Source organism: Kutzneria sp. CA-103260 (assembly GCF_018263855.1).
GTDB lineage: Bacteria > Actinomycetota > Actinomycetes > Mycobacteriales > Pseudonocardiaceae > Kutzneria.
Genome location: NZ_CP073318.1, coordinates 11,441,230 through 11,498,900, shown reverse-complemented (window position 1 = coordinate 11,498,900; position 57,671 = coordinate 11,441,230). Strand labels below are relative to the sequence as shown.

The window sequence follows — 57,671 nt, the reverse complement described above, 5'->3', positions numbered from 1 at the left end:
ACCGGGCCGCGCGAACCGCTGTACTGGTCGAGAATGTCCTGCACGGCATCGTCGGAAAGGAGACCGACGCGTGCGGTGATCATCGCGCTGCGCCCGTCGGACGAGCGCAACTGCGGCGCGCCGGCCGACCAGTAGGACACGGGCGTGGCCACTCGCGAGTCGCGGCTCAGATCCGTGGTCAGGGCCAGGCCGGCCGCCTTGACCGAGGGCGAGTCGACCGTGCCCGTCGTGGCGGTCACGAGGAACACCAACTGCGAGTCCCCGCCGAAGTTCCGCGCCAGTTCCACACCGGCCCGGCTGGCCTGCGAGGACGGATCGTCCAGCCCCTGCGACCCCAGTTTGCCGAACACGGTCGAGCCGGCGAAGCCGAATCCGAGCAGCGCCACCGCGGCGATCAGCAGGATCGTCCTGGCATGTCGGACGATGCGGTGGCCGAGTCGGGTCAGCATGGGCGCCTCCGAACGAATGTTTACGGCCATCAACATCGGCGGAACCTCATGTTGGCAGCGATGTTCACATCTGTCAACATCAGGGGTATGGCACAACCCAAGCGCGGCTACCACCACGGCGACCTGCGCAACGCGCTGATCTCCGCGGCGGTGGACCTGGCCATCGAGGGTGGTCCGCCGTCGGTGACGGTGCGCGCCGCGGCACGGGCGGTCGGGGTCACCGCGACCGCCGCCTACCGGCATTTCCAGGGCCGGGAAGAGCTATTGGACGCGACCAGGCAGCTGGCCTTCGACCGGCTCAACGAGTCGATCGCCACCAACGTCGCGCGGCGGTCGCGGCACCGGGAGACCGTCGTGGACGCGCTGCTGGAGCTGGCCGCCGTCGGCCGCGGGTACCTGGACTTCGCCCGGCGCTGGCCGGGGCTGTTCCGCCTGGTCGGCCTGTTGGTCACCGATCTGGCCAACCAGCCGGAGGACAGCCCGTTCCGCACCCTGTCCGCCGCGATGGACACGCTGGTCGAGGTGGGGTACCTGCCGGCGCAACGGCGACCGTACGCGGAGATCAGCGCCTGGGCCGGCGTGCACGGACTGGCGATGCTCTACCTCGACGGACCGCTGCGCGACGCGAACGAGGAGGTGCGGATCCACGTCAACACCCGCACCATCGAGATCCTTGCCGAGGGGCTGGGCGGGCACGCCATGCCCCAGGCGGCGATCGAGGCGCTGCGCGACGCGATCGGGGACTGACTCACCCGACGTCCGGATCACCGGCACGCAGGTCGGGGTGCCGCCGAGGGTCCGGGCTCGGAGTCCAGCGCCCGTCGACTTTGCGGTAGTCCCAACGAGGTCCGCTGCGCACCAGCCGGGCGACCGCGGCGACGAGCCGTTCCACGTGCTCGGCTCGGCTACCGAGTCCGACGCTCGCGCGAACAGCGCCGTCGGCATCGGCGCCGGCGGCCGCCAGCAGTGTCCTGGTGCCCATGTGCGCGCAGAACGCGCCGTCTCGCACACCGATTCCGTGCTCCGCCGACAAGGCGGCGGCGAGCAGTCCGGGCTCGATGCCGTCCACCGCGAACGACACCACACCCACCCGGGGATGATCGCTGTCCCACATGGACAGTGGACGCACCCCGGGAATCCCAGCCAGGCCGGCGCGCAGGTCGTCGGTCAGCGGCTGTTCGTGCGACCTGATCGCCGACCAGCCGCAGGCGGTGATCGCCTCGCAGGCCAGGGCAAGCGCATGCGCGCCAACCACGTTCGGCGATCCCGCCTCGTGTCGCTCCGGCGGCGCCAGCCAAGTCGCTTCCGGTCCGGCACAGGAACCGTCCACTCTGGACACCGCTCCCCCGCCGAACAGGTAGGGCTCCGCGTCGGCGAGCCAGTCCGGGGCACCGATCAGCGCACCAGCACCGAACGGCGCGTACAGCTTGTGCCCGGACAGCGCCACCCAGTCCACACCCAGCTCCACGGCTCGCACCGGACCGTGCGGCGCGAGCTGCGCCGCGTCCAACACAGTGCGGGCACCATGGTCGGCTGCCACCGCCGCGAGCTCGGCGACCGGCCACAGTTCGCCGGTGACGTTCGACGCCCCGGTAAGCACCACCAACCGGGGGCCGGGTGGGCACGAAGCAAGGCCGGCCCGCAGCTGGCGCACTGCCTCGTCCGGGGTGACCGGCAGCGGGAGCCTGCGCACGGTGTGCCGCCCCCACGGCAGCAGGGCCGCGTGATGGTCGCTGTCGAACCGGAACACGGTCGTGCCCGAGGGCAGGCTCCGGGCCAGCAGGTTGAGCGCGTCGGTTGTGTTGCGGGTGAAGACAACCGTCGAGCCGGGGGTGGCGCCGACGAAGTCGCGGACGGTGTCGCGGGCCCGCTCGTAGGCCCGCGTGCAGACCTGGGACGCGAACCCGGCACCGCGGTGCACGCTGGCGTACCAGGGCAGCAGTTGGTCAACGCCAGCTCGGACCGGGGCCAGGCACGGGGCGCTCGCCGCGTGGTCGAGGTTGGCGTACGGCACCGTGCCGCCGGTGACCAGCGGCACCGGCAGATCGGCACCGGCCACGAGGGGCACGACGTTCTCATGCACAAGCGTCACTGTCGTCTCCTTTGCACAGTGGCAGGGCGGTGACCGAGTACAGCCGTTCGCCCCGATGCAACTGGTCTGCGACGCGCAGCACGGCGTCGACCTGGTCAGTGGGCAGCGCCGCCACCCGTCGCCGCGCGCGGGCAAGGAGCACTTCCAACACGGCGGTCAGCCAGGTGAGCCGGTCCGGTCCGAGCGGCAGCCGCGGGGTGTAGTGCCACAACGCCAAACAGCTCGCCGCGGCGTGCAGGAAGGCCAGGCGATGTGGGGCGTCGGCCGGATCATCGACCGGTGCGCGCAGGGCGGCGGCCAGCGCGTCGGCCAGGACCCGGGCCCGGCTTGTCGCCGGCACGTTCGCGGCGAGCACCGGCACCGCGTCCAGCAGCGGGTCACCCCCACGGCCGGCGAGGGTGAGCGCGGTGAAGTCGAGCGGTGGCAACGGATTGTCGACGCCGAACACGACGGCCAGCCGGTCGTCGACAGGCCCGGTTCGGTGTGGCGTCAGCCGGGGCAGCTCGGCGGCGATCAGGCGTTCGGTGGCGGCCGGGCTCGTGTCGACGAACCGAACCGTCGCGTTGTCACGGCGGAGCACGTCGAAAGCGGCGTACGGCCCGTCGCGCACCATCGCGAGGTTGCCCAACACGTTGGCACACCGGGAAAGGATCTCCTCGGTGGTGTCGACGACCACGTGCTTGACCACCGCCGACCACAAGCTCTGCACGCCGGGCAGCACATGCATCGCCCTGGCCGCGGCCAGCGCCACGGCGTCGGCGGCGAAGAGCAGCGCCGCCGCGGTGGCCAGTTCCCGCCGGGCCTGTTCACCAGCTTGGCGCGTGCGGAGGAAGTCCATCGCAAGCCGCAGGCCGGTGTCCGCGCAGCCGAGGCTGCACGCGGTGCTCATCACCCGGACCACTTGCATCGCCCGCAGGGCGGTCTCCAGGCCCCGGCCCCGCGCGCCGACCATCGTGTTGGCTGGCACCCGCAACTCGGCGAAGTGGAAGTCGGCGAACCCGATGCCGCGCATCCCGCCCAGCCGGCGCATTCCGCCGCAGGCCCGCTCCACCACGTCGGAATCCAGCAGCAGGGTGGAAAACGCGGCGGGGCCACGCCCACCCGTTCTCGCGACCAGCAACAGGGCGCCGGCCCGCCCACCGTCACCGACCATCCATTTGTCGCCCCGCAACACGAAGCCGTCGGGTGTCGGCTCGGCGAGGCAGGAGTTGGCCAGCACTTCGTCGCCGGTTTCCCGTTCGGCGAAGGCGAAGCCGATCGACTCGCCCCGGCGCAGCAACTCGACGACCCGGTCGCGCTGCGCGGCGCTCCCGGCCAGCAGCACGCAGCTGACGGCGGTGATGCTGACCATCGTCGCGTGCATGATCGTGGCGTCGCGCCGGGCCGCGACCCGGGCCAGCAGCAGCGTAGTGTCCATACTGGACAGATCGCCACCGTGTTCGGTCGGGACGAAGGAAAGTCCCAGTGCCGGTCCGGCCGCCGCGGCCAGCGCCGCCGGCCGCCGCTCGTGCGCGTCCCGCGCTACCATCGCGACGAAGCCGCACGGATTGTCCGGGTCGCGCGGGTCGCCGAGCATCCGGTCCAACTCGGTCGGCTCGGGCCAACCGGTCACGACACCCTCACCGGCAGTTTCGCCGACGCCGGCCGGTACTCCGAGGCCGCCGCCGGCAGCCGCACGCCGGCGAGCGCCAACTGCTGGACCCGCGCGGTGAATGCCGCACCGTGCAACAGTTCACTCGCGACGTCAGCGACTCGGCGGTGCTCCACCGCTTCCAGCCGACTGCCGCGGACCCAGTCGTTGAACGCCCCCATCGCCGGGCCGCACCAGACCTGGTAGTCGGCCATCCGCGCCGGATCACCCGTGGTCGCCCAGCGCGACGCCATGCCCAGATACCAGCGGAACACCAACGCCATCTTGCGCCGCGGCGACTCGGCGGCCCGGCGCAGCTGGTCGGGGTCCCGGCGGGTGAAGTACGTCTCCACCTCGGCCCAGATGTCGACCGTCGGTCGCCGGAACAGCTGCCGTTCCAGCCGCTCCCGCTCGGCCGACGGCAGCGCCTCCAACCCGTCGTAGGCCCGGTACAGCTCCAGCAACCGCTTGGCACGCATGGGAAACAGGGTTCCCTTCTTCAACACCTGCAGTTCCACGCCAAGCTCGAACATGTCCGCGGCCGGGGCCATGGCGAAGTCCGCGATGCCGGCCGCCGCCAACATCGCGCGCACCGCGGGCGAGGTGCCGGACTCGACACACGACTGGTGCACCGAGCCGATCACCACGTAGTCCGCACCGAGTGCGTAAGCCGCCGCCAGCGCACGGGGCGTGCCGATGCCGCCGGCAACCCCCAGGCCGATCGGCTGCTGGTAGCCCTGCTCGCGCTGGACCCGGTCGCGCAGCGACAACAACGCCGGCACCAGAGCGGTGAGCGGACGGCGGTCGGTGTGACCGCCGGAGTCCGCCTCGGCGGTGATGTCGTCGGCGACTGGCACCCGCCGCGCCAGTTCGGCTTGCTCGGCGGTGATCCGCCCGGCCACAAGCAGGTCCTCCACGATCGCCTCCGGCGCGGGCCGCAGGAACTGCTCGGCGACCTCCGGCCGGGACACCTTGGCGATCACCCGGTTCTCGATCTCGACCGAGCCGTCCGCGCCACGGCGCAGCCCGGCCAGCCGGTAGCGAACCAGATGCGGGGTGAGGTTCAGGAACGCCGACGCCTCGACGCACCGAACCCGGTGGCACAGCAGCAGATCGACGCAGTCCCGCTCCAGCGCCGCCTCGCTCGGACTGTGGATCAGGTTGACCGCGAACGGAAGTCGCGGCAGGTCGCGGGCGAATCGCCGCAGCGCCTGCTCGACCCGCTCCGGCAACAGTCCGGCGGCGCCGAACGACCCCAGGCAGCCGGCCTGGGCGATCGCTGTCACCAGATCCTCGGACGCGATGCCGCCGGCCATCGCCCCCGCGACGTAGGTGTTGCGGACCCCGTGGCGGTGGCGGAACGCCGCGCTGCCGAGCCGTTCCGGCGGCAGCGGACCGGTCGCGGCGAGCAGACCCGCCTGATCGGCGGGCAACTCGTCGGTGACGGCGGGGCCCACCGGGGTCTGCACGACGTAGAGCGGACGGTCCAACTGGTTGAGCAGGCGGTAGATGCCGGCCGGCTCGGTGCACGGCAGGCGTGTGTCGGCGATGGTGGCGGTCACTTGCGCACCTTCCTTTCCGCGTCCATGAACGCGACGGTGACCGGACGGCAGCCAGGTTTCCCGCCGCCCGGGGGTGGCATCACGGTTGTCCCTCCGTCGGCACGACCTCCACCGCGACGTCGGTCAGCTCGTAGATCCGCAGTCCGGGTTTCCAGACGCTGGCGTCGGCGATCACGACCAGCCGGTCGGCGTCCCGGCGAACCTCCTTGACGTGCGCGTCGAAGGTGATCTCGCCGTCGCCGCGCAGCACCTGGCCGCGGTACTTCCACCGCATCGTGACCCCGCGCGGCGCGACGAACCGCGCGCCGGGGATCCCGGCGGCCAGGTCGTGCTCGATGACGTAGAGCTGGAGCGCCTGCACCACCGCCTCGACGCCGAGCGACCCCGGCATCACGGGGTCGCGGTGGAAGTGACAGTCGAAGTACCAGTCGTCGTCGCGGACCTCACGGCGGCCGTGCACATAGCCGGTGCCATGCACACCACCGTCGCGAACCATGGTGATGTCGCCGACGACCTGGAGGTGACCGGTGCCGATCCGTGGCCCGGTGGCCGGGTTTGGCCATCCTTCGCCGGACAATTTGCGCGAGACGGCGTTGGCCGGGGCGGCGGTGTGCAACCACGGCGGCACGTGCCGGCCCGCGTCCAGCCCGATCTGGCTGGCCAGCGCGGCGTCGGTGAAGTAGCCGAACAGGGACTCGCCCGTGTAGAAGGGTTCGCCGTCCGCGGCCAGCTCGTAGCGGAACCGTTGCAGGATCGCCCCGGGAACCTCCTCGCTGGCCAACAGTTCCGTCTCCTGGCGGATGGTCCGGCCGCGCAGGTCGACGTGCCGGAGGAACCGCGCCGAGCCGTCCAGGTTGCGGATGGCCAGCTCGTCATCCGGACTCTGGAGCGTGGCGCCGAGGTAGTAGCCGAGCAGGATCGCCGCCTGCAGCGAGCTTTCCATGACCACGCAGTTGGGCACGGTCGGAGCGCCGTTCTCCGTGTAGTACCAGGCTTCCGGCGGCGAGTCGTATTCGGTGACCATGGTCGCGCCGGGAGCGAGCACTCCTCGGATTCCGCCCAGGTGCATGATCCGGTCGACGAAACGGAAGTCCCCGTTGGGAATGTAGGGCGCGCGCCGCCCGGCGTAGATCGCGAACTCGCTGCCCATCGCCGTTTCCAGGTCGCCCTTGGCCGCGTGCGCGAGGTGCAGCTCGTTGATGAAGGCCGCCTCGCCGGACGCGTTGCGCCGGCCCAGGAACTCCGGCATCCCCCCGGCCATCGGCCGGTAGGGCGTGCCCGGGCGCTCCCGCACCTGGATGCCGAAGTTGGTCATCGACACGATCGGCTTGTCGCCGTCGTACACCAGGATGTCGGCGATCACCGTCGGCCGGGGCAGCATGGTCAGCTCGATGATGTCGACCTCGTAGCGGATCGAGGGCGTGTCCGGCGTGATCTGGCCGCGCACCTTGACTTCGGTCCGGAGGCCGGGCACGGACTGGAACTCGGCGTCCGGCAGCACGAAGTGCATGCCGAGATACAGCGCGTAGATCTGTAGCAGCTGCACCGCGCCCTCCGCGACCAGCGAACCGGCCAGCACCGGATCACCGGGGAAGTGGCACCGGAAGTACCAGCCCTGCGGGTCCAGTCGCTTCACCGCGGACAGCGCGCCGAGCCGTCGCGGCCCGCCGAGCCGGTCGATGGCGGTGACCTCGTCCACCATGCGCAGCATGGGATCCGGCAGCCGGAGGGAACGGTTGCAGCCGTCCGCGGACTGGTCCCAGGCCGGACCGAACACCCGCTCCGGCTGGCCCGCGCCAAGCGCCTCCAGGTCCTCCGCCGTCAGCGACGTCCGGTCGGTGCGGGCTAGCGGCTTGAACCAGCTGGGTTTCATCGCCGCGCGCCGGCGTTCGTCGGCTTGGCCGCGGACCACGCCACGCGACTCGACCAGCTCCGCCGTGGTGAAGAACCCGGCGCAGGCGTCCAGCAGTTCGAGGATCAGCTCGTCGTCGGCGTAACAGCGGTAGTTGAAGAAGAACAGCAGACTGTCGCCCTGCCACACGAAGCGGTCGATCCGTATGTCGTAGCGCAGAGTCTGGCCCTCCCGGGGCAGTCCGCCCCGGAAGACGAGCCTGCTGTCCAGCAGCCGGTAGACGCGCTGCCCGCGAGTGTGGAAGTCGACGCCGAGGTAGCTGATCAGGAGCATGTCGCACTGCCCGGCCTCGATGGTGACCGCGCACGGCACCAGCCCGTCGACCGTGTACCAGGCGCTAGTAGGCACGTCGTACTCGGTGGTGATGCCACAGGGCTCGAAGCGCCCGGTCTCCGCCTCCAGCTTGGTGACCCGGCTGACGAAGTGGTACGGCGGTGCCGGCAGCCGGCATCGCCGGGGATACGAGTCGATCTCCGCGAAGGCTGGTCCGAACACCGGCTCGACCCGGCCGCTGGCGAACTCCAGCAGGTCCTGCTCGGTCAGCAGTGGGCGGCCGGGGGCTGGGTCCGGGCGTTCCAGTTCGCGTAAGGCGCTGTCCGCCAAGGCATGTTGGGCGTGTAGCGCGGCACGGTGGGCCGCCGCGACCGCAGCGCCCATTTCGTCCAGCACGGCTCGCAACGGAGGCGGCCCAACCGCGACCGAAGTCCGAACCGGTGGCTCGGGGTGAGCCACCGCCGTGGGCCGAGCGACCGGCTGGACGGCTGGCACATAGACGAATGGTTTGCCGGACACCACGACCGCGTCCAGCTCACTGGTCACCTCGTCTTCCGGCGGCGAGGCGGCCGATCGATCAGGTCCGGGCCACACGGCCGCAACCCGGGCCACCACCCGGTTCACCAACGACTCGCCACCGCAGGTGACCGTCGACGGCAGTGCGGGCGAATCCCCGTTGGTGGCAGGGAACAACACGGACAAGTCGACCGGGACCCCGTGGCTGACGAGGGTGGCGAGGGCGCGGCTCACCGACGCGGCGGTCGACGCGCCACGGCGGTCGACCGTGACCGCGGCGTGCGGCCGGTCCGCCAGGGTGTCGGCGACCCAACGCGAACAGGTCCCGCCAGGACCGACTTCGACGAAGTACCGGTAGCCACGCTCGTAGGCGACGTCGACCAGCCGGGCGAAATCGACTGTGCGGCACAGCGTGCTGGCGATCCGCTCGGCCAGCGCGCCGCGGTCCGACACGTCGATCGTGTCGTAGTCGTACGCCGAGAACAGCTCCATCCGGCCCTGCCGGCCGCCGAGCGGATAGTCGTTGAGCGCGGCCAGCGCCGGGTGCTCCGGCTCGACCAGCGCGCAGTGCATCACCTGGTTCGCCGGCGTCCTCGCCGCCGCGGCGCCGAGCTCGGCCACCAGCCGCCGGACCTGGCCGGGGTCACCCGCGACGACCACCTCGCGCGGTGTGTTGACGTGGGTGAGGTACACCCGGTCCAGATCGTGCATCGCGGCGCGTACCTGGTCCGGTTCGGCCAACAGCAGCTGGGTGGTCCAGACCTGGTCGTCCGGAAGCTCGTCCGGCAGCCGCCAGGCCTCGCGGACCAGGGTCTGCCGCCCGCGCAGACGATGCTGGAACAGGGGTGACGCGGCGAGAATCCCGTCCTCGCGGGCCAGCTCGTCCCACATCCCGGTGGCGAACAGCATGCTGCTCTCCCCCAGGCTGTAGCCGAACGCGCCATCCGGTTTGACGCCCAGCAGGTCACGCAGCAGACGGGTGTGCAGGACCGCGTGGTTGGTGCCGGCGGCCAGCATGAACGGCACGTCATCGAGCATCCGGGCCTCGTGCCGCATCAGATCCCGCTTGTCCAGCCGGCCGCGTGGATGCACTGTGCGCACCTTGAACCGCTCCGCCGGCCGGTCGCTTTCCGCCTCGAATCCGTCCAGCAGCGCGGGAAACAGCCGGAACAGCTCGCGCCCCACGCCGGGATAGGTGGTGAAGGCTCCGGGGTAGACGAACGCCACCCGCCCGTCGGGTCCGATCGGCGCGCCGGTGCAGTAGCTGCCGGCCGGCGTGGCCCATTCGCCACCCGTGGCGATGACTTCGCGCAGATCCCGTTCCGCCGCGCCGAGTTCGCCGAGCAGGCCGTCCTGGTCGGCCGCGACGAACACCGCGGTGTACTTCGCCCTCGGCGCGGCCACGGCCTGCCGCACCAGGGCCAGCGGATCCGCGCCGTCGGCCAGGCGCTCCCGCGTGTCCCGCACGGCGGCAACCAGCGTCGGACCGTCCACAGCGGACAGTGGGAGCAGCAGCAGTCCGGGACCGCCGACCCAGTCGACGGCCGGGCTGGGTCGTGGCAACCGCGGCGAGCTGACCACAATCTGCGCTACGGCGTGGTCTCCGGGCACCGACACCATCGCGGTTCGCGGCGCTTCGCGGCGGGGTGTCAACCATGGTTGGGGCCGGTCGAGTTCCGTGAAACCCGACTCGGCCAGCACGCCGTTCGCGAGCAGGTCCGACGGGGCAGCCGGCAGTTCGCGCTCGTGCACGGTGAGCACCGCGTGCACCAAGGACAGCAGTGGCGCGGCGGCCCCGGTCGCGCCGACCGTTGGTGCCAGACCGCCCAGCGCGCAGCGGAACGGGTCCGATCCCTCCGGGTGCGCCGGGCCGAGCGCTGCGACCTCGGCGTGGCGCTCGGCTGCTGTGGCACCGCCGAGCACAAGGTAGGCCACGTCCTCGGTGGTTCGCCCAGCAGCTCGCAATGCTTCCGCTGCGCACGTGCTCAGCAGGTCGGGGGCCTCACCGCGAGTCACCTGCACGGCGTCCAGCACCGCGTAGGGCTGGACGGCGGTGTCCGCCCTGGTGAGGATGAGCGCCGCAGCGCCGTCGCCCAGGGGAGGCATCTCAGCGGCAAGTCGCGCGGTGGCACGGGTGTTCTCCGCGCCTGCTGCGAGATCCACGCCGCCGACCACGACCGCCTCCACAGTGGGGTCGAGCAGCAGCAGCTGGGCCACTTCCAGTGCGCGTGCCCCGGCGGTGGCGTCGGCGGCGAGAGTGAAGGACGGCCCGGTGAAGTTGTGCGCGGCGCTGACCCGGCTGGCCATGATGTTGCCGATGTAGCTGAGCACTTCGTTGGCGCCGACCGGATCGTGCACCGCGCCCCGCACCGCCGCCTCGACGGCCGCCACCTGCTCCTCGTCGTATCGGACGCCGGTGCGCGCCAGCTCTTCGCGAACGTGCGTGCCGATGTCGAACCGGATGCGGTGGGTGTGCGACCGGGGTTCCAGTTCCATCGCCAGCACCACGGCGACCCGGCGGGACGGCATTTCGGTGGCCCTGGTTCCGGTTGGGGGCGTTGCGAAACCGGCGTCGGCGAGGGCCTGCTCCACGACCTCGAACAGGGCGAGATGCTGCGGGTTGAACTGGGCGAGTTCGTTGGGCGGGATGCGGTGGGTCCGAGGGTGGGTGGGGATGTCGGTCAGGTACCCGCCTCGCGGCGCAGTCCGGTCAGCGGCCGGCTGGTCCAAGCCGTACCAGCGCGCGGCCGGCAGCTCGGCGAGCAGCGAGGCACCGGTGCGGAGATGGGACTGTAGGGCGGCCGCGTTGCCTGCAGATCCGACGAGCGCGCCGACCCCGGTCACGGCCAGCCGAGGCGGCTCCGGGAAGTCGTCGTGGTCGGGTTGGTCCGCAGTAGCCGCGTTGGACAGGACGATGTGCGCGTTGGTACCGCCGAACCCGAACGCGGACACCCCGGCCCGGCGTGTGCCGGATTCCACCGGCCACGGCTGGCTTTCGCGCACCACGCGGGTGGCGGCCGCCTCGCCGTCCACCGGACGCACCAGCTCGGCAATGCCCGGCGTCGCGGGCAGGATCCCGTGCCGCATCGCCAGCACCGTCTTGAGCATGCTGGCGAATCCCGCGACGGTGAGCAGGTGGCCGACGTTGCCCTTCACCGAACCGAGCGCGGGCGGAGTGCCGAAGAACGCCTGTAGGCCACGAAGTTCGGTGCCGTCCCCGAGCGGGGTGCCGGTCGCGTGGCACTCCACGTAGTGCACGGTCTCCGGGTCGATGTCCTGGTACGCCTGGCGATACGCCGCGACCTGGCCCTCCTGGTTCGGCGCCAGCACATGCCGCCCGGCTCCGTCGTTGGACAGGCCGACGGACTCGATCACCGCGTGGATCACGTCGCCGTCACGGACCGCGTCCGAATACCGCTTGAGCACGAACATGCCGGCGCCCTGCCCGGTCACGATGCCGGTGGTGCGCGCGTCGAAGGGCTGGCTGACGCCGTCCGGCGAGTAGGCCCGCAGATCGGAGAAAGCGAGCTGGATCAACAGCGGGTCCGGTGCGCACACCGCGCCGGCCAGCATCGCGTCGGCGCGGCCGGTCAGCAGGTAGTCCCGGGCCAGGGCCACGCTGTACAGGGCCGAGGAACAGGCGGCGTCGAGGGCCAGGTACGGGCCGCCGAGGCGCAGCGCGGTGGCCGCGACCGCCGGTGGCTGGCCGAACGGCCACAGGTTCAGCGCGTCGGGCTCGGGCTCGGACGCGTTGCCCGGCGAGTCGACAATGCCCAGTCGGGCCAGCCCGTCGCTCACCGCCCTGTGGGCCATCGGCGCGCACAGCCGCACCGAGGACCGGGTGGGGAACGAGTAGTTGCCCATGACCAGGCCGGTGCGCGCCAGTGCGGCACCGGTCAGCCCGGCGTCCCGCAACGCGCCCCGGGCAGTGTGCAATGTCCAGCGGAACACCGGGTCCAAACCATCCAATGTGGACTCCGGCAGCGCCAGTCCGGACAGGTCCAGCGCCGGCTCGGTGACGAATCCGCCTCGGGTGGAGCTGATGTGGTGCTCCGGGTCGCCCCACCCGCCGGGCACCTCGGGGCCGGTGCCGAACTCCGCGTGACCACCCAGCGTGCGGTGGTCGGCGCCGGCCAGCAGGCCGTCCCAGAACTGGTCCGGGTGCTGTGCGCCGGGCAGCAGGCAGGCCATGCCCACCACCGCTATCCGCCGATCAACCATCGCCGTTCTTCCCCCCTGGAACCGGTTGTGTGGCTTGGAACTTCTCGGCGAGCCCGGGGACCGCGACGGCCTCGACGCCCCGGAAACGGCACAGCGCGCGGCCGTCCGGACCGTACGCGGTCACCGTGCAGACCAGTCGCCCCGACGCGTCGTCGTCCCCGCACACCTCGACCAGGAACGGCTCGTCGGCGGGCAGCGGCGTGCGCAGGTCGATCTCCGCGACGGCGACCGGCAGCACTGCGACCTGCTTTTGTTGACGGGCCCAGACCAGGACCGCCTGTAGCAGCACGTCGGCCAGCACCGGGTCGTAGCCAGGTACCTGGCAGGCACCGCCGGCAAACTCCCCCGCCGGCAGTCGGCAACCGAGCAGCAGCCGTGCGCCGTCGTCGTGAACCTCGCGGATGCCGCGGAACGCTGGACCGTGGAACAGCGTGCCGTCCTGGTAGCACTGTGCCGGTGTGCTCTCGCCGGATGGCACGGCCAGCGCTGGCAAGGGCTGGTCACCGGGACCGGCCACGGTCATCGTGTACCTTGGCCGGTCCCGGTCGTCTCGAATGTCCACCAGCTGCCCGGTTTCCCCTGGGGTGACAGCGATCCGGAGCTCTGCGGGGTGGGATCCGTCGAATACCAGGCCTTTGCGCACGGCGACATCGGTCACCCGGCCGGCTGTGAATCCCCGTACGGCCGACAGTGCCAGGCCGATCGCGGCGGTCAGCGGCAACACCGGCGCGCCACCGATCGCGTGCTGGGCGATCACCGGGTCGGACGCCAGTGAGGCCGTGGACAGGCGCATTTCGGCCGGTGGTGGGCCGGACAGCGGCGTGGACGGCCCGACCATGCAGACCGTGTCCGCGCCTCGTTCCGCAGCGAACTGCTCGACGAAGTACCGCACGCCCTCCGGTACTTCCAGCAGCGGCACGCCGCGTTCGGCGAACATCCGGGCCAGTTCCGGGGTGACCATGCCCCCGGCCCAGGCGCCCCAGTTCACCGCGGTGATCCGGGTGGCCGGGCGGCGTGCGCGCAGGCTGCAGGCCACCCGGTTCAGGGCTTCGTTGGCCATCGCGTAGTCGGACTGCCCGACGTTGCCGAACAACCCGGCCACCGAGGAGAACAGCAGCACATGCCGCAGTTGCTCGGCCGGCACCACGGTGCGGACGTTGCGCAGACCGGCGATCTTCACCGCCAGCACTCGGTCCACGTCGGCAGCCTGCTTGGCGGTGATCAGCCCGTCGGCCAGCAGACCCGCGCCGTGCACCAGGCCGGTGACGCGGTCTCGATACGGCCGCAGCGCAACCTTGGTGGCTTCAGGGTCGGTGATGTCCACCGTGACGTACTCGGCTCGCCCGCCGGCCTCGGTGATCGCCCGCAGGGTCTCGCGGATCTCGCGTGCGCCAACCAGTTCGCGCTCCATCGCCGCGACCTGCCGGGGCACCGGCTTCTCGCCCTTGGCCCGTAACCACGTCGCGGCGGCCGCGCGCAGTTGCTCGGTCGCAACGCCCTCGGCCCACGAGGGTTCGTCCGCAGGTTGGGTCCGACCAAGCAGCACCAACCCGCACCGGTACCGCCGCGCCAGGCCGACGGCGCAGGCCGCGGTGATGCCGCGAGCGCCGCCGGTGACCAGGAGTAGATCGTCCGGCCCCGGCTCCGGGACACCGAGAATCCCGGGCAGCGCCGGGTCGGGCGTGTCGCGGAGGGCGATCGTGCACCGGGTTCCGTCCACGCGGTGGCCGATCTGCTGGTGCTTGCCGTCTACATCGGACAGTTCGGCCAGCAGCAGTTCGGCCCCGCGCGCATCGTCCAGCGCGGGTTCCAGATCGACCGCGCGGCAGAACACCTCCGGTGCTTCCAGGGCGAGCGTCTTCACCAAACCAGGAAGCCCGCCCAGCACCGCGCGGTCGATGTCAGCAGTGCCCGCGAGACCCAGCTGGCCGTCGAGGCGGGTCACGGTGAGAAACGCGGCCCGACCGACCGACGCGGCAGCCCGCAGTCGGTCCTGCACGCGGCCGGCCAACAGCAATGCCTCGCGCAGCGCGGCTTCCACGCCGCCGGTCTCGTCGGCGAACCAGATCGCCAGATCGAGCTCGGGCGGCAGCTCGCCGTGGTGCACGGTCCAGCCGTCCGCGGCCAGCCGGGTGGCCAGGGCGCGGGCCAGCTCGGTGTCGCCGGCCAGGAACGCCGACCGGTGGCCCCGATAACACTCGGCGGCCACGGTCGGGCTCGGCAGCGGGACCAGCCCGACCTGCCGGCGTTCCTGGTCAGCGCTCAGCTTTTTGGGGCGGCGACCTCACCGCCGATGAAGCCGATGACGTCGTCCAGGGTGCGCAGCTCGGCCAGTCGCTCCGGTTCCGGTGCGGGCGCGTCCGGGAAAAGCTGCTGCACCCCGCCCATGATCTCGATCCGCTTGATCGAGTCGATGCCCAGATCCGCCTCCATGTCCATGGACGTCTCCAGCATGTCCACCGGATAGCCGGTCTTCTCGGAGACCACCCGCAGCAGCGCGGTCGACACGTCCTGGCCGGCGGCGGATTCGGGCTGGGCCGGGGCCGCCATGGCCGGTCCGGAGTCGACCGGCACGGGCTGAACCGGCGCAGACTGAACCGGCGCGGGCGGCGTCGGGGCCGGCGCGAAGTCCTCGACCGGTGCTGGCGGCGGGACTGCGATCGCCGGCTGCGCCGCCGTGAGCGCGGCCGGTTCCCTCGGCGGCGGGGCCAGTTCGGGCATACGTGTTGCGGGCACGTGGAACCCGTTCGCCGGCGGAGCGATGCCACCGGCCAGCTGGGCGAATCCGCGCACTACCTCGCTGGCCTGCGCGTGGCTGTGGGCGATGGCCACGTTGTGCTGGGCCAGCGCGGAGATCCCGGTGATCACCTCGTCGCGCATCGCCGATCGCGTCGACTCGTTCTCCAGCAGTCGACTCAGCCGCTCGGCGATGCCGGTCTGCCCGGCCAGATAGTCGCGGTGCATGGCCAGGTGCTCGACCGCGAGCATGCCGCCCGGGAAGGTGTCCGGTCGATCGGCCGCGGCGGCCGGGGTGTGGTGGCCGTTCCCGGAGTGCGGCTCGACGCCGTTCCCCGTGTACGCGGCGACCCCGTTCCCCGTGTGTGGGGCGACGCCGTTCGCCGGGTACTGGGCGGCACCGTTGCCGGAGTGCGGGGCAGTGCCGTTCATCGAGCCGTTCCCAGAGCCGTTGCCGGTGGCCGGGGCGCCTTGGGCCAGGGCCTGCCGATACGCCTCGCGTCGCTGCTCGGACACATGGTTCACACCGTTCAAGGGGATCGTCATTCCTTTCCGCGTGGGCATCGGTGCGTCGACGGCCCGGAACCGGTGGCAACCGGCGAGCGGGACACCGAGCACGACAAGCTGGGCAACGGCCTGTTTGAGGGAGCGGTCGCCGTCCCGGTCCGGTCCGGCGTCGGTGGCGACCACGGCCACGTCGTCGTGGCCGCGCAACACGTCGCGCACCAGACCGGACAGCACCGCCTTCGGCCCGAACTCGACGAAGATCCGGCAGCCGTCGCGGTACAGCTGTTCGACCCGGGGACCGAAGTGCACGGGATTGACCAGCTGGTTGGTCAGCACCTCCCGGTTGGCCACCGGGTCGTCGCCGTACTCGGCGCCAGGCGTGTTGGCCAGAACCGAGAACTGCGGCGCACCAAGGGAAACACCGTCCACCGCGGTGCGGAAGGCCGGCACGGCATGCGCCACGTGCGGCGTGTGGAACGCAGCCGCCACCGGCAACCGGCGGGCATGGATGCCCCGGGCCGCGCAGTCGGCGACCAACTGCTCGACCGCCGCGGTGCCGCCACCGACCACGGTCTGGCCGGGCGCGTTGACGTTGCAGATCCACAGCCCGTCTCGATCGGCCAGCAACTGCTGGACGTCCTCACACGTGCCCCGGACGGCGGCCATGGCTCCCGGATCGCCGTCCGTCGGGGTCGCCGCCATCGCCTGCCCACGCACTCGGGCCAGCGCCACCAACTCCTGGTCGGACAGGCTGCCGGCCGCCCACAGCGCGGTCAACTCACCGAAACTGTGCCCGAGCCCAGCCTCCGGCCGCAGTCCGAGCTCGGCCAGGTAGCGGTACTGGCCGGCGGCCAGCGCACCGATCGCGGGCTGGGCGTGGTCGGTGCGGCGCAACGCCTCCTCCTGGGCCTGGCGCGTGGCGTCATCGAAGGCGTCCGATGGGAAGATCACCCGGCCCAGCGCTTCGACGCCACCGAAAGCCGTTGCCGCCTGGTCGAAAGCGGCCCGCACGTGCGGCACGCAGATCGCGGCCCGGGCCCCCATCCCGACATACTGGCTGCCCTGCCCGGCGAACAAGGCGGCCACCTTGGCCTCAGGAACAGCTTCGCTGCGATACCAGATGTCTTTGCCGCGCAACGAGAACGCGGAGGCGTCCGGATCCTTGCGAAGTCGGTCGAGCGCCAACTCGCGCGCCTCGGCAAGTTCCTCGGCAGTACCGCCGACCACCGCCACCCGCGCGTGCCCGGACGGGGTGTCGCCGGTCGGCTCGACGCCGTCCGGGTCGCGTTCCATGGCCGTGATCAGCGCGGCGACGTTCTCGCCCGACCACATCCGCACCTCGGCGGCCGGGGCGAAGACCGGCCGGTCCGCCGCCGCTGGGTACTCCTCCAGCACACAGTGGAAGTTGGTGCCACCGAAGCCGAAAGAGGACACCGCAGCCCGTCGCACCGGACGATCCGGGTCGGCGATCCACGGCCGGGCCTTGCCGCTGAGGTGAAACGGCGACTCGTCGAACGCCCGCGCCGGCTCCCGGACGTTGATGGTGGGCGGCAGCACCCGGTCGTGCAGCGCGAGGGCCATCTTGATCAGCCCGGCCGCGCCGGCGGCCGCCTTGGTGTGGCCGATCTGGGATTTGACGCTGCCCACGCACACCTGCCCGCGGTCGGCGTCGGCGTACAGCTCACCGAGCGCGGTCAGCTCGGTGAGGTCGCCGACCGCCGTGCCGGTGCCGTGGCACTCGACCAGGCCCACCTGTTCCGGGCCGAAACCCGCGTCGGCGTAGGCCCGGCGCAGCGCGGTGACCTGGCCTTCCTTGCGTGGTGCGTAGATGCTCTTGAACCGGCCGTCGCTGGACGAGCCGATCCCGCGCAGGACCGCGTATATCCGGTCGCCGTCGCGTTCGGCGTCAGCGAGCCGCTTGAGCGCCAACATGCCCAGGCCCTCACCGATCAGCGTGCCGTCGCTGTTGGCGTCGAAGGGGCGGATGACCTCGGTCCGCGAGAAGGCCGGGGTCTTGGAGAAGCACAGGTACATCAGGATGGTGTTCTCGGCGTCGCAACCGCCGGTGAGCATCAGGTCGGCCCGGCCGGACACCAGTTCGGAGACAGCCATCCGGACGGCGGCCAGGGAACTGGCGCAGGCCGCGTCCACCGTGCAGTTCATGCCACCGAGGTCGAACCGATTCGCGATGCGGCCCGCCACCACATTGCCCAACATCCCGGGAAAGGAGTTCTCCTCCCACGGTGCGAAAGCCGCGCGGAACCGGTCGGCGATCTCCTCGGCGTCCACATCGGACAGTCCGTAGCTGCGGACCACGTCCTTGAGCACCGGTGTCTGGAGCCGGGTGGCCAGCGGCTGGGTGAGCGAGTTGGCGCCGGTGACGCCGAGCACCACGCCGGTGCGCGCCGGCCAGCCGCCCGCCTTGTCCAGCACGCCGGCGTCGTGCAGGGTCTGCTTGGCGACCATGAGGCTGAGCAGCTGCAGGACGTCGGTCACCTCGATGGTGTTCGGCGGCAGGCCGTACTCCAGCGGGTTGAAGTCGACGGTGGGTAGGAAGCCGCCGCGCCGGACATAGGTCTTGTCCGGAGTGGACGGATCGGGGTCGTAGTAGTCCTCGATCCGCCAGTGCGTCTCGGGCACGTCCTCGATGCAGTCGACCCCGTCGACGATGTTCCGCCAGTACTCGCGAACATCCGGGGAACGCGGGTACAACGCGCCGAGCCCGACAATCGCCACCGGGTTCGCGCCGAGTCCGTCAGTAGATGTCGTTTCGTCAGCCATCAAAAGAACGTCCCGTCCACACCGCGTCGGCGCCACAGGCCGCCCGCGTCACGTTTTCTCTTGCTGTCAAACAGCTTTCGATGATCTACCCGATCGGCGGGTACGGATCGGGCAGCTCGCCGGTGGCGGTCACCCGCGCGGCGAGCGGCTCGACCAGTGCCAGCAGCCGGGTGCCGGCGGCTTGTCCCTCGGCGGTCCATGGAGCTGAGGCGAGCCGATCGGTCGCCGCCTCGATCCGGTCGTGCGCGGCCTGGCCGGCCGGGGTCAGAACGCGTCTGTCCCGCTTCGGCCGCTCGCCGCGAATCTCTGTGTCGCCAACGGCTCGAGTGTCACCGGTCAGCCAGCCGCGGTCGCGCAACCGATCCCGAGCCTGCGCGCAGTCCTCGGTGTCCCAGCCGCGGTAGCTGACCCACCCCTCCTCCAACCCACCGGCGGCAATGGCCAGCATGTGCGCCGCGCAGCCGTCCACTTCCTCGGCGAGCAGCACGGCGGCATGCCCGTCGCCACGGTGTTCACGCAGCAGCGTCGCACCGTGCCAGAGGCTTGCCACGGGATCAGTTGGCCAGGGCAGTTCCGCGTTGGCCGCGTACATCGGTCGCCCGTACGGTCGCAGCGCCCGTAGCGATTCACGCAGCAGTTCGGCGGCCTCGGCCACCGGCTGGTCGCCGAAGGCCCGTTTCAACGCCCTCGCCGCACCAAGTTCGCGTGCCTGGAGAACCCGCTCGGGCCGCGCGCAGTCCCACGCCCGCGGCACCACTCGCTTGATCATGGCCAGGTTCATGTTGTAGAGCCCGGCGGCGACCGGCTCCGGTCCCACCGCGCCGAGCGGCGCGGCGCGGCCGGCGATGTAGGCCATCACATTCCCGCGCAGGCCGCAGTCGGTGAACTCGGCCCGCGCCTCGGCGGTGAAGTAGGTGACCGCGTGACAGGTCTCCAGTGCACGCCACAGTCGGCGGGCCAGGTGGGTCATGCCGACACCGCCAACGACTCGGCGACCGGATACTCACGCATCGAGAAAAGCCGGCCCTCGCAGTACATCCGCGTCAGCACCGCGTTCACCGCACCGACCAGAGCCTCGTTGTCCAACACCGGCAAGCCGAGCAACCGACCCAGGCAGGCGAGGGCCACCGCGGGACTGTTCAGCGGGCCGTCCGCGACGGGGCGGGCGGCGAACTGGACCACACACCCGGCGACGTGCAGCCGGCAGTACCGTTCCGCCAGGTCGTACAACGCGTTCGCCTGAAGGTATCCACTGCCCCGGGCAGCTCGGAGATCAGCGAGTTCGGCCCGCAGCCGCTCACGCTCCACGGGCAGGCGGGACGCGGCGTCGACGAGCTCGGCCAACCACGGCTCCGGTGCTCGCGCGCGTAACCGTTCCGCTGCCTCCGGCGCGTTGGCCACCGCGTCATCGGCGCCCCGGGCCTGGAGATCGAACAGCCAGGGCTGGAACGGCGGCAGCGGCCGGTCGAGCGAGAATACCTGGTCCGCAATGGTTTGATCGCCGTCGCGGTCGGTCAGCAGCGTCTCCAGTTGCAGCGCGATGTTCTTCAAGTTCACCACGTGGTTGCCCTCGGCGAAATGCGAGATCCACAGGTCGCGCGCGGACTTGTGGAACATGCCGTACTCGCCGGCCGACCGCATGAAGTGGCGGGCGCCCAGCACGGTGGCCAGCCGGCTCATCGTTCGTTCCAACACCGTGGGGACAAAGAACTTCGTCACCGAGGACACCAGGCTGGCCCGGCGCGGCGCGACCTGTAGGGTGCGCGCGGCGCTGACCGCGACGGCGTCCGCGGCGAGCAAATTGGCGAAGCTGCCCGCCATATCCCTTGCTGTGTAAGCGTTCTCCATCAGGATCCGGCCGAATATCCGGCGTTCCAGGCAGAACCGGACCACCAGCCGGAGCCCGGTGTCCACGCATCCCAGCGCGACCGACGTGGCCAGCACCCGCGCCGGATACGCGGCGCGCAGAGCGATCTCCAGCCCGTGGCCCACCGCGCCGATCAGGTCCTCGTCCGGCACGAAACAGTCGTCGAACCGCAGCCCGCCGTTGTCGATCGCCCGCACGCCGTGAAACCGTTCCCGGGGCAGCGGTCGCACCGCGGGCGACCGCAGATCCACCATCAGGACGGAGAACGCCGCCGGGCCCGGACGCTCGCCGGTGCGGGCGAAGACCGCCGCGTGGTCCCCGCGCGCGGAGTTGCCGATCGGCCATTTCTCGCCGGACAAAAGGAAACCGCCGGGAACTCGGCGGGCCGTGGTCTCGGTGGCCATGATGTCGCTGCCGTGGTCGCGTTCCGACAGCGCCCAGGCCAGTTGCGAGCCGGCCAGCACCGCCTTGGCGTACCGGGTCCGCTGCTCGTCGGTGCCGGCGATCCACACCGGCATGTAGCCGAGGCTGGTCGTGGCCAGGGAGGTCGCGAGGGTGGCGTCGCGCCGGGACAGCGCCCGGAATATCTCCAGGCTGTCCACGATGTCCACCGCCCGGCCGCCGTGCCCGGCCGGCACCCCGTGTTCGGCGATCCCGAACCGGCGCAACGCTTCCAGCGCCCGCTCGGGGTATTCCTCGTTGTCGTCGCGGGCCAGCGCCCGCTCGAAGCAGAGCTCGCCGGTCCCGGTCATCGGTTCCCCGAACGCGCGCTCCATGTCGAGCAGGAACGCGGCGACATCCGTCCTGCCGTTCATCGTCCCCCCAACGTTCGTCATCCGCCCAGCACCGTCGCCTCCACGGCGCGGGCGATGGCCTCCACCGACTGCTCGTCGCGCAGCATCGTGTAGTGGTCGCCGCCGCAGTGCAGGGTGTGGATCTCGTCCTTGGCGACCTCGTCCCAACCGAGCGAGGCCAGCTCGTCGAACAGCCCACGGCTCGGCCGGACCAACGTGATCGGCACCTGGAAGCGATCCGGGTGATAGGCGTCGTGCAGCTGCTTGTTGCGCCGCATTCCGTCGACGAACGCGGTGAAGACCTTGCGCAGGCCGTGCACCGTCGTGCCGGGCGTCAGCGCCCCGGTGGCGATGGACCGGTCCAGCACCAGGCCGAGCCCGTCCTCCAGGCTGACGCCGGTGAAGTCGGCCGGGCTCAGTTTCAGGTCACGCCCGCGGTTGGCGCCGAAGTACATCGCGAACCAGTCCAGCGCCTCGCGGTCGGGCAGCGTGTCGCCGAACGACGAGCCGTTTCCCGGGGCGATCGTGTCGAGCACGAAGACACCGCGCGGCTTTCGGTCCGCGGGCATCGCCTCGGCGAGGGCGCACGCCACCACACCGCCGAACGACCAGCCGAGAACCGCGTAGGGGACGTCGGCCACCTCGTGCAGGCTGCGTTCCTTGAACCGCAGCGCGATCTCGGCCAGCGAGACGTCCACGGCCGATCCGGTGATCACGGACTCGCGGTACTCGGGGACCTTCTGGATGTCGAAGACGATCGTCGAGAACCTGGCGGCCAGGCGGGCGCGCAGCGGCTCGTAGCTGTCGAGCGCGATCGCCCCCGGGTGCATGACGACCAGGCACGCCGGCGCCGGCTCGAACGCCGCGGCCGCCGGTTTCAGCGAAACCTCCGTCACGAGCGCTCTCCGGCCTTCTCGGCGATGTATCCGGCCAGGTCGGGAATGGTCGGGTGGTACCACACGGCGGTGGTCTCCACCTCCATGCCCAGCCACCGCTCGAGTTCGCCGGCCAGCACCAGCGCCTCGGTCGACTCCAGTCCGAACTCGTCGAAGTACCGGCTGGTGTCGAGTTCCGCCGGGGGGACGCCGAGCCGGGTCGCCACCTGCTCAACCAGCCAGTCCCGCACAGCGTCCACGGTCAGTTCGGCTTTCATTTCGGCTCCTCCAGGTGATGCCGTCTCAAGAACCAGAATTCACACCGGCAGTGGTGAACTCGCGTCGCACCTCACGACGGACGCACTCGGCGGCCGCCAGGCCCGAGTCGTAGGCGGATTCGTGCAGGCCGACGATGTCGAACCCCATCTTCCGGGAATGGAAATACGAGCCGCACAGTTTGATCCGCCCGGAGTCGTTCACCTTGTAGATCATCGGCTGCAGGTCCCGCACATGCTGCTCCAGCACCGGGTGCCGATAGCCGATGTCCTTGATGATCTCCTCGTCGCGCAGGCTCGCCGGCGGTTCGAGGGTGAGAAAGTAGTCCTTTTCCGAATCCAGCCGGTGCAGCCGGTTGAGGTAGTAGGTGGCGTACGTGCTGAAGTCGTCCCCGTCACCGACGCGCGCGTAGTTCCAGCTACGCCAGCACTGTTTCGGCGGGGTCAGCACCGAACTGTCGGTATGGAGCACGGCGCGAGTGGGAGTGTATCGGATGCTGTCCAGGAAATCATGCTTTCGCTGGACGCCACCGAGCAACTCCTTCGTAGTGTCCGCATGGGTGGCCACCACCACGTAGTCGAACTCGCGTGTGCCGCCAGCCGTGGTCACCGTGGCCCGGTCGCCCATTTCCCGGACGCCGACCACCGGTTCGCCGAGCCGGAGCTCGGTCCCGTGCGACCGCAGGTGTTCGCCCACTTTCCACAGGTAGGAGACGCTGCCACCGAGCACGGTCCGCCAGGCCACCCGACGCCCGCTGAGCCCGGCGAGGCCGTGCGCCATGAAAAAGGCCATGACCGTGCTGGCGCTCATCCGCCACACCTCACGGGGCGGAATCGACCAGGCCGCCGTGGCCACCAACACCAGGAAGTTGCGCCTGAACTCCGCACTGTATCCACAACTGTCCAGATAATCACCGAGCGGCATCCGCGCCCGGCCGCGGATGAAGTCGCGCGGCGCCTCCCGCTCGAACCTGGCCGCCTCCCGCCAGATCCCGTGGAACTCGGCGTCATGCTCGGCGAGCACCGCCGATTCCGGGAGTTCCAGATCCTCCGACGTGAAGTGTCGCCGCCGCGAGACGTCGAAGAACAGGAAGCCGCCCTCGTGGTCCAGGGTCGGCACGTCGAGCGTCCGAAAGAACTCCGCGAGCCGGGGATAGTGGGGTTCGTTGTACACGATGAAGGCGGTGTCGAGCCCGATCACCCGATCCCCGTCGACAACTTCGACGGTATTGGCGTGGCCGCCCACCCGGTCGTCCGCGTCGTAAAGCACCACGTCGGCCTCGGGACACAGATGGTACGCGGCGGACAGTCCCGCGATTCCGGCGCCGACTACCGCCACCTTCGTTGCCATCTCACTCCTTCGCCGAACCCGACACGCGGCACTGACGCCGATGCGTTGCTGTCGTAGGTTCAGATCACCCCCCATCCGCGAAAAATACGACCGATTCTCGATTCACCCGACTGGCCTAGTCGCGGTCATCCGGGCCGAACCGGCCACAACGACCCCATCCGCGCAGCACAGCGCCCGCGGCACCGTCGCCGGAATCGAGCACCGCCCCACCGGCTCCGACCGTCAAGCCGCCACGCGAGCGGATCCCAATCCGTGCCTGGTCGACCACATGGCGTAGCACGACGGTCGCCAAGGGGGAACCCGACGACAACCAACGGCCGCATGACGCGGTCACCCGCCGCCATACCAGGGCGTCTTTCACCTCGCCGCGACGTCTTGACAGCCCGTCCGAAACGGTGTTTTATAACGGCGTTCCCAAAGGGAGGTAGGCTTGCACACCTTGGAGCTCACGGCGGCCTCGCGCTACATCGCGGGGGTCGCGCTGCTGACGATCGTGGGGATCGAGTTCGGCGGCTGGTTCATGACGCAGATCGTCCGCGGCGCCGTGCCCATGACCGACTTCCAGAAGGCGTTCGCCCGCGCCGGCCACGCGCACGCCGGCGTGCTGGTCACCCTGAGCCTGGTGACGCTGGTGCTGGCCGACGCCGCAGGCCTGGACGGGGTATGGGGCTGGGTCGCCCGACTCGGCGTCCCCGCCTCCGCCGCGCTGATCTCCGCCGGATTCTTCTTCTCCTCCATGGGACGCGGCGAGATCACCAAGCCGAACCGCCTGATCTGGCTGGTGTGGCTGGGCGCGCTGGCCTTGGGCCTGGGCGTCGTGTCCCTGGGCATCGGCTTGCTCGTCGCATGACGAGCGCGACCACGAGCAACCGCGCGTAGCTCAGGAGACGTCGATGGTCTCCTGAGCCCGATGCCCCACGCAGGCACCGCTGACGGCCGTGTTGAGGATGGCGTCGAGCCGGTCCCGCGCGTCGAGCAGTTCGCGAGCACGCCGGTCGATGCGGTCACGTTCCTTGGCCAGCAAGGCCAAGGCCTCCGGGGCGGCTTCGCCCCGCTCGACGCTGGGCATGATCGCCAGTATCGACGTGCTCGACAGGCCCGCGGCGAAGAACTGCTGGATCAGCCAGACCCAGTCCGCGCTGTCGGCCGGGTAGTCCCGCTGACCACCCGCGGTTCGCTTGGGCACGAGCAGACCCTGCTCCTCGTAGTACCGCAGGGCGCGGACACTCACGCCGGCCTTCGCCGCCAGCTCGCCGATTCGCATCGAACCTCCGCAGTGACGTGCCGCACAGAAGGTTGAACCTCACGTCCACGTGAGATTTTAGCCTGGCTGCGCACCGACTGAAGGAGATCGATTCCCGTGTCCACCCGCGCCGCCCGAGCTCTGTCCCGTCCACTCACCCTGGGCGGACTCACCCTGCCCAACCGCGTCGCCATGGCTCCCATGACGCGCGCCCACTCCCCCGGCGGTGTGCCGGGAGCCGACACCGCCGCCTACTACGCGCGGCGGGCCGCCGGCGGCACCGGACTGGTCATCACCGAAGCGACCTACATCGGCCATCCCGCCGCCGGCCAGCACGACGCCGTCTCGCACATATACGGCGACGCGGCACTGGCGGGCTGGGCCAAGGTCACCGACGCCGTCCACGCGGCCGGCGGGTTGATCTTCTCGCAGCTCCAGCACGTCGGGATGGCACGCAAGCCCGGCGAGCCGCCGAACCCGGAGACGCCGCCCATCGGCCCCTCCGGCGTGCCGCTCGACCCCAGTGCCGGACCTGGGCGAACCATGTCGCAGCAGGACATCGACCAAGTGGTGCAGGCATTCGCCGACGCCGCGTCGGCCGCCGCGGCACATGGGTTCGACGGAATCGAGCTGCATGGCGCACACGGCTATCTGATCGACCAGTTCCTCTGGGCGGCAACCAATCGCCGCACCGACGCCTACGGCGGCGACCTGCGCTCCCGGACCCGGTTCGCCGCGGAGGTCGTCGCCGGCGTCCGCGCCGCGGTTCCCACCGGCCTCCCGATCGTCGTACGCCTGTCGCAGTGGAAGCAGAACGACTTCGGCGCCCGCATCGCCCAGACCCCTGAGGAATTCGACGTCATCCTCGGCGCGCTCACCGACGCCGGCGCGGACGCCTTCCACGCCTCCACCCGCCGCTACTGGCAGCCGGCGTTCGACGGCTCGGACCTCAACCTCGCCGGCTGGGCCAAGAAGCTGACCGGCAAGCCCGCCATCTCGGTCGGCTCGGTGGGCCTCGACGTCGAGTTCACCGCCAGCCTCGGCGGCGCCGACGCCGGCGCCACCACCATCGAGGGCCTGCTGGACCGCCTCGAAGCCGACGAGTTCGACATGATCGCCGTCGGACGCTCGCTGCTGGCCGACCCCGAGTGGACCGCCAAGGTCATCGACGGCCGCGAATCCGAGATCACCCGCTTCACCCCGGCCGCCCTCGCCACCCTGCACTGACTTCCGCTGGGGCGCCTGGGTTTTCGTCCCCACAACGTGCTCGCCCACTGCCACACTGAGGGTGATCTGCTTGTGGGGAGGGGTCGGCATGCTCGCTGGGGACGTCGCCCGACTGGGGGCACACGATTGGCCGGCGCTGGCGGCTCACCGCCAGGCGGCCGCGGTCGTCCGGTCCACGTGGGCCGGCGGAGTGCGGGTGTGGGTCGTCCTTCGACATCGGGAGGCCCGCGAGGCGTTGAAGGACCCACGGCTGAGCAAGGACGCGACCTTGTTGCACCAGGTCATGAGTGCCCAGCTCGCCGCCAGCGGACTCATCGACGCAACTGCGGACACCACCCCGGATCCGTTGCTGGGCAACAACATGGCGTTCAGCGACGGCGAGGCGCACCAGCGCCTGCGGTCCGTCGTGGCGGAGCACGTCACGACGGGCCGAGTCGCCGACCTGCGTGCGGGAATCGACCGGATCAGCGCCTCCCTGGTAGCGCAGCTGCCGCGGGACACAGCGGTGGACCTCATCGACTCGTTCGCGTTCCCGCTGCCGATCGGCGTCATGTCCGAATTGCTCGGGGTGCCCGGGGAGGACAGGTGGCAGCTGCGGGAGTGGACGGCGGGCCTGATCGCAGATGACCAAGCCGTCGCGGGCAGGGCCTCGGCCGCCATGCGCGCCTACGTCGATGATCTGCTCGCCAGCAAGCGAAAGCGCCCCGACACGGACCTGCTCTCGTACTTGGTGCAGGGCCAGCTCGATGGTCGGCTCAACGCCGAGGAGCTGGTCGCCACGGTCTTCCTGCTCGTCGTGGCCGGGCACGAGACGACCACGAACCTGATCGCGAACGCGGCGAGGTGGCTGCTCGACGACCCCTCGGCCTGGGCGGCCATCCACCGCGATCCCTCCTCGATCCCGACCGTGATCGAGGAGGTGCTGCGCTTCGACCCTCCGGTCGGCCTCACCACGCACCGAGTGACCACCGAACCCGTCGTCTACGGCGGCGTCGAGATCGACGCGGGCGAGGTCGTGCTGATCTCCATCGCGTCGGCCAACCGCGACGAAGCTGTTTTCTCCCAACCTCACCGGTTGAATCTCAGCGCCCCCGGACGCGGCCACCTGGCGTTCGGCCACGGCCTGCACTACTGCCCGGGCGCTCGCCTCGCCCGGCTCGAAACGGAGATCGCCCTCCGCGACCTGACCGCCGCCTTCCCCACCGCCAGACTCGCTGTTCCGCCCGAACAACTCGAACGGGCGACCCACAGCGCGATCAACAGCGGCTACGTCCGACTGCCCGTGATACTGACGTCGGCCCGACCTGCCGACGTCAGCCCTTGGCCGCCGCCTTCGCCGCCTTCTTGAACGCCCGCACCTCACCCAACGACTTCGCGTCCACCACATCGGCGACACTCCGCCGCGAGCCCTCCTCACCATACGCACCGGCAGCCTCACGCCAACCAGCCGGCTTCACGCCCATCTGCTTCCCCAACAACGCCAAGAAGATCCGCGCCTTCTGGTCACCGAAGCCGGGGAGGGCGGTCAGCCGCCTGAGCACCTCGGCACCGTCAGACTTGCCCTGCTTCCACAACGACTCAACCTTGCCGTCATAGTGCTCCACCAGGAACTGGGCCAGCGTCTGCAACCGCTTGGCCATCGAACCCGGGAACCGGTGGATCGCCGGCGGCGTGGACACCAGGGCCGCGAACTCCTCCGGATCGGCCTCGGCGACCCGGTGCACGTCGAACGAGCCCATCCGGTCCAGGATCACCTTCGGCCCCTTGAACGCCTTCTCCATCGGCACTTGTTGATCGCAATACATGCGCCAATGTATGACACCCAGGTTCATCCGTTTGGCGTACAAGCATCGCTCGTACGCCCTCCACGCGCCCGCCGGCCCAGCTGGTTCTAGGCAGACGCTCGCTGAGCCGGCATTCGCGGTGTACGTCCCGGCCACGCCTGGGGGCTCGAGCTGGATCAGCGTGAACACCGGGTGGTCGCCGAGGCGGTCACGCTGTTGAACCGGTCGGCGGACTGTCCGTCCGATGTGGACAAGGCGTGAGCCTCAGGTCGTAGCGGGGCGGTGGCGTTGGTAGTGCCTGGCGGCACGCGCCCGGTTGCCGCACGCGGATGAGCACCACTCCCGTCTGGGGTGGTCTTTGGAAAAGTACAATACGCAACCCGGGGCCAGGCAGGCACGCAGCTGCAGCCGGCTGTCCCCACTGAACAGATGGATCGCCTCGTCCGCGATGGCCGAGATCGTGGCGACGGCCTGATCGCTGGCGCGAAACACACGCGTGGGTGTGTCACCCGACTCCCAGATCAGGGCCGACCAGCGCGGTGCCACCGCGGCGACCCGATTGACCGTGCCGACGGCATCGCGCAACTCCCTCGTCACGGAAGCCGCTGCCGGCCGCGGGTCGTCGGTGGCTTCCGCAGCAAGTCGGCGCAGCGCATCGCGCAATGCAGTCAGCTGCCTAGCGATGCGAGCGATGTCTACTGCCGTCAGGCCGTCGAGGGCGGCGACGAACGGCAGGCCAACACGGGGTGCGATGGCACGTAGCCAAGCCGTAGCGGCAGCAGGCTCATCGAGCGCGTCGTACACGCCGTCACGGTCGGCCCAAATCGTGTTCATCAACTCCACCGGCAGCGGTTCGCCCAGGAGCGGCGCACTCGTGTCCACGCCCCGACGGTACCACTTCTAACGGTTGAAGGGGCTACTTGCCGTTGACACCCGACCATCAGACATGCCATCGTTCTAACGGTCATAAGAACTTGCAAGCGTTAGAAGGAGTACTCTGTCATGACCTCGTTCACCCCCGTCGACCCGGCCAGCGCGCAGGGGCCGGCCGCCAACCTGCTGGCCGAGGTCCAGAAGGCACTGGGCCTCACGCCGAACATGACCAAGGTGATGGCCAACAGCCCGGTGCTGCTTCAGGGCTACCTGGGTCTGTCCGGCGCCCTGGCCGGCGGGGTGCTGCCGGCCGGCGTCCGGGAGCGGCTCGCGATCGCCACCGCCGAGTACAACGGCTGCGAATACTGCCTGTCCGCGCACACCTTCATCGGCGGCAACATCGCCAAGGTCGACGCCCAGGAACTGGAGGCCGCCCGTGATGCCAAGGCCTCCGACCCGCACACCGCGGCGCTGCTGGCATTGTCCGACGCCATCGCGCGCGGCCGAGGCCACGTCGACGACGCCGTTCTGCGGGCGGCCCGCGACGCCGGCGCCACCGACGCCGAGATCGGCGAGGTCGTCGGCCACCTCGCGCTGAACGTGCTGACCAACTACTTCAACGTCCTGGCCAAGGTCGACAACGACTGGCCCGTCATCACCCCACGCACGCAGTCGGCATGACCACTGCCTGACTCCGCCGGCCCGGTTCCCGTCCTCGGACATGATCGACTTCCAACCGTGTCAGGCCTGGAAGGCGACGTGGTGGTCGCTTCGTCGTATACGGTCGACGCCCCGACCCGAGTGGCGCGCGGGGTTCGCTGACATAGTGCGGTAACGACGTGGTCGTCACGAAGGCAGCGCAGCGCTGACTCGGCTTGTTGGGGACGAGTCAGTGCTGCGCTGCGGCGAGAGGTGTCCCGTTCGGCCCGCTGCGCTCGCAGCGAACCGACGACGTTGTGAGCAAGCGAACGGGATATGTCGAGGATCGCTCGGCAAATTCGTGCGTGACCGTCATGCCGAGCCTGGCAATCGTTCACTGTCACCGGTCTGTCACACAAGCGTCGCGCTACGCGGACATCACCCAGACATGTTGGGACGCATGCGAAGTCGTTCTCTGTTGCTCAGTGTCGCGCTCGCGCTGACCGCACCGCTGGTGAGCACAGCAGCGGCTCAGGCCATCGTCGGAGGCACCGAGTCGACCCGAGCCTACTCGTTCATGGGCTCGTTCCAGCCGTCCTTTCCCGCACCGCCGCGCGCTGACCATCACGGGTGCGGGGTGGAGGTGCTGGCACCGCAGTGGGTGCTGACCGCCAGCCACTGCGCCGGCAAGAACCCGACTGGGGCGAGGGTGGGTGTCCCGCGCGACTGGAAGGTCCGGATCGGGTCACTGGACACAACCTCGGGAGGCGAGGTCGCCGAGGTCGACCATTACTACCGCCTGTCGAACTACCACGACCCTGGAGGGTTGTGGGGCAAGGACCTCGCGCTGATGCACCTGCGTACGCCGGTTCGGGCCAAGCCTGTGCGAATCGCCGCGACCACACCGGTGGACAACACGCCCGTCCGCATCATGGGTTGGGGCATGACTTGCGGCGACATCAAGAATCCCGCCTGTTTCCCCACGCGGTTGAGGGAGGCTGACACCGTGGTGCAACCGATCTCGACGTGTCCATCGGCCGCGCCGAGCGGGGAGTTGTGCATCGGCAGCCGCGACGCCAGCGTCGCCGCGACCAACATGGACTCTGGCGGGCCCGCTCTGGTCCGCGACGGCGGCCAGTGTCGCACGGCGATGGTCCAGCAGTTCTTGCGTGGTAGGTCCGCTACAGAGATTGAAATATCGAGGTCTGTCGGCGAGGTTGATCACGTGTGGCGTGTCGACGTGCTCTCTCCCCATGGCGGGTCTACACCAAGATCGTGAGGTACCCGGATGGCGGCGGCTTGACCGCCTCGGGACGGGCCCGCCGGGAACAGACCCGCTTGCAGGCCGCAGCAATGTTCGAGCAGAACGTCCCACCGGTCCAGGTGACCACAGTCCTGCGTGTCAGCACGAAATCCGCTTAACAGTGGCGCCGTCGGTAGCGTCGTGGTGGGACCACCACACTGGCCTCGATCGGTCCCGCCGGCGACCCCTACCGGCTCAGCCCGACGCAGCAGGCCCGGTTGGCCGCCGCGCTGGACGCTGGTCCCGCCGCCTAGGCTGGGATGAGGATCAACGCTGCAAGCTGGCCCGCGTCACGCAGGTGATCGGCCGGTTGTTCCATGTGTCCTATACCCTGCGCGGCGTCTCCTACCTGCTGCACTGGATGGGTTGGAGTCCGCAGGTCACCGCGTGGCGGACCACCACCTGGGCGACGATACGAGGCTAGCGGCGTCGACCGGGGCGTGGATCGTCTTCGAGGACGAGGCCGGGCAGAACCTGCGCCCGCCGAAGGCCCGTACCTGGTCGCGCCGCAGAGGCTGGAACAGAAAACCCGTTCAGCCACCGGCAGAATGACGGGTTGGCCATCACACGGGCCAGTGGCACTGGCGGGACCCCGTGAACTGATCAGTCTGTCGAATCGGGTCAAACCCACCTGCTGGTGCGGCACCACCTCACCGGCGTTGTCGATGCACACCCACGCCCCCGGCAGCTGGGCAATCTTATCCTGCTTGATCATCCGGCGTATAAGGTCCCTGACCCGTTAGGCTGGCGAGACCGTCGGGCTCTGCCAGGTGTGGATGTTGACTCGGTCATCGGCCGTCATAGGTGTTCGGTTTGGGCGGTGGTCGGCCGGACAACCAGGCTGGTCGCCAGAGTCATGAGCTGGACAAGTGTCTCCACGGTGCGCTGACCTATCAGCCGGATCGGTCGGTCCACAGCGAACCTTGGAATACCTGCTCACCAACGCGTGAGCAGCGCGATCGCCCACGGTCGGAGCACCGTGTCGATCTCCAGCACCCCCCTGGCCGAGACGACGTGGCCGGTGACCACACCGGCGTCAGCGCTTGCTCGGATCACGTTGACGTCAACGGGTGACAGGTTGCGGGGACTGCCGCGCCGCCGCCATGCCGTCAACGCGCAACCGTGCTCCGCGTCCACGACCTCGAGCCGATACCGGTCATTCGGCGACAGACCCTCAATCCGGATCGACAGCCGTTCCGTGCGGCCCGTGGCCATCGTCCGTTCGGCGACGTCACGCGTGTCGAACGACGCTGGCACGGTCAGCGTCACCTCGGGTGGGTAGTGATAGACGAGTGCGGCGATGTGGTCATCGTTGAGGGTGACGACCGCGCCTGGTTGTTGGTGCAGGAGTGTGTCGCCGAGAGCGTTGAGCATTCGGTAGGCGTGCATCGTGGGTTTGGGGATGCCGTGCTGGTTCAGCATGCCGAAGCCGCCGTGGAAGGGTTCCTGGCCGGCGCCGTTCTCCTCGAAGATGTCGGTGAACGTCCAGTACGCCAGGCTGTCGACCAAGCCAAGGGATTCCAGGTTGGCTTTCACCACGTAGGTGGCGGCCTGCGGGTAGTCATGGGTGTAGTCGCGTGGGCTGGAGCTGGAGTTCCACTCGGTCAGGTGGATTTCGGCTTTCGGGTAGGGACTTTTGTCGATCAGGGTGCGCACTGCGCGGAGGTCGGTAGGTGTGGCGTTGACACCGCGGGTCAGTTTTCGGCCCTGGTTGTGAGCGTCCAGCGCCCAGTCGGTGGGATACGGGTGGCACGAGACGAAGTCGACTGGGAGTGAGTTCTCGGCGCAGAACGTGAGGAAGGCGGTCACCCAGACAGGTTTCCATGTCAACGCGTCGAGGTCGTCGGCACTGAGGGCAACCTCGTGCTGCGATAGATCCTCGGTTTCGCCCTCGAAGCGGGAGTCGGGGACGAAGTTGCTGGTCGCGGGGCCACCGACGCGTAACGCGGAATCCACGGACTTGATCGCCTCGACTGAGACCTGGTACAGCGAGAAGTACTCCGACCTCGTGCCACGGAAGAACGGCGCCAGGTTGGGTTCGTTCCAGATCTCGAAGTACCACTCGCGGACCTCGGCGAGCCCGTACCGCGACACCCAGTGGTCTACGGTGGCACGGACCAGCTCGGCCCACTTGGCGTAGTCGGTGGGCGGTGCGCCGTGCGCACCCCACCAGAAGACCGTACTGGTTTCCCGCGCGAGCTGGGACGGCGAGAACCCGAACTCGACGAACGGACGCATGCCCGCCTGGAGGATCGCGTCGAAGAGCAAGTCCACATAGTGGAAGTACGGCTCCCCCTCGCGGTACACGAACATGTCGTCATGGAACAGCCCGTGGAACCGCAGGTACTTGAACCCGCCGCGGGAACGGGCTGTCGACAGTTGTTGCTGCCAGTCCGCGCGCAGGCCCTCGTTGGCCCGGCCGGCACCGACCACGCGGTTCCAGAAGTGTTCGAGTCGCCGATCGTCGCGTGGGCGTGTCAGGTCGAGGCGGATGTCCATCACTTGTGCCGCAGTTCGCGCCACGCCTCGTACTCAGCGCGGCTGTCCGGGCTGAGAGGGTAGTAGTCGGACAGGCGGCCGCCCTGCCCGATCCGCATCCGGCTGAACTCCTCCCAGTCCTCGTGGTCCTCGGCGGACCGGACCAGATCGCACGCCTTCGCCGCTGGTACGACCACGGCCCCGTCATCGTCGGCCACGACAACATCGCCGGGCAGGCACAGCACGCCACCCGCAGCGACCGGAACGTCGTACGCCCACGGGAAAAGCTCGGTCTGGGAGGCGTAGTGCGGGGTGGTCCCGGTGCACCAGATAGGCACGCCGAGCTCACGCACCCGCCGCGCGTCCCGGATCCGGCCATCAACCACGATGCCCGCGCCGCCACGCCGCTTGAAGTACCGGACGAGCATGTCGCCGAAGCACCCGGTGAACTTGCTTCCGTACGCCTGCACCACCAACACGTCACCCGGCTGCACGGTCTCCAGCACCGCCCACAAGGCGGTGTGGCGTTCCACGTACTCCTGGCCTAGGCCGCTCGCCACGTCCTCGCGTTGCGGCATGAACTGCAGGGTCAACGCAGATCCCACAACACGGCTGCCGGTCACGAGCGGGGCGGGCCCCTGGATCGCGGTGCGGGAGATGCCCATGTTGTGCAGGTTCGCGCACGCGGTGGCCGCGCTGACCTTGCCCATCCGCTGGATGATGTCCGGGTCGGCCCGCTTGAACGAGTCCCCGCGGACGGGGAGCGGCCAGACTGTCGAAGGTTCCACTGGTGGTGTCTCCTAGCTCTGATGGGGTGCGGAGAAGCTCCGGTGCGCCGGCGTGCGCGCACGGCGGGTGATCGACAGGCGCAGCGAGACGCGGGTCAGCGGCGGCAACTCGACGACCAGCCGGGCCCTGCCGACCGGTTGCGACCGGACGCTGCTGGCGGGCAACGGAATCGCATACGTGCCGGGGTCACCTGGGTAGTCCGCGGCGACGTCGAACTGGACGTCGTCGATCCGGTCCTCGCCGAACGCGCCGGCCTGGACGACGACTTCGCGGGTGTCGTCCGGGCTGAGGTTCACCAGGGTTGTGCGGATGCCGTCCGCGTCCGCCTCGCTCACCAGCGCCGCCACGTCCGCGGGGAGGCCGGGCCGGCCTCGACGGGCGTCGCCGTAGGTGACCCGCGCGAGCGCGAGGCCGCCGTTGTAGAGCGCGGGCGGGGCGCCCGTGGTCAACTGGGTCAGCACCTCGGTCACGACCGGGTTGAGGCGTTGCCACCAGTGGATGTTGTCGTCGGGCGGGCCGAACGGGGTCGCCCGCATCAGCGCCAGCCGGTGGTCCACCTGGCCGAGCGCGAGCTCCAGCGCGTGCTCGGGATACAGCGGGTTGCGGCCCAGCAGATACGAGATCCACGGTGCCTCATGCCCCTGCTCCTCCTTGTCGTGGAACCACTTCGTCTCGGACCAGTCGCTGCGCGCCAGTGACTCGAGCCGTCGAACATCCGCCGGCGCGGACGTCAGCCACCACAGCCACACCGGATAGACGAGCGGGAGCGGCTGGAAGTCGAACCAGCCGCTCGCGCCGTGCCGGAACGGCACCTCCGACCCATTGCCGTTGGCGATGACCGTGTCCAGCGGGACCCGGGCGAGATCCAGCCCGGTCACCCCGCCGGTCACGATCGTCTCGTTGATCGCCGCGATCATCGCGGCAGCCTCCACCGAGTGCAGCCCGTGCGGCCACGCCCAGCCGTAGTGGCCGCCGAACCACCTGCCGTTGTGCAGCTCCCCCACGGCGCCGTTCGGTCCCACGTTGTCCGGGATCAACCCGCCGTTCGCCGAGGCGCGTTCGCGCCAGGCGCTGACGTACTCGGTGACCCACGAAGAGAACTCGGGCTCGTTGTCGTACAACCATGCGTTGGTCACGAGAGACGTGGCGGCGAGGTTGACTGCGGTGTCGCCGCGACCCAACCGCGTCTGCATCGCGTCGCCCATGCGCCGCGCGTTGGCCGCCGACGCGAGGTCATCCCACTCGTCGATGCCGTCCAGATCGTCCAACGGCAGCCCGTATGGCCGCATTCCGGTCTGGCTGGCGCTGTAGTCGATCCACTCCGTGCCCAGACCCCACCGCGGTCCGCCGGAACCCGTGTGCGGCGCCACTATGATCCGCGCCGCCGGGTCGTAGTTGCCGGCAGCGGGGTCGGAATACAGGCGGGCGAACCGTTTTGCGCGCGCCCGGAACGCCGCGTCATCTGGGTCGGCGGCGCAGAGGGCGTAGAAGAAGTTGAGCGACTCGCCCTGGTGGAACCAGTCGTAGCCCAGCTCGTACTCGTCCCGCACGAACCCGAACTCGGTCATCTGCGCGGTCACCCCGGCCCAGTGGTGCTTGGCCGCCACGATCAGGTCGTCCGCGCCGCCCAGCCTGTAGAGAGTGGGCCAGTTGAAGAACGGCTCGTAGAAGTCGTCCACGCCGTCGCGGTGGTGCATCTTCCCGGCGTACGTCAACCGCCCGTCGGGTTCGCAGTAGGTCTGCTCGAACTCCCGCCAAGCGCGGTCGAGCACGGCGAACAGCCGGCGCTGGAGCACGGCCCAGACGGGGGTCCGGCGCAGGGGCGTGGTGGCAGTGATCATGATTGTCAGCCCTTGATCGCACCGGAGGTGAGGCCGCCGATGATCCGCTTCTGCAGGAACACGTAGAAGACGATCACCGGCGCCGCCGCCAGCAGCATGTTCGGATACACCAGCGTGTAGTCCGTGGACAGCTTGCTGATCGCCGCGTAGATGCCGGTGGTCACGGTGTAGTAGCCGGAGGTGGGGCCGAGGATGAACTGTGGGTTCACGAAGTCCGACCAGACGCCGATCGAGTTGAGGATCACTGCCGTGGCCACGGCTGGGCGCATCAGCGGGAAGATGATCCGCCAGAACGTCCCATAGCGGCCGGCCCCGTCGATCTTGGCGGCCTCGTCCAACTCCCGCGGCACGGTCTGGACGAACGCCACGAACAGGAACGTGGTGGTAGGGATGGTCAGGGTGGTCTCGAACATCAGGAATCCCGGGATGGTCCCGATTAGGCCGATCAGCTTGAGCACGTAGATCACCGGGATGACCAGCGTCTGGCCCGGGATGAACAGGCCGGCCAGCAGCACCAGCATGACGATCCGGTGGTAGCGGCGGGTGCCGCGGGCGATGGCGTACGAGGCCGGCCCGACCACCGCGAGGCTGATGATGTTCACCGCGACCACGAACAACGCGGTAGTCAGGTAGGCGCCGACCACGTTGAAGTCAGGCGACGTGAGGGCGCGTTCGAGGTACTGCAACGAGAACCCGCCGGACGGCCAGCCGAACGGCTCGGTGGTGATGTCGTGCTGCGACTTGAAGGCGTTGGTGACCAACAGGTACACCGGGACGGCCATGACGAGTCCGATGAGGACCATCAGGGCCCAGCGGACGGTCCGACGGAGGATCACGCGGCCACCGCCTGTTCACTGCGCCGACGGGTCGCGGTGATGCCGATGGTGACCGCGATGATCAGGACCATCAGCACGATGGACTGGGCGGCACCGTAGCCGAGCTGGGTGTTCTCGAACGATGACGTGAGGATGCTGTAGACGATGCTCTGCGTCTTGCCGGCCGGCCCGCCTGCGGTGAGGGCGAGGATCATCTCGTAGACGCGCAGCAGACCGATTGCCGCGAGCACGATGTTGACCGTGACGGTCGGAGCCAGCACGGGCAGCTTGACCCGCCAGAACGTCTGCCACGGGGAGGCTCCGTCCAGCCGGGCTGCCTCGATCAGGCTCTCTGGGATGGTCTGCAGGCCCGAGAGGTAGAGCACGACGTTCACGCCGAAACTCGACCAGATCACCACGCCGATGACCGTCGCGGTAGCCCAGGTCGGGTCGGACAAGAACGGCAGCGTCCGGCCCAGCGCGGAGTTGACGGCGCCGTTCGTGCCGAGGATCGACGACCAGAGGAAGCCGAGGATCACCGGGCCGATCACGTACGGGGAGAACACCAGCACCCGCAGCAACGAGTTGACCCGGGTCTGGGCGTTGAGCAGCAGGGCGATGCCGAGCCCGAGCACGTTGCACCCGATCGAACCGACGACAGTGACGATCACGGTGAACAGGGCCGCGTGCAAAACCGCCGGATCCTTCGCGAGCTGCTCGTAGTTGCGCAGGCCGACCATCTTCGGCGGGTTGGTGAAACCGTCCCAGTTGGTGAAGCTCAGGTACAGCGCGATCCCGATCGGCACGATCACCAGGGCGACGACCAGCAGCAACGGCGGCGCGAGCATGACGAACTCGACGGCGGCCGCCCGGCGCCGCGCCCACGCCCGCGTGGACCGCAGGCTCGGGGCGGTCGCCGGAGCGACCGCCCCGAGCCGAGTGACGCTACCTGTCGCCATTCGCGTCCCACCAACTGTCAAGCGCGGCGGTGGCCTGGGCTGCGTTCTGTCCGGTGTAGAGCGACTGCACCACGGTGTTCAGCTCGTTACCGAAGCCCGAGTTGACGCCCTGACCGCTGGTCCCGTTCACCGCGCCGGGCGACTTGTCGAGAATCTGGCCGACCGCGGTGTTCAGCTCGCTGCCCGGGTAGCTGAAGCCGGACCGGAAGTTGCCCTCGGACTTCAACGACGTGGTGACCGCGTCCTTGTCCGACACCAGGTACTGCACCAGCGCCAGGTCGAGGGCCTGGTTCTTGGACGCCTTCAGGATCGAATATGGCTGCGCGGCCCCGCTCAGCTGCTTCGGCGCGGACCCGTCCACGGTCGGAGTCGGGAACACCCCGACCTTGAACGACGGCGGCGTCTTGTCCACAGTGGCCACCAGCCAGTTGCCCATCACGTACATCCCGGACTTGCCACCGGAGAAGCTGTCGATCGAGTCCTGGTACTTCTGGCCCAGCGACTCCTTTGGCACCAGGCCCTGCGCGATCCAGTCCGCATAGGCCTTGAGGTAGGTCTCGTACGCGCTGCCAGCGAACTTCACCTTGCCGTCGTTGCGCTGGAGGTACCAGTCAGGGCTCTTGCCCAGCAGCGCTGGGTTGGCCATCATCGCGAACTGCGCGCCGGTGACCCACTCGCCGGCGGTCTGCAGCGGCACGTAGCCGGCGGCCTTCAGCTTCACGAGGTCGGCGGTGAAGTCGGTCAGCGAGGCCGGCGGGACGGTGATGCCGGCCTTCTGGAAAGCGTCCTGGTTGTAGAAGACCAGCGACTGGATCTGGGCGCCGGTGGCGACCTGCCAGACCTTGCCGTCGACCTTGTTGTTGTCGGCCAGCGGGGTGGCCTTGACCCAGTCCGCGTCGGGGAACGGGGTCATCTGCGGGGCGACCACCGGGTCCAGGTTGCTGGCGACGACGTCCGGGGTCGAGCCCGACGCCAGCTCCTGCTGCAGCGTCGATTGGACGTCCTTTCCGGACGGCGACTCGATGGTGACGGTGACGCCCGGGTGGCTCTTCACGAACGGCGCGACCAGGCCCTGGTAGTACTGCTTGGTCAGCGCGGGCGTGATGTTCGCGAGTATCCGGACGGTGCCGGTAAGCGACGTGTTGTCGGCGCTGCTGCCCGTTGACGTGCCGCATCCGACGAGCAGGAGCGCGGACGATGCGACAAGGGCGATGGCTCTCGCCGTTCGGGTGCGGCGGCTCATAGATCCTCCTTGATCTAGGGCAATCGGCTATCGATAGCCGATTTGCGGGGGGAGCGTACGTCACGGCCAAAGACCAGTCCAGACCTACCGCCCCGCAGCCGGAGCGACCCCGAGCGCGCCGGACGCATGCGCGAAGAACGCGGCCGCAGCCGCCTCAGGATCGCCGGCGGCCAGCGTGTTGACCAGGTCGTCGTGCCACTGGACCACAGTGAATCTGTCCCCCGGGTAAGCCGGGTCCCCAATCGCCCGCTGACTCATGAGAAGCGGCTCGAGCACAGCCCAGACCCGGGACAACACGGCATGGTCACCAATGACCAACACCCGAGCGTGAAACTCGGCATCTAGCGACCGGAATTCCGCCCAGTCGCCGACGGTGACCGCCGCGCCCATTCGGGCCACGACACCTCGGAGGTCAGCGAGGTCAGCCTCGGTGAGGCCAGCGACCGCGGACCGCGCGCCAACACTCTCGACCGCCGCCCGCAACTGCCGAGCCAGCGCGAACTCGCTCTGACTGACCTGGGTCACATAGCTGCCGCGGCGCGGCGCGGACGTCACCAGTCCCTCGTGGACGAGCCGCTTCAGCGCCTCACGGACGGGCGCCTGGCTCACGGTCATGCCCCGGGCGATCTCGGACTCGACCAGCCGCGTGCCCGGCCCCCGCGAGCCGTTCAGGATGGACGCGCGCAGCACGTCGTAGATGCGGTCCGAGAGCAGCTCCTTGGACAGTTCGGTGTAGGTCATGCGCCACTCCTTGTATCGATAATCGACCTGACTGTACCCAGATCCGGCCACTCTCCACCGCATCAGCGACTTCCCTGCGCCAGGGCCGCCGCCACGCGGAGGGCGTGCGCGTGGCCTCGGCCCGAGTCCGAGCGCCGACCATCAGGGCAGGCCACCGTGGACCACCGAACCGTTGACCGTTGACTGGGGGCGACCGTGCGGTTAGGTTCTCCGACCATCGATTAGCGATGGGATGTCAACGGTGATGAACCACTTTCGCTTACGGCTCGTTGTCCTCATCACGGCGGTGACTGCCACTCTCCCCTTCACCACCGGGTCTGCCCAGGCCGCCACCCACACCTACTACGTCTCCACCACCGGGTCCGACACCAACCCGGGCACGCAGGCGTCCCCGTACAAGACCGTCGGGAGGTGCGCCACGGTCGCGACACCCGGCGACACCTGCGTGATCACCACCGGCGTCTACCACGAGACCCTCACCCCGGCGAACAGCGGAACGGCCAACGCCCGGATCACCTACACCGCCTCGCCCGGAGCGCGTGTCACCCTGGACGGCGCCGACCCGGTCACGGGCTGGCAACCCGTCACGTCCACTGATCTGGCCGTTCTGCAGGCCGGCGACCCGTTCATCTCGGGCTCGGGCTTCGCCACCGCAGTCAACGGCGGTCACGTCTACGCGGCCAACGTCGTGCTCAACCCGTCCCTGCCGGGCAACCAACTCTTCGTCGACGGTGCTGTGCAAGCTCAGGCGCAGTGGCCCGAACCGGGACCGAACCCGACTGTGCCACACCTCGCGTCCGCCCAGTCCGGCACCACGACCAGCCTGTCCGACGCCGCCCTCACCCAGCCGACCGGCTTCTGGGTGGGCGCCCGTCTCACCGCGCACAACTGGTTCGTGAGCGAGACCGGCACCGTGACCTCCTCGACGGTCGGTAGCGTGACCGGCGCGAACCTGCCGACCTGCGTGGGGCTCAGCCCGAACCAGAGCACCAATTACTCGTTGAGCGGCAAGATCGAACTACTCGACCACCCCGGCGAGTGGTTCTACCAGGCCAGCAGCCACAAGCTGTACCTGTGGACGCCTGACAGCGCGGACCCGTCCGCGCACACGATCGAGGCCAAGCAGCGCAACGTCGCGATCGACCTCAGCGGCAAGTCGGACATCTCCGTGCTGGGCATCGGCATCAGGGCCGCCACCGCGCAGACCTCGGCGACGTCCACCCGCGACATCCTCGACGGTATCAACGCGCAGCAGGTGTCCTCGTACGACGATCTGAACCCGGACCCCAACATGGTCACATCCCCGGACGGCTGCGCGGTGCTGACCGCAGGTGAGACGACGTCCGGCGTCCAACTCGCGGGAACAGCGAACACCTTGCGCAACAGCGTGATCGACGGCAGCACCGGCAACGGGGTCGTGGTGTCCGGCTCCGGCAACACGGTCACCAACAACACGATCCTGCACACCGACACCCTGGGCAGCTATGCGGCCGGCGTCAACCTCCTCGGTTCGAACCAGGTCATCACTCACAACACGATCGAGTCGGCGGGCCGCAGCGACATCAACATCGACAACAAGGTCGCCGGCGCGACCGCCTCGGGCCACACGATCGCATACAACGACCTGTCCGACTACGACAACCTGGTGGTCGACGGCGGCGCGATCTACGTCTGCTGCGCCGTAGACCTGGCCGGAACGGTCATCCACCACAACCAGTTCCACGACCCGGCACCGTTCGCGGCCTCCGCGCCCGCCCCCGGCGTCTACCTCGACCTCGGCACGTTCGACGCGACCATCTATGACAATGTCGCCTGGAACAAGACCACCTGGGGCGCGGTCCTGTTCAACCCCGGCGGCGCCACGACCTCCGGCAACAAGATCTACAACAACACCTCGGGCACGGACACCAACGTGGCCAGCACGTTCGGCGGCACCTACACCACGACGGACATCGTCAACAACATCGGCGTCACCGGAACCGACTCAGGCATCAACAACACCAACAACTTCACGCCGGTGAGTGCGGCCCAGTACACCAACCCGGCGGCCGACGACTTCACGCTGAAGTCCACCTCGCCGGCCCGCAACGCCGGTGTCGTATGGTCGCCGGCAACGGACGGCTTCACCGACGCCCACCCCAGTCTCGGCGCGTACCAGTACGGTTCGCCGAAATGGATCGCCGGTTCGGCACGGAGCGGAACCAAGACCCAAGCCGAGTCGTACTCGTCGAGCAGCGGCGTAAGTCCCCACGCCGCGGGCACCGGGACCGTGGTCGGCAGCATCGACGGCGGCGACTGGTTCGGCTACACCGGCGTGAACTTCGGCGCCAACAGCGACCTGTTCACCGCGTATGTCGGGGTCGACGACCCGTACGCCGGCAAGGGCATCGAAATCCACATCGACAGCGTGACCGGCCCGACTATCGGCGTGCTCTACCCGGCCGCCACCGGCGGGTTCGACACCCTGTCGATCCAGTCCACCTCGATCACGCCCACCAGCGGAACCCACAACGTGTTCTTCGTGGCCCCTGGCAGCGCCCCCGGCTTCGGCAACATCGACTACTTCACGTTCACCCAACCCAGCTGCTGCCCTGGCAATCCGCCTACCCTCCAACTCAACAACATCTCCTGACCCCAACAGCTGTGGCCGCCTGAGAGATACCCAGGCGGCCACAGCTGGATTCATCTCGGATGCAACAGACCTCGACAGGCCAGTGCGAACCACAGGTCGGGCGGTGGCGGGGTTTCGAGCACTTGGTGACGGCTACGCGCGGTCATCGCGGCAGGCTAGTGGACTTCATCACGGGGCTCCCCGCCACGCCTTCGTAGTCAGTCTGGCTGTCCGGACTGATGCCGCGCGGTCCCACGGCCGGCAAACATGCCCGTTGCTGCGCAACCCAGCGCAGTAGCGTGCCGAACCACGCAGTGGCGGCTGTGGTGGCGGACACGGAGGACGGCTCCCGTGCTATCGATTATTGATAGCAATATCGAAGTTGGCTGGCCGGATCTGTCAAGTCCGACGTGCCGCACCGTACGGTTCGAGACCCGATGCGTGGTCATTGAACGCGGCCGCGGCCCGGCCACGGTTGCCGCTGGCCAGCGTCTCGATCAGGGCCTGGTGCGCCTCGGCCATCTCCGCCCAGCTACCAGTGAATCCCGGATCGCCGACCACCCGCTGGCTGAGCAGGCTCGACTCCATCGCGTCCCACAGCCTGGGCAGGTACACGTTTCCGCTCAGCACCACAACCGCGCGGTGAAACGCCATGTCGTGGGCGCGGAAGGCGGCCAGGTCGTCAGCAGCCGCCGCCTTCCTCATACCGTCCACATACGCCTGCAGCACGCGCCGGGCCTCCTGGTCGAACCGGCCTACCGCCTGCCTGGCCGCGGCCTCCTCCAGCATGGCTCGTACATCCCGGGCGTCGTCCGCGTCCTCGGCGGAGATCTCGGCAACATAGCTCCCGCGCCGCGGCATCGAGATGGCCAGGCCCTCATGCACCAGACGCTTGACAGCCTCCCGCACCGGCGCCTGACTCACCCCGAGCCGGCGAGCGATCTCCGACTCCACGATCCGGGCACCTGGGGGCAGCGTGCCATCCAAGATGGAGCTACGAATCCGGTCGTACGCTTGGTCGGACAGCAACACCTTCGGCAGCTCGCCATCACTGATCGACTCCACCAGGGGTCCTCCCACCTCAGTATCGCCTAACGATAACCGAGAGAACACCAGAGCGATGACAGGACTGCCGAGCCGGATCTGGGTGCAGCGTCTATGGCGGCTACCAGTTGGGCGGGCGGTGCCGCCACGACCGGCTCCGGCAAGGAAAACGGAAAAGCTGACCTCACCGCCCCATTTCCGACGACCGGTTTCGCGCGGCGACGATCGCGGACATCACGCCGGCGCGGAAAGCCCGACCTTCCAACTCGTGGATGGCTGCGATGGTGGCGCCGCTGGGGCTGCACACCGCCGCACGAAGCCCCGCCGGATCAGCGCCTTCCGCCCCCAGCAGACGGCCGGTGCCGGCGGCGGTCGATAACACCAACTGCTCGGACAGGGGTCGAGGCAGCCCGGCCAGGACGCCGGCGTCGATGAGGGCCTCGGCGAGCAGGGCGAAAAACGCCGGCCCGCCGCCGGAAAGCGCGGTGACGGCGTCGAGTTGGGACTCGGTGACCTCGACGACCATCCCGAGCGGAGACAACAGCGACCGGGTCCGTTCCAACTCCGCAGCGCCGACGTGCTGACCGCCGCAGATGGCGACCGTCCCAGCACCCAGCGACACCGGAAGGTTGGGCATGCTGCGCACGACCGCCGGCGAGTCGGGCAGCCGCGCCTCGATGTCACCGATGGGAGTGCCGCCGACGGCGGAGATGATCAGCTGCCCCGGCCGTGTCAACGAAGCGAGTTGGTCCAGCAGGACGGCGAAGTGGTACGGCTTCACGGTAACCAGAAGCGCATCGGACTTCACCGCCGACTCCAGGTCGACAACCGTGACGCCGTAGCGAGAACGCAGATACGCAGCCCGGGCCTCCGACAGCTCGACGACGGTCACGTCGTCCGGGGTGTTGTCGCCGGTGAGCAGGCCGGCCAGCAGCGCCTCGCCCATGTTGCCGCCGCCGATGATCGTCGTGGTCATCGCAGGGTGAACCCCTCTCCCAACTCGTCGTCCGGGTCCAGGCTGAACACGCACTCCCCGGTCGGGTACGCGGTGCCCTCGATCTCGGTGCCCACTCCGGCATCGGATACCGACACCACCCGCCCGGCGAACGTCGTCCCGATGATCGAATCGTGCCGGAGCACCGCCCCGTCCGACAGCCGCCCGTCGGCGGCCAGCAGCGCCATTCGGGCGGAAGTGCCGGAGCCGCAAGGAGAGCGGTCCACCTCGCCGTCCGCGAATACGGTGACGTTCCGCTGATGCGGCCCGGTAGCCGTGTCGCCCAGATCGTCGTAGAACATCGTGGCGTAGACGCCGCCGAGGCGGCTGTCGCTGTGCGAGGCCCATTCCGTGGCGTTCAACGCCCACTTGATCTCCCGCCCGGCGGCGGTCAACGCGGCGTAGTGCTCCGGCCGCACGGCCAAACCCACCGCCGACGCCGGCACCGACGCGTAGATCGCGCCGCCGTAGCTGACGTCGACCCGGATCGTCCCGAAACTGGTGTCCAGCTCCACATCCCGGCCGATCACGTACGCGTCGACGTTCCGGAACGCCACCCTCCGCACGATGCCACCGGCGCACGTCACGGCCGCGGTCACACGCCCGGACGGCACATCCATCACCACATCCGTGACGCCGTCGGGCGCTACTGCCACCCGGCCGGTACGAACCGCCCACGCCCCAAGGGCAATGGTGCCGTGGCCGCAAGCCGTGGAGTAACCGTCCTTGTGCCAGAACAAAACGCCGAACTCGGCGCCGCCGTCGTTGGGCGGCACCAGGAAGCAGCCGTACATGTCGGCGTGCCCGCGCGGCTCCTGCACCAGCAGCCGCCGCACGGCGTCGATCTCGTCCGACGACTGCGCCGCCGCCCGCCGGTCGAGCACGGTCGCCCCGGGGATCTCCGGCACGCCGGACGTCACGATCCGGAACGGCTCTCCGGCGGTGTGGTAGTCGGTGGTGGTGATCACGGCTTTCCCAAGATCGTGGCCAACAGGTCCATGCCGATGTTGCGTCCCGAAATGACCAGCACGACCGGCCGGTCCACCGGCACCAGGCCGTCCCGCAGCGCGGCCAGCGCCGTCGCGGAAGCGCCCTCGGCGACCAGGCCGGCCGACGACGCGAGCTCCCGCACCGATCGCCGGATCGACGGCTCGGCCACGGCGACCATCCGAACCCCGCACTCCCGCACGATGTCCGGCGTCGACGAGCCCGCTTCGAGGTTGCCGTACAAGCCATCCGCGATGGTCCGGCCCATCGGCACGTGGACGATGCGCCCCTCGGCCACCGCGGTGGACAGCGCCCGGCAGGCCTCGGCCTCGACGCCGATCACGCGAATGTCCTGCGCCGCAAGGCGGGCCCCCAGTGCGACACCGGACAACAGCCCGCCGCCACCGGCCGGCACGACCACCGTGAAGTCCTCCGACAGAACATCGGCGACCTCAGCGATCAGAGTGCTCTGACCGGCGATGACGTGCGGATCGTTGTACGCCGACACATAACGCCGTCCCTCGGACGCCAGCCCGAGGGCGTGCTTCTCGGCGGCGTCGAAGTCCTCACCGGCCAGCACGAGATCGATCGGGTACGAGCGAAGCTTCTGGATCTTCACCTCGGCCGCCGTCTTCGGCACGACCACGGTCGCCTCGACCGACAGCAACTGCGCGGCATGGGCGGTTCCGAGCGCGTGGTTGCCGACCGACGCCGTCACCACCGGGCCGCCGTAGGCGGACAACGCCGCCACCGCACCCCTGATCTTGAACGCCCCGATCGGTTGCGTCCCTTCGTACTTCAGGTACACCGGGACGTCCAGCCCGGCCTGGTGGAACGGAATCAGCGGCGTCGGCGCGAGGTGCCGCGTCACCGCCGCCCGCGCCGCATCGAAATCAATCATGGTCCCACGCTCCGGATCGTCGGCAGCTCCGTCGGCCCGGAGTTGCAGTTCACCCGATGGTCCAACACCACACCATCATCCTCGAAGCGCAACAGCAGATGGTCGATGAACGGACCCTCCAGGAAGTGCCAGGTCAGCTCCAGTTCGTCGGCCGACAGCCACCGCGCCCCGGCCAGGATCGGCGCGTCCTCCTCCTGGTACGAGTGGTGCAGCCGCCACACGCTGACACCGGTGTCCTGGCGCCGCCACTCCCCCACGCCGTGCTCGACAACATGGGTGCCACGATCGTCCTCGACGGTGAGGCGAAGCAGATCGGCATCCGCCTCCACAGTCAGCGACCGCACCCCCTGCTTGTTGTCCGCAAAGGCAAAGGCTCGAACAAAGCCCGGAACATCCACTTCGGACGACAGGACCTCGGGCTTCCGGGCCGCCAGGACCCGGTCGTCCAACGGCTCGATGTCCTGCGAGAACGCGCACAGGAAAGCGTTGCGCAGCATGGCCGGCAGGTCGTGATAGGTCGGATCGGCCATGGCCCCGGTGATCACGACCACCGCGTCGTGGTTGGGGAAGATCATGCACTCCTGGCCGAACAGCCCGGAAGCGTGGTAGACGCCGGTCTCGTGCACCCAGAACTGGTAGCCGTAGCCGGAATTCGCGACGGCGCCGGGGCCGGGCGGCACCAACTCCTGTCCGTTCCACTCGCCGCTGACGGCTCTGGGAACATGCAGACCCGACGCCTTGCGCACCCAGCCCGCCGGCAGGATCCGCGTCCCTGCCCACACGCCGTCGTACAGGTGTAACAGCCCGAACGTCAGCAGGTCGTGCGGCCGCAGCGAGAGTCCGTTGCCGCCACTGGAAACGCCGGCCGGGTCACGCTCCCACTCGTAGTCGGCGATGCCCAGCGGCGCGAACAACCGTGGCCGCAGGTACTCGTCGACCGGAAGCCCCGACACCTTCTGCACGATCGCGGACAGCACGTGGCTGGTGGTGCTGCTGTACCGGAAGTTCCGCCCCGGCCGGTCGACGACCGGCTCCTCCAGGAACTCCCCCACCCAGCCGGTCTTGCGCAGCCGGGTCGTCGCGCCGGACAGGCCACGGGCATGCCCGGTCCGCATGGTCAACAGGTCGCGCACCCGCATCAGGGCGAAGTTGTCCCCGGCCCCGGGAAAGAACTCCGACACCGGATCCTCAAGCCCCAGCAGCCCTTCCGCCTCGGCGAAGCCGACCGCGGCGGCGGTGAAGCTCTTCGTCGCCGAGTGCAGCTTGTGTCGGAGCCCCGGTTCGTGCGGCCACTGCCAGAAGTCCAGCAGCAGTTCGCCGTGCCGGTGCACCAGCAGCGAATGCACCCGCATACCCCGGGCGTCAAGCTCGTCCAAAAAGGACTCGATCATCGAGTTCCTCCCGGGACCCGGTCCAACACGTCGACGGCGAAGTCCTGCACCACCGGGATCACCTCGCCGCCCTGGTGCGCGACGCCGGGCACAACATCCCACCGCACCGAAATCCCGTTAGCCCGATAGTTGTCGCGCAAGGTCTCCAGGCGTGCCACCCGGGTGCCGCCGGTGTCGGCGACGCCGTCCAGCCAGTTCGGACCGTCGGGGTTGTTGATCTCCCACGTCTCGGTGTCCTCGGCCCCGACCACCATCTGCACCGGCACCCGCCGCATCGCGTCGAGGTCGATACGGATGCCGAACTTCTCGAAGAACCCCTTGGTGCCCAGCCACCACGGCAGGCTGTCGTCCAGCTGCGTGATCCGCCCCGGCGCGCCGATGGACACGCCAGCCAGCCGGTCCGGGTGGGCGTAGAAGAACCGGTGCGCGAACTGGCCGCCGCCGGAGAAGCCGTGCAGGAAGAACCGGGACGTCCGGGTGTTGAACCGCGCGCCGACCTCGTCGACGATGTGCAGCAGCTCCTCGTCGAAGCGAATCCCCTTGAACTCCAGGAACTTGTAGCTGTGCAGCTCGCCCGGCTCGATCAGGCCGGCCGGGAACAGCGGCGTCAGGATCACGCACCGGTGCTCGATTGCGAACGCCTTCCAGCGGTCCCGGTACAGCTCGGCCGACCGCCCGGTGCCGTGCTGGATCACCACCAGCGGCAGCGGATCCGCGGCCGGGGTGTGGTCCTTGGGCACGTACAGCGCGTAGAACAGGCGCTGGTCGTGCTGCGAGGCGAAAAACGGCGTGCCGCCGACGAAGTGCGCGCGCTCGGAGGCGGGACCGGCCGGGTCGATCATGGAGAGGCTGCCTTCCTGGGACGTGGCTTCAGGACTGCTCGACGGCGACCGGCGCCTCGACGGCAGCCGGCCGGGACAGCCGCTCGCTCACTTTCGCCGTGGTGACGAAGGAAACCGCGAGCAGCACGGCCAACAGGGCGCCGGTGCCGATGATGCTGCCGCTCAGCGTCGGATCCGGGTCGCCGGCCTCGACGCGCGCCGAGCCCGTCAGGAAGGACAGCACGAACAGCACGCCGACGGCCAGCACCACCTCGACCAGGACCAGGCTCGGGAACACCCGCAGCGCCAACCGGAACACCGAGCTGGAGTCGCCGGCCGCCCGGGCCCGGGCCATCCGGGGCATGAGTACGAACTCGTTCAGGCCGCCGACCGCGATCATGCACGCCACCAGCGACACCTTAACCAGCAGGAACCGGCCGAAGGCAGTGGTCAACAGCTCCGACGGGCTGCCGACGAACGTCCACGCCAGGTACAGACCAGAGATCAGCAGGCATCCGACGGCACACAAGGCGACGGTGCCGAAGCGGGTCCACAGCTGGGCCCACGTGGTTCCGGCGCCGGGCGTGAGCTGCCGCCGCACGGTGAACGACAACGCGACCAGCCCGGCGATGCCACCGATCCAGGTCGACACGGCCGTCACGTGCGTGTGGTCCAGCAAGCCGTCGACGAAGTCGGGCCCGGTCTCCTTGCGGAAGTCGGTCGGCAGCAACGTCACCTGGTACGCCACGAACGACAGGACCAGCGCGCTGGCAACGACACCCGTGAGCCGGGCACGGAACCTCGGCGACCACAACACCATCAGCACGATCGCCGACGCCGCCCACAGCACGTACTGGGCCAACGTCTGGGCGCCGGTGGAGATCCACTCGCCCTTCTTGGCCGGCACGCTGACGTAGCGCCAGATCGCGGCCGGATTCAGCGCCTGGCCGTAGGGGATCTCGGTGCCCTTGACGCGCGCGGCCTTGCCGGCGAGCTGGAAGTACAGCGCGATCAGGTACCACGTGCCGGCGATGGCGAGCAGCAGGCCGGCCCGCCCGAACAGCGTCGTCCGGTCACGCGGATCGACGGACGGCCGGCGCAGCACCGGACGCAGCACCAGCAGGTACAACGCCGAGCCGCCAAGGGTGGTGATCAGCCCGGCGAAGTACGCCATCTTGGTGAGGATCCGCCACAGCGCGGGCAGTGGATTGGCCTGATCGGCCGGCACGGCTTGGGCGAGCAGGGTCAGCATGACGCTCTCCTCGTCGGACCAGGGACGGTGGGTGCGCGTCGAACGTCCGTAACGTAACCTACGAACAGCGACTTTGTGAAGTATCCACTACAAGCGTCCACTGTGGAGGATCAGTATGACCCCGTTCCCGCCGGCCGTCCTGCGCCCCGCCGAGCTGCCGAAATACGGACGCGGCGGCGGCGCGGCGACTACCCCGCTGGTGACCAGGGCCGTCGGCGCGGAGGTTTTCATCAACGGCATGACGGCGTTCGAGGGCGGCGGTGCGATCCCGCTGCACACCCACAACTGCCCGGAGAGCGTGGTCATCCTGGAGGGCGAGGCCATCGCCGAGATCGACGGCGTCGAGCACCGACTGTCCCGCTGGGACACCACCTACGTCGACGCCGGTGTGCCCCACCGGTTCCGCAACGCCTCCGAGACCGAGCCGATGCGGATCCTCTGGACGTACGCCTCGGTCGACGCCACCCGCACGATCCTGGCCACCGGCGTGACCGCCCGGGTGGACGCCGAACACGCGAAGCGTCAGTCCTGACGTCGACGGCGGCGCTTCGGCGCGGGGTCGCCGCCGCCCTGCACCAGCTCCGACCGCAGCTTGGCCAGCCCCTCCGAGGCCTGAGTCGCCCGGGTCTCGTCCCGTGACGCCAACTCCAGCAGCAGGGCGTCGGTGAGCACCTCGGCGCTGAGCATCTCGCCGGTGAAGTTGGTCGTCGAGCCGGGCGCGGCCAGCGTGACGTCGACCCGGTCGGCGAACAGCGCCCCCAGCGAGCTGGAGATCAACAGCACCCGCGCGCCGACGCTCCGGGCGTGGTCGAGCACGACCTCGATCTCGCCCAGGATCCGGCTCGGCGTGTACAGCACGACGACGTCGTCGGCGGCCAGCCCGAGCAGGTCGTCGGCCAGCTGGAAGCCGGTGGCCCAGCTGGCCCGGGCCCGGCGGCCCATCCGGATCAGCCGGATCGCCAGGTAGCGGGCCAGCAGCCCGGAGCCGCCGAGCCCGAAGCCGAGCACCTCCCGCGCGCCGGCGAGCAGGTCAACGGCGGCGGCGAACGACGAGTCGTCGACCAGGCGGGAGGTGACGGTCAGCCGTTCGATGGCCTCGGCGAACACCTGTGCCACCACGGATTCGCCGTGCAGGTCATGGAAGTTGCGCACGGCGTTGGTCTCGACCACGACCTCGGACGCCAGCGCCCGCCGCAGGTCCAGCAGGCCGCTGAAGCCCAGCGACTTGGCCGTCCGCACCACGGTGGCGTCGCTGGTCCTGGTCGCGCTGCCGATCTGGTCCGCGGTCGCGAAGATCGCGTACCGGCCGTGGTCGCGCAGGTATTCCGCGACGATCCGCTCCGCGGGCGACATCCGGCCGATGCTGGCGCTGATGCGGTCCCCGAACGACAGCTCCTGCTCGGTCATCTGCCCTCCCCTGGACTCCGCCGCATAATAGCGATCACGACCGGCCGGCCAGCACCTCGCCGAAGAACTGCTGCACGACCTCCTGGAGTTGCATCCCCCGGTGCGCGATGCCGGGCACGACGTCGAACCGCACGTCGATGCCGTTGGCGGTGAAGTTGTCGCGCAGCGAAGTCAGCCGCGCCACCCGCGTGTCGCCGCCGGCGTCGATGCCCGGCTCGGCGATCTCCCACGTGTCGATGTCCTCGGCGCCGACGATCATCTGCACCGGGACCTGCCGCAGCGACTCCAGGTCGAGGTCCTGACCGAAGCGCTCCAGCAGGTCGGCGGTGCCGAGCCACCACGGGACGTCGGGATCGATCCGGGTGACCCGTCCGGGCGCGCCGATGGACAGCGCCGACAGGCGGGCGGCGTGCAGGTAGGCGAAGCGGTGCACGTACTGGCCGCCGCCGGAGAACCCGTGCAGCGCGAACTTCGCGGCCTCGACCCGGTAGCGCTGCGCGACCTCGTCGATGATGTCCAGCAGCACCCGGTCGAACCGGACGCCGCGGAAGCTGAGGCGCTTGAAACCGTTGAGGTCACCGGGTTCCCCGATGCCGGCCGGGAACAGCGGCGCCAGCACCACGGTCTGGTGCTCCTCTGCGAAACCCCGGTAGGCGTCGCGGTAGCGCTCGGCCATGCGCTGCGTGCCGTGCACGACGACGGTCAGCGGCAGCGGGGTCGTGGCCGTGCGGTGGGCCGCCGGAACGTACAGGCAGTACGAGAAGCGTTGGTCCCGCTGCGAGGCGAAAAAGGCGGTCGGACCCGAGTGGTAGAACTCGACCGGGTCGAGAACCCTCGCGTCGGCGCTCGGACGCGGACTCGTCATGGCTGCTCCTCCGGCGACAGGTGTTGACATCTCGGTGGCACGGTCTATCTTGTCCGTAGCCAATGCTACAAATCGTCGTTAACTGTAGCGAACGCTTCCAAATCCCGCCCAGGAGGAAGCCGATGACCGCGCTAGTGAGCATTCGCGGACTGCGCAAGAGCTTCGGCCCCATCGAGGTGCTGCGCGACATCGACCTGGACGTCCAGCGGGGCGAGGTCGTGGTGGTGGTCGGGCCGTCCGGGTCCGGGAAGTCGACGCTGTGCCGGTGTGTCAACCGGCTGGAGCCGATCAACGCCGGCACTATCGCCATCGACGGCGAGCCGCTGCCGGCAGAGGGCCGCCGGCTCGCCCAGCTGCGGGCCGACGTGGGCATGGTCTTCCAGTCCTTCAACCTGTTCGGCCACCGCACGATCCTCGACAACGTCACCCTCGGGCCGATCAAGGTCCGGGGAAAGTCCCCGCGTGCGGCGGAAACCGAGGCGCGGCGGCTGCTGGACCGCGTCGGCGTCGGCGATCAGGCCGACAAGCTGCCGGCCGAGCTGTCCGGCGGCCAGCAGCAGCGCGTGGCCATCGCCCGCGCCCTGGCCATGGGGCCCAAGCTCGTGCTGTTCGACGAGCCGACCAGCGCGCTGGATCCCGAGATGGTGCACGAGGTCCTGGACGTCATGACCGCGCTGGCGGCCGACGGCACCACCATGGTCGTCGTCACCCACGAGATGGGCTTCGCCCGCAAGGCCGCCGACCGGGTCGTGTTCATGAGCGACGGCCGGATCGCCGAGCAGGGCACGCCCGCGGAGTTCTTCGACCACACCGAAACCGTCCGGGCCCGCGACTTCCTGTCCAAGGTGCTCGCGCACTGACCCGAGGAGCAACCATGAGAACTCGCACCGTGGTGACCGTCGCGGCCACCGCCGTTCTGATCGCCACCGCGAGCGCCTGCGGCAGCGCCCCCAACCAGAATGCCGGCGCCGACGACCGGCCGGCCGCCGCCGACGTGAACGGCCAGATCGACCAGGCGTCCGTTGTGGATGGTGGGCCGGTTGGGCAGAACCTGCCCAGCACGCCGATGCTGGACAAGATCCGGCAGAAGGGCGAGCTGAGTTTCGCCGGCAGCCGCAACACGATCGGCTTCTCCCAGCTGGACCCGGCCTCGGGCAAACTGACCGGCTTCGACGCCGGCATCGCCCAGCTGCTGGCCAAGTACCTGCTGGGCAAGCCCAACGCCAAGCTGCAGAGCGGCGGCTCCGACACTCGGGAGGCGTTGCTGGGCAACCACACCATCGACGTCGCCGTCCAGACGTACACGATCACGCCGGACCGGGCCAAGCTGGTCAACTTCGCCGGGCCGTACTACATGGCCGCCAGCGGCGTCATCGTGAAGTCCAGCGACAGCACCATCAAGCAGGTCAGCGACCTCGCCGGCAAGAAGGTGGCCACGGAGTCGGGCGCGGCCAAGGACGCGCTGTTGGCCGCGGCGCCGACCGCGCAGCCGGTGCTGTTCGACACCGCGGCGGAATGCGCCGCCGCAGTCGAGCAGGGCCGGGCCGAGGCGATGACGCTGAACAACGCCTCGCTGCTGGGGCTGGTCGCCACCAAGACCGACATCAAGCTGCTGGACAAGACCTTCGGTTCCAACCCGTTCGGCATCGGGCTGCCCAAGGACGACCCGAAGTTCAAGGACGTGGTCAACCAGTTCCTGCAGACCATCTTCACCGACGGCACGTGGACCAAGCTCTGGCAGAGCACGGTCGGCAAGCTCGTCAAGACGCCCGCCCCGCAGCCGCCGAAGCTCGGTTCCGTGCCGGGCGCCTGAGAGGCCGCCATGTCCGTCCTGTTCGATCACGTCGGCGAGCTGCTCACCGGCCTGCTGGTGACGCTGGAACTGGCCGTGCTCGCCTTCCCGCTGGCGGTGGTCATCGGCACGCTGCTCGGCGTCTGCCGGGTCGGGCCGCTCGGGCCGCTGCGGGCGGTCGCCGGCTTCTACGTGCACTGCCTGCGCAATTCGCCGTTGCTGCTCGTGCTGGTGATGGTGGTGTTCGGGTTGCCGTACGTCGGCGCGACCGTGCCGCTGTTCGGATCGGTCGTGCTGGGGCTGGGCCTGTACTTCGGCGCGTACGTCTGCGAGACGGTCCGGTCCGGCGTCGCGTCGGTGCCGGCCGGGCAGATCGAGGCGGCGCGGGCGTTGGGGCTGACGTTTTCCGGTGTCCTGCGGCAGGTTCTGCTGCCGCAGGCCTTCCGGTCGATGGTGCAGCCGCTGGGCTCGATCTTCATCAACGTCTGCCTGGCCTCCGCGCTGGGCGCGGCCGTCGGCGTGCAGGAGCTGACCGGGTCGGCGCGGCAGTTCAACCTCGACCACGCCCAGCCCATCCCGAGCTTCATCGCGGCGGCGATCGGCTACCTGCTGATCACCCTCACCTCGGGGCAGCTCACCGGCGTCATCGAGCGGAAGGTGCGGATCCGGCGATGAAGTCCTCCGTGTTGTTCGACGAACTCGGCCCAAAGGGCAAGGCCCGGCTGCGGATCGCGACCGTCGTAGCGTCGATCGTGTTACTGGGACTGGTGGTCGGTATCATCGCCCAGCTGTCGCACGTCGGCCAGCTTTCGGCGCGGTTGTGGTCGCCGCTGTGGACGTGGCCCAACATCCGTTACCTGCTGGACGGTCTGGGCATGACGCTGCGGATCGGCCTGGCCTGTGCGGCGATGTCGCTGATGTTCGGGACAGTTGCCGGCCTCGGGCGGCTGTCGCCGCGGCGATGGCTGTCGTTGCCTAGCGCCGCGGCGATCGAACTGTTCCGGGCGATTCCGCTGATCCTGCTGGTGTACTTCTTCCTCATCGGCCTGCCGACGTTCGGCTGGAACCTGCCGCCGTTCTGGGTGCTGTCCATTCCGATCGTGCTGCACGCCGGCTCGGTGTTCGCGGAGATCGTGCGCGCCGGCGTGAACTCGTTGGACCGCGGGCAGTTCGACGCCGCCGCGGCGATCGGCCTGCGGCGCGGTCAGGCGCTGCGGCTCGTCGTGCTGCCGCAGGTGTTCCGGTCGCTGCGGCCGGCGCTGGTGACGCAGGTGATCCGGACGTTGAAGGAATCCAGCCTCGGCTACGTCGTGAGCTACCCGGAGTTGTTGCGCAACGGACAGGTCCTGGGCGAGTACAATGGCGACTTTCTCCAGGCCTACGCGGTCACGGCGGCGATCTACATCGTGATCAACTTCGGGTTATCCAAGGTCGCCGAGCTGCTCGACCGGCCTCGACGGGGTCGGCGGCGGGCCAAGGCCGCCGAGCCGGTGCCGACGCCCGCGGCCGTCGAAAGCCTTACATGACCGGGAACAGCTACGGCAGCCTCGGGTGGCTGGACGGCCTGCGGGTACACCGCCTCAATGCCGTGCCGGGGTCAGAAGTGCTGCCACTGAGCCACAAGATCCTGCTGGAGAACCTGCTGCGGCACGAGGACGTCCACGCCGTGACGGCCTCGGATATCGAAACGTTGGTACGCGGCGAGAAGGGCGTGGCGTCGTTCTCGCCGTCCCGGGTTTTCCTGCACGACACCAACGGTGTCCCGGTGCTGACCGATCTGGCGGCGCTGCGGGATGCGGTGGCTCGTCAAGGCGGCGATCCGGCGGCGGTGCGGCCGCGCGTGCCGGCGCACCTGACCGTCGACCACTCCATCGCTACGGAGGTGTCCGCGCGGCCAGATGCCTTGCGCCACAACGTTGACATCGAGTACGGGCGCAACGCCGAGCGATTCCGGTTCCTCAAGTGGGGCGAGCGGCTCGGGCTGCGCGTCGTGCCGCCGGGCACCGGGATCATGCACCAGATCAACCTCGAATACCTGGCCAGCGTGGTGGAACGCCGGGACGGCTGGGCGTTCCCGGACACCTGCGCCGGCACGGATTCCCACACCACCATGGTGAACGCGCTCGGCGTGTTGGCCTGGGGCGTCGGTGGGGTCGAGGCCGAGGCGGCGCTGCTGGGGCAGCCGGTGAGCCTGGTTGTGCCGGCGGTGGTCGGGGTGGAGCTGACCGGGGAGTTCGGCCCCAGTGTCACCGCCACGGATCTGGTGCTGACGATCGTGGAAACGCTGCGGGCGCACGGAGTTGTCGGCAAGTTCGTCGAGTTCACCGGGCTGGCGGTGGCCGGGCTGCCGCTGGCCCATCGCGCGACGATCGCCAACATGTGCCCGGAATTCGGGGCCACGGCGGCGATGTTTCCCATCGACGACGCGACGCTGGCCTACCTTCGGCTGACCGGCCGCGAGCCGGAGCACGTGCGCTTCGTCGAGAAGTACGCGAAGGAACAGGGCCTCTGGCCCGACGGTACTGTCCTCCGGTACGACGAGCACCTGAAGATCGACCTGTCTATGGTGACCGCGTCGCTGGCCGGTCCCCGGCGGCCGCAGGACCGGGTGCCGCTCGGCGAAGTCCCCGCCAACGCCCGCGCGGCGATCGGGTCCATAACGGACGGACGCATTCCCGATGGGGCAGTGGCGATCGCGGCGATCACGTCCTGCACCAACACGTCCAACCCGCACGTGATGGTCGCCGCCGGCCTGCTGGCCCGCAACGCCCGCGCCCGGGGGCTGACGGTCAAGCCGTGGGTGAAGACCAGTCTGGCGCCGGGGTCGAAGACCGTCACGGAGTACCTGCACCGGGCCGGATTGTCGAGGCCGCTCAACGAACTCGGCTTCCAGCTCGTCGGTTACGGCTGTATGACGTGCATCGGAAACTCCGGACCGCTGCTGTCCGGCGTCGCGGAGAGCGGCGCTGTGGTGGCGTCGGTGTTGTCCGGCAACCGAAACTTCGACGGCCGCGTCAACAACGACGTGGGGTTGAACTATCTCGCCTCGCCGCCGCTGGTCGTCGCCTACGCCCTGGCCGGCACGGTCACGCACGACCTGACGTCCGAGCCGCTGGGCCACGACAACGGCGAACCGGTGTTCCTGGCCGATCTGTGGCCGGACGACGCCGAGATCGACACCGTCGTCACCGCGCACCTCACGCCGGAGCTGTTCCGGGACGCCTACGCGGATCCCTTTGGTGATGAGCGCTGGGCCGAGGTGCCTGCTGCCGAGGGCGACCAATTCGCTTGGGAGAGCGGCTCAACCTACCTGCGCCGGCCGCCGTTCCTGGACAAAACAGCCGAACCGGGAGACATCACCGGTGCGCGGGTTCTGCTGCTGCTCGGCGACTCCGTGACGACCGACCACATCAGCCCCGCCGGCCGCATCCCGCCGACGAGCTGTGCCGGCCGGTACCTGCTCGACCAGGGCGAGACCGACCTCAACACCTATGCCTCCCGGCGCGGCAACTTCGAGGTCATGGTGCGCGGCGGCTTCGGCAATCCCCGCCTGGACATTCGCGGCGGCCTGACCCGCAACGGGCTCCCGGCGTTCGAGGCCGCGCAATCCGCCGCCGCTCCCCTGCTGGTGATCGCCGGGCGGGAGTACGGCACGGGGTCATCCCGCGACTGGGCGGCCAAGGCGACGGCGCTGCTGGGCGTTCGGGCCGTGCTGGCGGAGTCGTTCGAGCGTATCCACCGCGCCAACCTGGTGCAGCTCGGCGTCCTGCCGCTCCAGTTCGCCGACGGCGACAGCGCCGAATCCCTCGGCCTGGCCGGCACCGAGGAGT

At 69.5% G+C, this 57,671-nt stretch carries 45 protein-coding genes (2 of these 45 only partly in view); 14 read left to right on the top strand and 31 right to left on the bottom strand.

The features are described 5' to 3' along the window. On the bottom strand, positions 1-449 hold the 5' portion of the coding sequence (locus JJ691_RS51480) for an MMPL family transporter (protein WP_211766620.1). Its footprint begins 1,762 nt before the window's first position; the window shows 449 of its 2,211 coding nt (coding positions 1-449); the start codon lies at positions 447-449; its stop codon lies off the left edge, out of view. An 87-nt stretch (positions 450-536) separates the two neighbouring features. Here JJ691_RS51480 and JJ691_RS51475 point away from each other — a divergent pair, with 87 nt between their 5' ends. Continuing rightward, complete coding sequence (locus JJ691_RS51475; RefSeq protein WP_211766619.1) at positions 537-1,196, top strand: TetR/AcrR family transcriptional regulator; 660 nt, start codon at positions 537-539, stop codon at positions 1,194-1,196. Between the two features lies 1 nt (position 1,197). Here the strand turns inward: JJ691_RS51475 and JJ691_RS51470 are convergent, their stop codons facing one another. The 11 genes from JJ691_RS51470 to JJ691_RS51420 form a co-directional block, all read right to left on the bottom strand. Continuing rightward, the gene (locus tag JJ691_RS51470) at positions 1,198-2,541 is read right to left on the bottom strand and encodes an aminotransferase class V-fold PLP-dependent enzyme (protein ID WP_249227584.1); all 1,344 of its coding nucleotides are present in this window, start codon (positions 2,539-2,541) and stop codon (positions 1,198-1,200) included. Then, positions 2,525-4,153, bottom strand: a complete 1,629-nt coding sequence (locus tag JJ691_RS51465) for an acyl-CoA dehydrogenase family protein (RefSeq protein ID WP_211766618.1) — start codon at positions 4,151-4,153, stop codon at positions 2,525-2,527. Before JJ691_RS51465 ends, JJ691_RS51470 begins: the two co-directional genes overlap by 17 nt. After that, the gene (locus JJ691_RS51460) at positions 4,150-5,733 is read right to left on the bottom strand and encodes a PfaD family polyunsaturated fatty acid/polyketide biosynthesis protein (protein WP_249227583.1); all 1,584 of its coding nucleotides are present in this window, start codon (positions 5,731-5,733) and stop codon (positions 4,150-4,152) included. Before JJ691_RS51460 ends, JJ691_RS51465 begins: the two co-directional genes overlap by 4 nt. Before the next feature lie 79 nt (positions 5,734-5,812). Then, entirely contained in the window at positions 5,813-12,655 is a 6,843-nt protein-coding gene (locus tag JJ691_RS51455; protein ID WP_211766617.1) for a polyketide synthase, read from the bottom strand. Beyond that, positions 12,648-14,864 (bottom strand): SDR family NAD(P)-dependent oxidoreductase, encoded by a 2,217-nt coding sequence (locus JJ691_RS51450; protein WP_211766616.1) that lies wholly within the window; start codon positions 14,862-14,864, stop codon positions 12,648-12,650. Before JJ691_RS51450 ends, JJ691_RS51455 begins: the two co-directional genes overlap by 8 nt. Positions 14,865-14,917: 53 nt before the next feature. After that, positions 14,918-18,679: a type I polyketide synthase gene (locus tag JJ691_RS51445; RefSeq protein ID WP_211766615.1), complete on the bottom strand. Its 3,762-nt coding sequence runs from the start codon at positions 18,677-18,679 to the stop codon at positions 14,918-14,920. Between the two features lie 85 nt (positions 18,680-18,764). Next, positions 18,765-19,649, bottom strand: coding sequence for an SCO6745 family protein (locus JJ691_RS51440; protein WP_211766614.1), 885 nt, complete (start codon positions 19,647-19,649; stop codon positions 18,765-18,767). Further along, complete coding sequence (locus tag JJ691_RS51435; protein ID WP_211766613.1) at positions 19,646-21,382, bottom strand: acyl-CoA dehydrogenase family protein; 1,737 nt, start codon at positions 21,380-21,382, stop codon at positions 19,646-19,648. The genes JJ691_RS51440 and JJ691_RS51435 overlap by 4 nt, the downstream gene beginning before the upstream one ends. Beyond that, entirely contained in the window at positions 21,379-22,236 is an 858-nt protein-coding gene (locus JJ691_RS51430) for a thioesterase domain-containing protein (RefSeq protein WP_211766612.1), read from the bottom strand. Before JJ691_RS51430 ends, JJ691_RS51435 begins: the two co-directional genes overlap by 4 nt. After that, positions 22,233-22,493 carry an acyl carrier protein gene (locus JJ691_RS51425; protein WP_211766611.1) on the bottom strand — a complete coding sequence of 87 codons (261 nt, stop codon included), beginning with the start codon at positions 22,491-22,493 and terminating at the stop codon, positions 22,233-22,235. Before JJ691_RS51425 ends, JJ691_RS51430 begins: the two co-directional genes overlap by 4 nt. Positions 22,494-22,518: 25 nt before the next feature. Then, on the bottom strand, positions 22,519-23,841 hold the full coding sequence (locus tag JJ691_RS51420; RefSeq protein ID WP_211766610.1) for an NAD(P)/FAD-dependent oxidoreductase: 1,323 nt from the start codon (positions 23,839-23,841) through the stop codon (positions 22,519-22,521). 430 nt (positions 23,842-24,271) lie between these two features. Between JJ691_RS51420 and JJ691_RS51415 the strand changes: the two genes are divergently transcribed. After that, positions 24,272-24,691: a hypothetical protein gene (locus JJ691_RS51415; protein WP_211766609.1), complete on the top strand. Its 420-nt coding sequence runs from the start codon at positions 24,272-24,274 to the stop codon at positions 24,689-24,691. Positions 24,692-24,721: 30 nt separating this feature from the next. On the opposite strand, the gene JJ691_RS51410 is transcribed toward JJ691_RS51415, so the two are convergent. Continuing rightward, complete coding sequence (locus tag JJ691_RS51410; protein ID WP_211766608.1) at positions 24,722-25,105, bottom strand: MerR family transcriptional regulator; 384 nt, start codon at positions 25,103-25,105, stop codon at positions 24,722-24,724. Between the two features lie 96 nt (positions 25,106-25,201). Between JJ691_RS51410 and JJ691_RS51405 the strand changes: the two genes are divergently transcribed. Further along, entirely contained in the window at positions 25,202-26,311 is a 1,110-nt protein-coding gene (locus JJ691_RS51405; protein ID WP_211766607.1) for an NADH:flavin oxidoreductase, read from the top strand. Positions 26,312-26,399: 88 nt separating this feature from the next. Further along, entirely contained in the window at positions 26,400-27,659 is a 1,260-nt protein-coding gene (locus JJ691_RS51400) for a cytochrome P450 family protein (protein WP_211766606.1), read from the top strand. Here JJ691_RS51400 and JJ691_RS51395 read toward each other — a convergent pair. Both JJ691_RS51395 and JJ691_RS51390 read right to left on the bottom strand, forming a co-directional pair. Beyond that, positions 27,625-28,143, bottom strand: coding sequence for an HhH-GPD-type base excision DNA repair protein (locus JJ691_RS51395; protein WP_249227582.1), 519 nt, complete (start codon positions 28,141-28,143; stop codon positions 27,625-27,627). The two genes, JJ691_RS51400 and JJ691_RS51395, sit on opposite strands and share 35 nt — an antisense overlap. A 216-nt stretch (positions 28,144-28,359) precedes the next feature. Then, positions 28,360-28,977 (bottom strand): CGNR zinc finger domain-containing protein, encoded by a 618-nt coding sequence (locus JJ691_RS51390; protein ID WP_249227581.1) that lies wholly within the window; start codon positions 28,975-28,977, stop codon positions 28,360-28,362. A gap of 120 nt (positions 28,978-29,097) precedes the next feature. Between JJ691_RS51390 and JJ691_RS51385 the strand changes: the two genes are divergently transcribed. From JJ691_RS51385 to JJ691_RS53550, 3 genes are all read left to right on the top strand, one after another. Next, positions 29,098-29,649: a carboxymuconolactone decarboxylase family protein gene (locus JJ691_RS51385; protein ID WP_211766605.1), complete on the top strand. Its 552-nt coding sequence runs from the start codon at positions 29,098-29,100 to the stop codon at positions 29,647-29,649. 418 nt (positions 29,650-30,067) lie between these two features. After that, positions 30,068-30,886 carry a S1 family peptidase gene (locus JJ691_RS51380; protein WP_211766604.1) on the top strand — a complete coding sequence of 273 codons (819 nt, stop codon included), beginning with the start codon at positions 30,068-30,070 and terminating at the stop codon, positions 30,884-30,886. Then, on the top strand, positions 30,861-31,334 hold the full coding sequence (locus JJ691_RS53550) for a helix-turn-helix domain-containing protein (protein WP_442912579.1): 474 nt from the start codon (positions 30,861-30,863) through the stop codon (positions 31,332-31,334). Before JJ691_RS51380 ends, JJ691_RS53550 begins: the two co-directional genes overlap by 26 nt. Positions 31,335-31,846: 512 nt before the next feature. Here the strand turns inward: JJ691_RS53550 and JJ691_RS51370 are convergent. From JJ691_RS51370 to JJ691_RS51340, 7 genes are all read right to left on the bottom strand, one after another. Next, positions 31,847-33,433 (bottom strand): GH39 family glycosyl hydrolase, encoded by a 1,587-nt coding sequence (locus JJ691_RS51370; protein ID WP_211766602.1) that lies wholly within the window; start codon positions 33,431-33,433, stop codon positions 31,847-31,849. Next, positions 33,409-34,176: a ribonuclease activity regulator RraA gene (locus JJ691_RS51365; RefSeq protein ID WP_211766601.1), complete on the bottom strand. Its 768-nt coding sequence runs from the start codon at positions 34,174-34,176 to the stop codon at positions 33,409-33,411. Before JJ691_RS51365 ends, JJ691_RS51370 begins: the two co-directional genes overlap by 25 nt. Positions 34,177-34,188: 12 nt before the next feature. Beyond that, a complete protein-coding gene (locus tag JJ691_RS51360; protein WP_249227580.1) occupies positions 34,189-36,018 on the bottom strand; it encodes a hypothetical protein in 1,830 nt (609 codons plus the stop codon). Positions 36,019-36,023: 5 nt separating this feature from the next. Further along, positions 36,024-36,854, bottom strand: a complete 831-nt coding sequence (locus JJ691_RS51355) for a carbohydrate ABC transporter permease (protein ID WP_211766600.1) — start codon at positions 36,852-36,854, stop codon at positions 36,024-36,026. Then, on the bottom strand, positions 36,851-37,792 hold the full coding sequence (locus JJ691_RS51350) for a carbohydrate ABC transporter permease (RefSeq protein ID WP_211766599.1): 942 nt from the start codon (positions 37,790-37,792) through the stop codon (positions 36,851-36,853). The genes JJ691_RS51355 and JJ691_RS51350 overlap by 4 nt, the downstream gene beginning before the upstream one ends. Then, positions 37,779-39,035, bottom strand: a complete 1,257-nt coding sequence (locus JJ691_RS51345) for an ABC transporter substrate-binding protein (protein WP_211766598.1) — start codon at positions 39,033-39,035, stop codon at positions 37,779-37,781. Before JJ691_RS51345 ends, JJ691_RS51350 begins: the two co-directional genes overlap by 14 nt. Positions 39,036-39,119: 84 nt before the next feature. Further along, entirely contained in the window at positions 39,120-39,776 is a 657-nt protein-coding gene (locus JJ691_RS51340; protein ID WP_211766597.1) for a GntR family transcriptional regulator, read from the bottom strand. Between the two features lie 286 nt (positions 39,777-40,062). On the opposite strand from JJ691_RS51340, the gene JJ691_RS51335 reads away from it, so the two are divergent. Further along, positions 40,063-42,408 carry a carbohydrate-binding protein gene (locus JJ691_RS51335; RefSeq protein ID WP_211766596.1) on the top strand — a complete coding sequence of 782 codons (2,346 nt, stop codon included), beginning with the start codon at positions 40,063-40,065 and terminating at the stop codon, positions 42,406-42,408. Positions 42,409-42,786: 378 nt separating this feature from the next. On the opposite strand, the gene JJ691_RS51330 is transcribed toward JJ691_RS51335, so the two are convergent. The 7 genes from JJ691_RS51330 to JJ691_RS51300 all read right to left on the bottom strand — a co-directional run bounded on the left by JJ691_RS51330 (position 42,787) and on the right by JJ691_RS51300 (position 49,777). Beyond that, the gene (locus tag JJ691_RS51330; protein WP_211766595.1) at positions 42,787-43,452 is read right to left on the bottom strand and encodes a GntR family transcriptional regulator; all 666 of its coding nucleotides are present in this window, start codon (positions 43,450-43,452) and stop codon (positions 42,787-42,789) included. 163 nt (positions 43,453-43,615) lie between these two features. After that, positions 43,616-44,407, bottom strand: coding sequence for a pyrroline-5-carboxylate reductase (gene proC / locus JJ691_RS51325; protein ID WP_211766594.1), 792 nt, complete (start codon positions 44,405-44,407; stop codon positions 43,616-43,618). Then, the gene (locus tag JJ691_RS51320; protein WP_211766593.1) at positions 44,404-45,393 is read right to left on the bottom strand and encodes a proline racemase family protein; all 990 of its coding nucleotides are present in this window, start codon (positions 45,391-45,393) and stop codon (positions 44,404-44,406) included. The genes proC and JJ691_RS51320 overlap by 4 nt, the downstream gene beginning before the upstream one ends. Next, positions 45,390-46,313 carry a threonine ammonia-lyase gene (locus tag JJ691_RS51315; RefSeq protein WP_211766592.1) on the bottom strand — a complete coding sequence of 308 codons (924 nt, stop codon included), beginning with the start codon at positions 46,311-46,313 and terminating at the stop codon, positions 45,390-45,392. The genes JJ691_RS51320 and JJ691_RS51315 overlap by 4 nt, the downstream gene beginning before the upstream one ends. Continuing rightward, complete coding sequence (locus JJ691_RS51310) at positions 46,310-47,704, bottom strand: serine hydrolase domain-containing protein (protein WP_211766591.1); 1,395 nt, start codon at positions 47,702-47,704, stop codon at positions 46,310-46,312. The genes JJ691_RS51315 and JJ691_RS51310 overlap by 4 nt, the downstream gene beginning before the upstream one ends. Further along, positions 47,701-48,546, bottom strand: coding sequence for an alpha/beta hydrolase (locus JJ691_RS51305; protein ID WP_211766590.1), 846 nt, complete (start codon positions 48,544-48,546; stop codon positions 47,701-47,703). The genes JJ691_RS51310 and JJ691_RS51305 overlap by 4 nt, the downstream gene beginning before the upstream one ends. A 28-nt stretch (positions 48,547-48,574) precedes the next feature. After that, positions 48,575-49,777 (bottom strand): copper resistance D family protein, encoded by a 1,203-nt coding sequence (locus JJ691_RS51300; protein WP_211766589.1) that lies wholly within the window; start codon positions 49,775-49,777, stop codon positions 48,575-48,577. A gap of 115 nt (positions 49,778-49,892) precedes the next feature. Here JJ691_RS51300 and JJ691_RS51295 point away from each other — a divergent pair, with 115 nt between their 5' ends. Further along, positions 49,893-50,309, top strand: a complete 417-nt coding sequence (locus tag JJ691_RS51295) for a cupin domain-containing protein (protein WP_211766588.1) — start codon at positions 49,893-49,895, stop codon at positions 50,307-50,309. Here the strand turns inward: JJ691_RS51295 and JJ691_RS51290 are convergent. Continuing rightward, entirely contained in the window at positions 50,300-51,184 is an 885-nt protein-coding gene (locus JJ691_RS51290; protein ID WP_211766587.1) for a MurR/RpiR family transcriptional regulator, read from the bottom strand. The two genes, JJ691_RS51295 and JJ691_RS51290, sit on opposite strands and share 10 nt — an antisense overlap. 34 nt (positions 51,185-51,218) lie before the next feature. Further along, complete coding sequence (locus JJ691_RS51285; RefSeq protein ID WP_211766586.1) at positions 51,219-52,049, bottom strand: alpha/beta hydrolase; 831 nt, start codon at positions 52,047-52,049, stop codon at positions 51,219-51,221. A 122-nt stretch (positions 52,050-52,171) separates the two neighbouring features. Between JJ691_RS51285 and JJ691_RS51280 the strand changes: the two genes are divergently transcribed. The 5 genes in view from JJ691_RS51280 to acnA are tightly spaced (at most 14 nt apart) and all read left to right on the top strand, a layout consistent with a single transcriptional unit that may run on beyond the window. Further along, positions 52,172-52,909 carry an amino acid ABC transporter ATP-binding protein gene (locus JJ691_RS51280; protein ID WP_211766585.1) on the top strand — a complete coding sequence of 246 codons (738 nt, stop codon included), beginning with the start codon at positions 52,172-52,174 and terminating at the stop codon, positions 52,907-52,909. A 14-nt stretch (positions 52,910-52,923) separates the two neighbouring features. Beyond that, a complete protein-coding gene (locus JJ691_RS51275) occupies positions 52,924-53,862 on the top strand; it encodes a transporter substrate-binding domain-containing protein (RefSeq protein ID WP_211766584.1) in 939 nt (312 codons plus the stop codon). Between the two features lie 9 nt (positions 53,863-53,871). Continuing rightward, on the top strand, positions 53,872-54,516 hold the full coding sequence (locus JJ691_RS51270) for an amino acid ABC transporter permease (protein ID WP_211766583.1): 645 nt from the start codon (positions 53,872-53,874) through the stop codon (positions 54,514-54,516). Beyond that, a complete protein-coding gene (locus tag JJ691_RS51265) occupies positions 54,513-55,367 on the top strand; it encodes an amino acid ABC transporter permease (RefSeq protein ID WP_211766582.1) in 855 nt (284 codons plus the stop codon). The genes JJ691_RS51270 and JJ691_RS51265 overlap by 4 nt, the downstream gene beginning before the upstream one ends. Continuing rightward, a protein-coding gene (acnA, locus tag JJ691_RS51260; RefSeq protein ID WP_211766581.1) for an aconitate hydratase AcnA crosses the window boundary here: on the top strand, positions 55,364-57,671 show its 5' portion. The gene runs 188 nt beyond the window's last position; the window shows 2,308 of its 2,496 coding nt (coding positions 1-2,308); it begins with the start codon at positions 55,364-55,366; its stop codon lies beyond the right edge, outside the window. Before JJ691_RS51265 ends, acnA begins: the two co-directional genes overlap by 4 nt.

Bases quoted from the DNA above. Each gene is read 5' to 3' on its own strand.
- JJ691_RS51345 (WP_211766598.1), bottom strand. From the start codon at position 39,035: ATGAGCCGCCGCACCCGAACGGCGAGAGCCATCGCCCTTGTCGCATCG.
- JJ691_RS51410 (WP_211766608.1), bottom strand. From the start codon at position 25,105: ATGCGAATCGGCGAGCTGGCGGCGAAGGCCGGCGTGAGTGTCCGCGCC.
- JJ691_RS51350 (WP_211766599.1), bottom strand. From the start codon at position 37,792: ATGGCGACAGGTAGCGTCACTCGGCTCGGGGCGGTCGCTCCGGCGACC.
- JJ691_RS51285 (WP_211766586.1), bottom strand. From the start codon at position 52,049: ATGACGAGTCCGCGTCCGAGCGCCGACGCGAGGGTTCTCGACCCGGTC.
- JJ691_RS51275 (WP_211766584.1), top strand. From the start codon at position 52,924: ATGAGAACTCGCACCGTGGTGACCGTCGCGGCCACCGCCGTTCTGATC.
- JJ691_RS51360 (WP_249227580.1), bottom strand. From the start codon at position 36,018: ATGATCACTGCCACCACGCCCCTGCGCCGGACCCCCGTCTGGGCCGTG.
- JJ691_RS51280 (WP_211766585.1), top strand. From the start codon at position 52,172: ATGACCGCGCTAGTGAGCATTCGCGGACTGCGCAAGAGCTTCGGCCCC.
- JJ691_RS51475 (WP_211766619.1), top strand. From the start codon at position 537: ATGGCACAACCCAAGCGCGGCTACCACCACGGCGACCTGCGCAACGCG.
- JJ691_RS51395 (WP_249227582.1), bottom strand. From the start codon at position 28,143: ATGAACCTGGGTGTCATACATTGGCGCATGTATTGCGATCAACAAGTG.
- JJ691_RS51435 (WP_211766613.1), bottom strand. From the start codon at position 21,382: ATGACGAACGTTGGGGGGACGATGAACGGCAGGACGGATGTCGCCGCG.
- JJ691_RS51310 (WP_211766591.1), bottom strand. From the start codon at position 47,704: ATGATCGAGTCCTTTTTGGACGAGCTTGACGCCCGGGGTATGCGGGTG.
- JJ691_RS51420 (WP_211766610.1), bottom strand. From the start codon at position 23,841: ATGGCAACGAAGGTGGCGGTAGTCGGCGCCGGAATCGCGGGACTGTCC.
- proC (WP_211766594.1), bottom strand. From the start codon at position 44,407: ATGACCACGACGATCATCGGCGGCGGCAACATGGGCGAGGCGCTGCTG.
- JJ691_RS51300 (WP_211766589.1), bottom strand. From the start codon at position 49,777: ATGCTGACCCTGCTCGCCCAAGCCGTGCCGGCCGATCAGGCCAATCCA.
- JJ691_RS51385 (WP_211766605.1), top strand. From the start codon at position 29,098: ATGACCTCGTTCACCCCCGTCGACCCGGCCAGCGCGCAGGGGCCGGCC.
- JJ691_RS51270 (WP_211766583.1), top strand. From the start codon at position 53,872: ATGTCCGTCCTGTTCGATCACGTCGGCGAGCTGCTCACCGGCCTGCTG.
- JJ691_RS51265 (WP_211766582.1), top strand. From the start codon at position 54,513: ATGAAGTCCTCCGTGTTGTTCGACGAACTCGGCCCAAAGGGCAAGGCC.
- JJ691_RS51305 (WP_211766590.1), bottom strand. From the start codon at position 48,546: ATGATCGACCCGGCCGGTCCCGCCTCCGAGCGCGCGCACTTCGTCGGC.
- JJ691_RS51455 (WP_211766617.1), bottom strand. From the start codon at position 12,655: ATGGTTGATCGGCGGATAGCGGTGGTGGGCATGGCCTGCCTGCTGCCC.
- JJ691_RS51425 (WP_211766611.1), bottom strand. From the start codon at position 22,493: ATGAAAGCCGAACTGACCGTGGACGCTGTGCGGGACTGGCTGGTTGAG.
- JJ691_RS51445 (WP_211766615.1), bottom strand. From the start codon at position 18,679: ATGGCTGACGAAACGACATCTACTGACGGACTCGGCGCGAACCCGGTG.
- JJ691_RS51340 (WP_211766597.1), bottom strand. From the start codon at position 39,776: ATGACCTACACCGAACTGTCCAAGGAGCTGCTCTCGGACCGCATCTAC.
- JJ691_RS51295 (WP_211766588.1), top strand. From the start codon at position 49,893: ATGACCCCGTTCCCGCCGGCCGTCCTGCGCCCCGCCGAGCTGCCGAAA.
- JJ691_RS51315 (WP_211766592.1), bottom strand. From the start codon at position 46,313: ATGATTGATTTCGATGCGGCGCGGGCGGCGGTGACGCGGCACCTCGCG.
- JJ691_RS51380 (WP_211766604.1), top strand. From the start codon at position 30,068: ATGCGAAGTCGTTCTCTGTTGCTCAGTGTCGCGCTCGCGCTGACCGCA.
- JJ691_RS51400 (WP_211766606.1), top strand. From the start codon at position 26,400: ATGCTCGCTGGGGACGTCGCCCGACTGGGGGCACACGATTGGCCGGCG.
- JJ691_RS51290 (WP_211766587.1), bottom strand. From the start codon at position 51,184: ATGACCGAGCAGGAGCTGTCGTTCGGGGACCGCATCAGCGCCAGCATC.
- JJ691_RS53550 (WP_442912579.1), top strand. From the start codon at position 30,861: ATGGCGGGTCTACACCAAGATCGTGAGGTACCCGGATGGCGGCGGCTT.
- JJ691_RS51440 (WP_211766614.1), bottom strand. From the start codon at position 19,649: ATGACCCACCTGGCCCGCCGACTGTGGCGTGCACTGGAGACCTGTCAC.